The 56644-nt window shown below is 68.5% G+C and carries 54 protein-coding genes and 1 pseudogene (2 of these 55 cut by a window edge); 35 read left to right on the forward strand and 20 right to left on the reverse strand.

The genetic code is table 11. The features are described 5' to 3' along the window. From ACJH71_RS14960 to ACJH71_RS15020, 13 genes are all read left to right on the forward strand, one after another. Positions 1 to 292 carry the final stretch of a nitrate reductase subunit alpha gene (locus ACJH71_RS14960; RefSeq protein ID WP_406758786.1) on the forward strand. Its footprint begins 3509 nt before the window's first position, so only the last 292 of its 3801 coding nucleotides appear in the window; its start codon lies off the left edge, out of view; it ends in the stop codon at positions 290 to 292. A gap of 4 nt (positions 293 to 296) precedes the next feature. Continuing rightward, positions 297 to 1904, forward strand: coding sequence for a nitrate reductase subunit beta (narH, locus tag ACJH71_RS14965; protein WP_406758787.1), 1608 nt, complete (start codon positions 297 to 299; stop codon positions 1902 to 1904). After that, the gene (narJ, locus tag ACJH71_RS14970) at positions 1901 to 2569 is read left to right on the forward strand and encodes a nitrate reductase molybdenum cofactor assembly chaperone (RefSeq protein ID WP_406758788.1); all 669 of its coding nucleotides are present in this window, start codon (positions 1901 to 1903) and stop codon (positions 2567 to 2569) included. Before narH ends, narJ begins: the two co-directional genes overlap by 4 nt. Next, entirely contained in the window at positions 2566 to 3315 is a 750-nt protein-coding gene (gene narI / locus ACJH71_RS14975) for a respiratory nitrate reductase subunit gamma (RefSeq protein WP_406758789.1), read from the forward strand. Before narJ ends, narI begins: the two co-directional genes overlap by 4 nt. Continuing rightward, positions 3312 to 3629 carry a DUF732 domain-containing protein gene (locus ACJH71_RS14980; RefSeq protein WP_406758790.1) on the forward strand — a complete coding sequence of 106 codons (318 nt, stop codon included), beginning with the start codon at positions 3312 to 3314 and terminating at the stop codon, positions 3627 to 3629. The genes narI and ACJH71_RS14980 overlap by 4 nt, the downstream gene beginning before the upstream one ends. Positions 3630 to 3637: 8 nt before the next feature. Further along, positions 3638 to 4021: a RidA family protein gene (locus ACJH71_RS14985; RefSeq protein ID WP_406758791.1), complete on the forward strand. Its 384-nt coding sequence runs from the start codon at positions 3638 to 3640 to the stop codon at positions 4019 to 4021. A 39-nt stretch (positions 4022 to 4060) separates the two neighbouring features. Next, complete coding sequence (locus ACJH71_RS14990) at positions 4061 to 4450, forward strand: MarR family winged helix-turn-helix transcriptional regulator (RefSeq protein ID WP_125079740.1); 390 nt, start codon at positions 4061 to 4063, stop codon at positions 4448 to 4450. 51 nt (positions 4451 to 4501) lie between these two features. Next, positions 4502 to 6385 (forward strand): translational GTPase TypA, encoded by a 1884-nt coding sequence (gene typA, locus ACJH71_RS14995; protein ID WP_406758792.1) that lies wholly within the window; start codon positions 4502 to 4504, stop codon positions 6383 to 6385. 65 nt (positions 6386 to 6450) lie between these two features. Beyond that, entirely contained in the window at positions 6451 to 8364 is a 1914-nt protein-coding gene (locus ACJH71_RS15000) for an ABC transporter family substrate-binding protein (RefSeq protein ID WP_406758793.1), read from the forward strand. Positions 8365 to 8523: 159 nt separating this feature from the next. Further along, positions 8524 to 9408, forward strand: coding sequence for a hypothetical protein (locus tag ACJH71_RS15005; RefSeq protein WP_406758794.1), 885 nt, complete (start codon positions 8524 to 8526; stop codon positions 9406 to 9408). A gap of 51 nt (positions 9409 to 9459) precedes the next feature. Further along, on the forward strand, positions 9460 to 10389 hold the full coding sequence (gene mshB, locus ACJH71_RS15010; protein ID WP_406758795.1) for an N-acetyl-1-D-myo-inositol-2-amino-2-deoxy-alpha-D-glucopyranoside deacetylase: 930 nt from the start codon (positions 9460 to 9462) through the stop codon (positions 10387 to 10389). 175 nt (positions 10390 to 10564) lie between these two features. Further along, positions 10565 to 10969, forward strand: a complete 405-nt coding sequence (locus ACJH71_RS15015; RefSeq protein WP_406758796.1) for a hypothetical protein — start codon at positions 10565 to 10567, stop codon at positions 10967 to 10969. A gap of 78 nt (positions 10970 to 11047) precedes the next feature. Beyond that, a complete protein-coding gene (locus ACJH71_RS15020) occupies positions 11048 to 13594 on the forward strand; it encodes a bifunctional FO biosynthesis protein CofGH (protein ID WP_406758797.1) in 2547 nt (848 codons plus the stop codon). Between the two features lie 81 nt (positions 13595 to 13675). Here ACJH71_RS15020 and ACJH71_RS15025 read toward each other — a convergent pair whose 3' ends face one another. After that, positions 13676 to 15682 (reverse strand): FAD-dependent oxidoreductase, encoded by a 2007-nt coding sequence (locus tag ACJH71_RS15025; RefSeq protein ID WP_406758856.1) that lies wholly within the window; start codon positions 15680 to 15682, stop codon positions 13676 to 13678. Positions 15683 to 15728: 46 nt separating this feature from the next. Continuing rightward, positions 15729 to 16277, reverse strand: a complete 549-nt coding sequence (locus ACJH71_RS15030; protein WP_406758798.1) for a PadR family transcriptional regulator — start codon at positions 16275 to 16277, stop codon at positions 15729 to 15731. A gap of 162 nt (positions 16278 to 16439) precedes the next feature. On the opposite strand from ACJH71_RS15030, the gene dapC reads away from it, so the two are divergent. After that, positions 16440 to 17537, forward strand: coding sequence for a succinyldiaminopimelate transaminase (dapC, locus tag ACJH71_RS15035; RefSeq protein ID WP_406758857.1), 1098 nt, complete (start codon positions 16440 to 16442; stop codon positions 17535 to 17537). A gap of 8 nt (positions 17538 to 17545) precedes the next feature. On the opposite strand, the pseudogene ACJH71_RS15040 reads toward dapC, so the two are convergent. Further along, positions 17546 to 18229 (reverse strand): annotated as a pseudogene (locus ACJH71_RS15040) (HNH endonuclease family protein); the annotation flags it as partial. A gap of 208 nt (positions 18230 to 18437) precedes the next feature. Between ACJH71_RS15040 and ACJH71_RS15045 the strand changes: the two are divergent. The 3 genes from ACJH71_RS15045 to ACJH71_RS15055 are packed head-to-tail and all read left to right on the forward strand — an operon-like array spanning position 18438 to position 21375. Further along, positions 18438 to 19340 (forward strand): pseudouridine-5'-phosphate glycosidase, encoded by a 903-nt coding sequence (locus ACJH71_RS15045; protein ID WP_406758799.1) that lies wholly within the window; start codon positions 18438 to 18440, stop codon positions 19338 to 19340. A gap of 36 nt (positions 19341 to 19376) precedes the next feature. Continuing rightward, positions 19377 to 21008 carry an L-glutamate gamma-semialdehyde dehydrogenase gene (gene pruA, locus ACJH71_RS15050; RefSeq protein ID WP_406758800.1) on the forward strand — a complete coding sequence of 544 codons (1632 nt, stop codon included), beginning with the start codon at positions 19377 to 19379 and terminating at the stop codon, positions 21006 to 21008. A 19-nt stretch (positions 21009 to 21027) separates the two neighbouring features. Beyond that, on the forward strand, positions 21028 to 21375 hold the full coding sequence (locus ACJH71_RS15055) for a carboxymuconolactone decarboxylase family protein (protein ID WP_406758801.1): 348 nt from the start codon (positions 21028 to 21030) through the stop codon (positions 21373 to 21375). A 24-nt stretch (positions 21376 to 21399) separates the two neighbouring features. Here ACJH71_RS15055 and ACJH71_RS15060 read toward each other — a convergent pair whose 3' ends face one another. Next, positions 21400 to 22116 carry a helix-turn-helix transcriptional regulator gene (locus tag ACJH71_RS15060; RefSeq protein ID WP_406758802.1) on the reverse strand — a complete coding sequence of 239 codons (717 nt, stop codon included), beginning with the start codon at positions 22114 to 22116 and terminating at the stop codon, positions 21400 to 21402. Between the two features lie 128 nt (positions 22117 to 22244). Between ACJH71_RS15060 and ACJH71_RS15065 the strand changes: the two genes are divergently transcribed. Together ACJH71_RS15065 and ACJH71_RS15070 are read left to right on the forward strand one after the other, a co-directional pair. Beyond that, complete coding sequence (locus ACJH71_RS15065) at positions 22245 to 23651, forward strand: acyl-CoA synthetase (RefSeq protein WP_406758803.1); 1407 nt, start codon at positions 22245 to 22247, stop codon at positions 23649 to 23651. 38 nt (positions 23652 to 23689) lie between these two features. Continuing rightward, positions 23690 to 23986, forward strand: coding sequence for a hypothetical protein (locus ACJH71_RS15070; protein WP_406758804.1), 297 nt, complete (start codon positions 23690 to 23692; stop codon positions 23984 to 23986). An 8-nt stretch (positions 23987 to 23994) separates the two neighbouring features. Here the strand turns inward: ACJH71_RS15070 and ACJH71_RS15075 are convergent, their stop codons facing one another. Continuing rightward, complete coding sequence (locus ACJH71_RS15075; RefSeq protein WP_406758858.1) at positions 23995 to 24672, reverse strand: TetR/AcrR family transcriptional regulator; 678 nt, start codon at positions 24670 to 24672, stop codon at positions 23995 to 23997. 124 nt (positions 24673 to 24796) lie between these two features. On the opposite strand from ACJH71_RS15075, the gene ACJH71_RS15080 reads away from it, so the two are divergent. Both ACJH71_RS15080 and ACJH71_RS15085 read left to right on the forward strand, forming a co-directional pair. Further along, positions 24797 to 25222, forward strand: coding sequence for an MmpS family transport accessory protein (locus ACJH71_RS15080; RefSeq protein WP_406758805.1), 426 nt, complete (start codon positions 24797 to 24799; stop codon positions 25220 to 25222). Beyond that, positions 25219 to 28116: an RND family transporter gene (locus tag ACJH71_RS15085; RefSeq protein WP_406758806.1), complete on the forward strand. Its 2898-nt coding sequence runs from the start codon at positions 25219 to 25221 to the stop codon at positions 28114 to 28116. The genes ACJH71_RS15080 and ACJH71_RS15085 overlap by 4 nt, the downstream gene beginning before the upstream one ends. On the opposite strand, the gene dapD is transcribed toward ACJH71_RS15085, so the two are convergent. After that, positions 28113 to 29066, reverse strand: a complete 954-nt coding sequence (gene dapD, locus ACJH71_RS15090) for a 2,3,4,5-tetrahydropyridine-2,6-dicarboxylate N-succinyltransferase (RefSeq protein WP_406758859.1) — start codon at positions 29064 to 29066, stop codon at positions 28113 to 28115. The two genes, ACJH71_RS15085 and dapD, sit on opposite strands and share 4 nt — an antisense overlap. Positions 29067 to 29127: 61 nt before the next feature. Between dapD and dapE the strand changes: the two genes are divergently transcribed. Beyond that, positions 29128 to 30207: a succinyl-diaminopimelate desuccinylase gene (dapE, locus tag ACJH71_RS15095; RefSeq protein WP_406758807.1), complete on the forward strand. Its 1080-nt coding sequence runs from the start codon at positions 29128 to 29130 to the stop codon at positions 30205 to 30207. On the opposite strand, the gene ACJH71_RS15100 is transcribed toward dapE, so the two are convergent. Further along, a complete protein-coding gene (locus ACJH71_RS15100) occupies positions 30197 to 32227 on the reverse strand; it encodes an AAA family ATPase (protein WP_406758808.1) in 2031 nt (676 codons plus the stop codon). The two genes, dapE and ACJH71_RS15100, sit on opposite strands and share 11 nt — an antisense overlap. Before the next feature lie 46 nt (positions 32228 to 32273). Between ACJH71_RS15100 and ACJH71_RS15105 the strand changes: the two genes are divergently transcribed. The 7 genes from ACJH71_RS15105 (at position 32274) to ACJH71_RS15135 (ending at position 37874) form a co-directional block, all read left to right on the forward strand. Next, on the forward strand, positions 32274 to 32837 hold the full coding sequence (locus tag ACJH71_RS15105) for a TIGR00730 family Rossman fold protein (RefSeq protein ID WP_406758809.1): 564 nt from the start codon (positions 32274 to 32276) through the stop codon (positions 32835 to 32837). A 32-nt stretch (positions 32838 to 32869) separates the two neighbouring features. Next, positions 32870 to 34657 carry a long-chain-acyl-CoA synthetase FadD6 gene (gene fadD6, locus ACJH71_RS15110; RefSeq protein WP_406758810.1) on the forward strand — a complete coding sequence of 596 codons (1788 nt, stop codon included), beginning with the start codon at positions 32870 to 32872 and terminating at the stop codon, positions 34655 to 34657. Positions 34658 to 34834: 177 nt separating this feature from the next. Beyond that, positions 34835 to 35659 carry a dihydropteroate synthase gene (folP, locus tag ACJH71_RS15115; RefSeq protein WP_406758860.1) on the forward strand — a complete coding sequence of 275 codons (825 nt, stop codon included), beginning with the start codon at positions 34835 to 34837 and terminating at the stop codon, positions 35657 to 35659. Continuing rightward, the gene (locus tag ACJH71_RS15120) at positions 35656 to 36603 is read left to right on the forward strand and encodes a glucosyl-3-phosphoglycerate synthase (RefSeq protein ID WP_406758811.1); all 948 of its coding nucleotides are present in this window, start codon (positions 35656 to 35658) and stop codon (positions 36601 to 36603) included. Before folP ends, ACJH71_RS15120 begins: the two co-directional genes overlap by 4 nt. Positions 36604 to 36653: 50 nt before the next feature. Then, positions 36654 to 36965: a DivIVA domain-containing protein gene (locus ACJH71_RS15125; RefSeq protein WP_406758812.1), complete on the forward strand. Its 312-nt coding sequence runs from the start codon at positions 36654 to 36656 to the stop codon at positions 36963 to 36965. Beyond that, positions 36962 to 37537 carry a DNA-3-methyladenine glycosylase I gene (locus ACJH71_RS15130; RefSeq protein WP_406758813.1) on the forward strand — a complete coding sequence of 192 codons (576 nt, stop codon included), beginning with the start codon at positions 36962 to 36964 and terminating at the stop codon, positions 37535 to 37537. The genes ACJH71_RS15125 and ACJH71_RS15130 overlap by 4 nt, the downstream gene beginning before the upstream one ends. Before the next feature lie 166 nt (positions 37538 to 37703). Next, positions 37704 to 37874, forward strand: a complete 171-nt coding sequence (locus ACJH71_RS15135; RefSeq protein ID WP_064998965.1) for a DUF3117 domain-containing protein — start codon at positions 37704 to 37706, stop codon at positions 37872 to 37874. 69 nt (positions 37875 to 37943) lie between these two features. Here the strand turns inward: ACJH71_RS15135 and glgA are convergent, their stop codons facing one another. Beyond that, the gene (glgA, locus tag ACJH71_RS15140; RefSeq protein ID WP_406758814.1) at positions 37944 to 39104 is read right to left on the reverse strand and encodes a glycogen synthase; all 1161 of its coding nucleotides are present in this window, start codon (positions 39102 to 39104) and stop codon (positions 37944 to 37946) included. A 139-nt stretch (positions 39105 to 39243) separates the two neighbouring features. On the opposite strand from glgA, the gene glgC reads away from it, so the two are divergent. Beyond that, positions 39244 to 40458, forward strand: coding sequence for a glucose-1-phosphate adenylyltransferase (glgC, locus tag ACJH71_RS15145; protein ID WP_406758815.1), 1215 nt, complete (start codon positions 39244 to 39246; stop codon positions 40456 to 40458). Between the two features lie 62 nt (positions 40459 to 40520). On the opposite strand, the gene ACJH71_RS15150 is transcribed toward glgC, so the two are convergent. From ACJH71_RS15150 to ACJH71_RS15180, 7 genes are all read right to left on the reverse strand, one after another. Continuing rightward, complete coding sequence (locus ACJH71_RS15150; protein ID WP_406758816.1) at positions 40521 to 41894, reverse strand: DUF2599 domain-containing protein; 1374 nt, start codon at positions 41892 to 41894, stop codon at positions 40521 to 40523. A gap of 92 nt (positions 41895 to 41986) precedes the next feature. Next, positions 41987 to 42667: a methyltransferase family protein gene (locus ACJH71_RS15155; protein ID WP_406758817.1), complete on the reverse strand. Its 681-nt coding sequence runs from the start codon at positions 42665 to 42667 to the stop codon at positions 41987 to 41989. Positions 42668 to 42685: 18 nt separating this feature from the next. Then, positions 42686 to 43360: a methyltransferase family protein gene (locus ACJH71_RS15160; RefSeq protein ID WP_406758818.1), complete on the reverse strand. Its 675-nt coding sequence runs from the start codon at positions 43358 to 43360 to the stop codon at positions 42686 to 42688. 10 nt (positions 43361 to 43370) lie between these two features. Then, entirely contained in the window at positions 43371 to 45014 is a 1644-nt protein-coding gene (locus ACJH71_RS15165) for an ABC transporter permease (RefSeq protein WP_406758819.1), read from the reverse strand. Beyond that, positions 45011 to 45916, reverse strand: a complete 906-nt coding sequence (locus ACJH71_RS15170; RefSeq protein ID WP_406758820.1) for an ATP-binding cassette domain-containing protein — start codon at positions 45914 to 45916, stop codon at positions 45011 to 45013. The genes ACJH71_RS15165 and ACJH71_RS15170 overlap by 4 nt, the downstream gene beginning before the upstream one ends. Next, a complete protein-coding gene (locus ACJH71_RS15175) occupies positions 45906 to 46541 on the reverse strand; it encodes a TetR family transcriptional regulator (RefSeq protein WP_406758821.1) in 636 nt (211 codons plus the stop codon). Before ACJH71_RS15175 ends, ACJH71_RS15170 begins: the two co-directional genes overlap by 11 nt. Before the next feature lie 173 nt (positions 46542 to 46714). Further along, positions 46715 to 47380, reverse strand: coding sequence for an O-methyltransferase (locus tag ACJH71_RS15180; RefSeq protein ID WP_406758822.1), 666 nt, complete (start codon positions 47378 to 47380; stop codon positions 46715 to 46717). Between the two features lie 192 nt (positions 47381 to 47572). Between ACJH71_RS15180 and sigE the strand changes: the two genes are divergently transcribed. The 4 genes from sigE (at position 47573) to tatB (ending at position 50872) form a co-directional block, all read left to right on the forward strand. Next, positions 47573 to 48364 carry an RNA polymerase sigma factor SigE gene (sigE, locus tag ACJH71_RS15185; protein WP_406758823.1) on the forward strand — a complete coding sequence of 264 codons (792 nt, stop codon included), beginning with the start codon at positions 47573 to 47575 and terminating at the stop codon, positions 48362 to 48364. 117 nt (positions 48365 to 48481) lie between these two features. After that, positions 48482 to 48889 carry an anti-sigma E factor RseA gene (rseA, locus tag ACJH71_RS15190; protein WP_406758824.1) on the forward strand — a complete coding sequence of 136 codons (408 nt, stop codon included), beginning with the start codon at positions 48482 to 48484 and terminating at the stop codon, positions 48887 to 48889. Positions 48890 to 48976: 87 nt separating this feature from the next. After that, positions 48977 to 50476, forward strand: coding sequence for a S1C family serine protease (locus ACJH71_RS15195; protein WP_406758825.1), 1500 nt, complete (start codon positions 48977 to 48979; stop codon positions 50474 to 50476). 12 nt (positions 50477 to 50488) lie between these two features. After that, positions 50489 to 50872, forward strand: coding sequence for a Sec-independent protein translocase protein TatB (tatB, locus tag ACJH71_RS15200; protein WP_406758826.1), 384 nt, complete (start codon positions 50489 to 50491; stop codon positions 50870 to 50872). Between the two features lie 34 nt (positions 50873 to 50906). Here the strand turns inward: tatB and ACJH71_RS15205 are convergent, their stop codons facing one another. The 4 genes from ACJH71_RS15205 to ACJH71_RS15220 all read right to left on the reverse strand — a co-directional run bounded on the left by ACJH71_RS15205 (position 50907) and on the right by ACJH71_RS15220 (position 55355). Beyond that, complete coding sequence (locus ACJH71_RS15205; protein ID WP_406758827.1) at positions 50907 to 52058, reverse strand: Mrp/NBP35 family ATP-binding protein; 1152 nt, start codon at positions 52056 to 52058, stop codon at positions 50907 to 50909. 49 nt (positions 52059 to 52107) lie between these two features. Further along, the gene (locus tag ACJH71_RS15210; protein ID WP_406758828.1) at positions 52108 to 53433 is read right to left on the reverse strand and encodes a lytic transglycosylase domain-containing protein; all 1326 of its coding nucleotides are present in this window, start codon (positions 53431 to 53433) and stop codon (positions 52108 to 52110) included. A gap of 108 nt (positions 53434 to 53541) precedes the next feature. Then, complete coding sequence (locus ACJH71_RS15215) at positions 53542 to 54060, reverse strand: DUF1003 domain-containing protein (RefSeq protein WP_406758829.1); 519 nt, start codon at positions 54058 to 54060, stop codon at positions 53542 to 53544. Continuing rightward, positions 54057 to 55355 carry a magnesium transporter MgtE N-terminal domain-containing protein gene (locus ACJH71_RS15220; RefSeq protein WP_406758830.1) on the reverse strand — a complete coding sequence of 433 codons (1299 nt, stop codon included), beginning with the start codon at positions 55353 to 55355 and terminating at the stop codon, positions 54057 to 54059. The genes ACJH71_RS15215 and ACJH71_RS15220 overlap by 4 nt, the downstream gene beginning before the upstream one ends. Before the next feature lie 24 nt (positions 55356 to 55379). On the opposite strand from ACJH71_RS15220, the gene ACJH71_RS15225 reads away from it, so the two are divergent. Next, on the forward strand, positions 55380 to 56348 hold the full coding sequence (locus tag ACJH71_RS15225) for an HpcH/HpaI aldolase/citrate lyase family protein (protein WP_406758831.1): 969 nt from the start codon (positions 55380 to 55382) through the stop codon (positions 56346 to 56348). Between the two features lie 12 nt (positions 56349 to 56360). Here ACJH71_RS15225 and ACJH71_RS15230 read toward each other — a convergent pair whose 3' ends face one another. Continuing rightward, positions 56361 to 56644, reverse strand: the 3' end of a protein-coding gene (locus ACJH71_RS15230; protein ID WP_406758832.1) for a DUF4190 domain-containing protein. 313 nt of this gene lie beyond the right edge of the window; only the last 284 of its 597 coding nucleotides appear in the window; its start codon lies beyond the right edge, outside the window; it ends in the stop codon at positions 56361 to 56363.

Below are 56644 nucleotides of genomic sequence, written 5' to 3' on the forward strand. Positions count from 1 at the left end.
CGTCAACGTCAACGGCGTGTTCGTGGGTCGCGCGATCGTGAGCCAGCGGATGCCGGACGGGGTGGTGTTCGTCTACCACGTGCAGGAACGCACCGTGGACACCCCGCGGGCCGAGACCAACAACAAGCGTGGCGGCACCCACAACTCGTTGACCCGGATCCGGGTCAAGCCCAGCCACTTGGCCGGTGGCTACGGCCAACACGCGTTCGCGTTCAACTACCTGGGGCCGACCGGCAATCAGCGCGACGAGGTGACGGTGGTGCGGCGCCGCAGCCAGGACGTGAGGTACTGAAGTCATGAAAGTAATGGCGCAGATGGCCATGGTGATGAACCTGGACAAATGCATTGGGTGCCATACCTGTTCGGTGACGTGCAAGCAGGCCTGGACCAACCGCGAGGGGACCGAGTACGTCTGGTTCAACAATGTCGAAACCCGCCCCGGCGGCGGGTATCCGCGGACCTACGAAGACCAGAGCCGCTGGAAGGGCGGTTGGACGCTGGACAAGCGGGGTCGGTTGCGCCTGCTGGCCGGCGGCCGGTTCCACAAGCTGCTCAACATCTTCGCCAACCCCAACCTGCCGGGCCTGAAGGACTACTACGAGCCGTGGACCTACGACTACGAGAACCTCACCACCGCGCCGCTGGGGGACACCATCCCGGTTGCGGCACCGAAGAGTTCGATCACCGGCGAGCCGATGAAGATCGAGTGGGGACCCAACTGGGACGACAACCTCGCCGGGGCACCGGAGACCCTGGTCAACGACCCGATCCTGGCGAAGGTCAGCGACCAGGTCAAAACCGAGCTCGAAGAAACGTTCATGTTCTACCTGCCGCGGATCTGCGAGCACTGCCTGAATCCGTCATGCGTGGCGTCGTGCCCGACCGGAGCCATCTACAAGCGCGAAGAAGACGGCATCGTGCTGGTTGACCAGGACCGCTGTCGCGGCTGGCGGCTGTGCGTGTCGGGATGCCCGTACAAGAAGGTGTACTTCAACCACAAGACCGGCAAGGCCGAGAAGTGCCATTTCTGTTACCCCCGTATCGAAGTCGGCCTGCCGACGGTCTGTTCGGAGACCTGCGTCGGCCGGCTGCGCTACATCGGCCTGGTGCTCTACGACGCCGACAAGGTGCTCGAAGCGGCTTCGGTCGACAAGGACACCGACCTGTATGAGGCGCAGTGCGGGGTGTTCCTGGACCCGACCGACCCGCAGGTGATCGCGGGCGCGCGCGCCGAGGGGATCTCCGATGCCTGGATCGAGGCGGCGCAACGGTCGCCGATCTACGCGCTGATCAACACCTACAAGGTGGCGTTGCCCCTGCACCCGGAGTACCGGACCATGCCGATGGTCTGGTACATCCCGCCGTTGTCTCCGGTGGTCGACGCCGTCAGCCGCGACGGGCACGACGGCGAAGATCTGGGCAACCTTTTCGGGGCGCTTTCCGCGTTGCGTATTCCGATGGCCTATCTCGCCGAGCTGTTCACCGCCGGTGACACCGGAGTGGTCGAGGGCGTGCTGCGCCGGCTGGCGGCGATGCGCTCCTACATGCGTGACATCAGCCTGGGGCGCGAGACCCAGCCGCACATACCCGACTCGGTCGGAATGACCGAGGAGCAGATGTACAACATGTACCGGCTGCTCGCGATCGCGAAATACGAAGAGCGCTATGTGATTCCTACCGCCTACAGCCAACAGGCGCACGATCTCGAACACCTGGGATGTTCGATCACCGGCGGACCGGAGGCGTACGAGGAGGATCCGTTCGTCGGCGCCGATGACGTGGCGAAGTCGTCGTTCCATCTGGTCGAAAACGGGCACGCGCAGCGGCCGCGGGGCCGGACCAACCTGCTCAACTGGGGTGGCGGCGAGCGGGCCGTGCCGGAGATGTTCCCGGAGCACCAGTGAAGCGATTCATACATTCCCTGCGACGCCAGGCCGGCGGACCCGCCGACCGGGCGGTGTGGCAGGCGGCGTCGCTGCTGCTGTCCTATCCCGATGACCAACTGCCTCAGCGGCTCGACACCGTTGAGGCACTGCTCGCCCATGCCGAGGAATCGGCGGCGAATCTGTTGCGGCGCACGGTTACCGCGCTGCGTGCTGCTGACCCGATGGCGGCCGCAGTCGACTACGTCGAAACCTTCGACATGCGCCGGCGCTCGACGATGTTTCTGACCTACTGGACCGGTGGGGACACCCGCAACCGCGGGATGCAGATGCTGGCCTTTGCCACCGCCTACCGCGAGGCCGGGGCCGAGCCGCCGGTGGGCGAGGCGCCCGACCACCTGCCGGTGGTTCTGGAGTTCGCCGCGACGGTGGCTCCGCAGGCCGGTCGCCGGCTGCTGCTGGCGCACCGCGCACCGCTGGACATCCTGCACCGTGCGTTGAGCGACGCCGGGTCGCCGTATGCCTTCGCCGTGGCCGCGGTCTGCGCGACACTCCCAGCGGTAACCGATCAGGAGGTGCGACAGGTGAGTCAGCTGATGGCATCCGGGCCGCCGGCGGAAGCCGTTGGGCTGCAACCGTTCACGGCAGCAGTACCGCTCGGAATGCCGAAGGTTCCGACCCGATGACGGACGTCACCCTCACCAGCCCCGCGGAGCTGTGGTGGGACATCGTGCCCTACTTCGTGCTGGCGATCGCGGGCGTCGCCACCTGGTGGCGATACAAGTACGACAAGTTCGGCTGGACCACCCGCTCGTCGCAGCTGTATGAGTCCAAGCTGCTGCGGATCGGCAGCCCGATGTTCCACTTCGGCAGCTTCGTGGTGATCGCAGGACACATCATGGGACTGTTCGTCCCGGAGTCGTGGACCGAAGCGCTGGGCATGAGCGACCGGCTCTATCACCTGCAGGCGCTGATCCTGGGTCTGCCCGCCGGGATCGCCACCCTGATCGGTGTCGGGCTGCTGATCTACCGGCGCCGCACCGAGCGCTCGGTGTTCAAGGCCACCAGCGTCAGCGACAAGCTGATGTACGCGGTGCTGGTGTGTGCGCTGGTGGTCGGGATGAGCTGCACCCTGATGGGGACCACCACCTACGGCGAGGAGCACGACTACCGGCAGACGGTCTCGGTCTGGTTCCGGTCGATCTTCACGCTCGATCCACGGGGCGATTTGATGCTGCAAGCGCCGCTGTATTTCCAGGTTCACGTCATGATTGCGTTGACTTTGTTCGCGCTGTGGCCGTTCACTCGTCTGGTGCACGCTTTCAGCGCGCCGATCGGGTATCTGTTTCGGCCGTACATCGTCTATCGCAGCCGCGACGTCGCAAGGAGGAATCAGCCGATGGGTTCACGACCGCAACGGAGGGGCTGGTGAGAATCCGCGCGGCGCTGCTCGGCGCGCTGGGCTGTGTCTGTTTTGCGGCGCCCGCTCATGCCGATCCCTCCGAGACCGACACCGCCTTTCTGGTGTCGTTGCGAGCGGCGGGCATCACCTACAACAACGCTGACCAGGCCATCATCACCGCGAAAATGGTGTGCGGGTTCATCGCCGAGGGCCAACCCAGCCCGCAGGTACTCGAGGGCCTCAAGGCACGCAATCCGGGCCTGACGACCGAGCATGGCACCCAGTTCGTGGGGATCGCCGCCCAGGTGTACTGCCCCGACCAGCTGGTGCGCAACGGCACCTAGGAGCAGCCATGAAGGTCGTGATTCCCGAGTGGATGAAGCCGATCTACGACAACTTTCACTACGCCCCGGCCGTCATCGTCGGAGATCAGCTGCGCTGCTCGGGCATGATCGGCATCCGGCCCGACATGTCCGTGCCGGCAGACCCGACCGAGCAGATCACGCTGGCCTTCGAAAATCTGCGCGGCCTGCTCGGCGAAGTGGGGCTGACCTTCGCCGACGTCACGGAGATGACCACCTACCACGTCGGGCTGAGCGCTCAGATCGACAACTTCGTGGCGGTCAAGGACACCTTTGTGGCCGCGCCGTACCCCGCGTGGACGGCCGTCGGGATCTCCGAATTGGCCATCCCGGGCGCGGTGGTTGAAATCCGCATCACCGCACAGCTGAGCTGAGCTGCGCGCGACGGCGGGGGTCGGCATAAAGTTACAGACGTGCCACTGCCTGACGAGGTCTATTCCCGGCTGCTTGCTTTCCGCACGCGGCTGAGGCGCTTTGAGCGGTGGAGTGCCGACCAGGCGCAAGCGGCCGGACTCACCCCTGCACAGCACCAGTTGTTGTTGGCGATCCGGGGCCACGGTGACTCGCGGGGGCCGACGGTCGGCGACATCGCGGAATACCTGCTGTTACGCCACCACAGCGCCGGGGAGCTGATCCAGCGGGCCGAAGCCGCCGGTCTGGTCACCCGGGTCCGCGACAGCGGCGACCAGCGGGTGATCCGGCTGCAGCTCACCGAAACGGCGGCGCAGTGTCTGCAATCGCTGACCGAACTGCACGTCAAGGAGCTCGAGAGGTTCTCCGCGGAGTCCCCCCTCGGGCTGTGACATGGCTTTCATGTTTTCGCGATTGACAGGGTGCGCTGGCAGAATCGCCCGGTGAACTTTCGTAACGTCGCCATCGTCGCGCACGTAGACCACGGCAAGACGACTTTGGTCGACGCCATGCTCCGCCAGTCCGGCGCCCTGCAAGAACGCGGTGAGGCGCAGGAGCGGGTGATGGACTCCGGTGACCTGGAGCGGGAAAAGGGCATCACGATCCTGGCCAAGAACACGGCCGTGCATCGCCACAACGCCGATGGAACCGTCACCGTCATCAACGTTATCGACACTCCGGGCCACGCCGACTTCGGCGGCGAGGTGGAGCGCGGGCTGTCCATGGTCGACGGCGTGGTTCTGCTGGTCGACGCATCCGAAGGGCCGCTGCCGCAGACCCGATTCGTGCTGCGCAAGGCGCTGGCCGCTCATCTGCCGGTGATTCTGGTGGTCAACAAGACCGACCGGCCCGACGCCCGCATTGCCGAGGTGGTCGACGCCAGTCACGACCTGCTGCTCGACGTGGCCAGCGATCTCGACGACGAAGCGCAGGCCGCCGCGGAACACGCCCTCGGTCTGCCGACGCTGTACGCATCCGGCCGGGCCGGGGTGGCGAGCACCACCGCGCCCGCCGACGGCCAGATTCCAGACGGCGACAACCTGGACCCGCTGTTCGACGTGCTGCTCGAGCACGTCCCGCCGCCGTCGGGCGACCCGGAAGCGCCGCTACAGGCGCTGGTCACCAACCTCGACGCCTCGCCCTTCCTGGGCCGGCTCGCCCTGATCCGGGTCTACAACGGCCGCATCCGCAAGGGCCAGCAGGTCGCCTGGATGCGTGAGGTCGACGGCGAACCGGTGACCACCACCGCGAAGATCACCGAGCTGCTGGTCACCGAGGGGGTCGAACGCAACCCGACCGAAGAGGCCAGCGCCGGCGACATCGTCGCCGTCGCCGGCATCAGCGACATCATGATCGGTGACACCCTGGCCGATCTGGCCACTCCGGTCGCACTGCCGCGCATCACCGTCGACGAACCGGCGATCTCGGTGACGATCGGCACCAACTCCTCGCCGCTGGCGGGCAAGGTCTCCGGCCACAAGTTGACCGCGCGGATGGTCAAGTCGCGCCTGGACACCGAGCTGATCGGCAACGTGTCGATCCGGGTGGTCGACATCGGCCGTCCCGACGCCTGGGAGGTGCAGGGCCGTGGCGAGCTGGCGCTGGCCATCCTCGTCGAGCAGATGCGCCGGGAGGGCTTCGAGCTGACCGTCGGCAAGCCGCAGGTGGTGACGCGCAAGGTCGACGGCAAGGTGCACGAGCCGTTCGAGCATCTCACCGTCGACTGTCCTGAGGAGTACGTCGGCGCCATCACCCAGTTGGCGGCGGCACGCAAGGGCCGGATGACCGAGATGGCCAACCACACCACCGGGTGGGTGCGGATGGAGTTCATCATCCCCAGCCGCGGTCTGATCGGGTGGCGCACCGACTTTCTCACCGAGACTCGCGGCACCGGTATCGCCAATGCGGTGTTCGAGGGCTACCAGCCGTGGGCCGGCGAGATCCGCGCCCGGCACACCGGGTCGCTGGTGAGCGACCGGGCCGGGTCCATCACTCCGTTCGCGCTGATCCAGTTGGCCGACCGTGGGCAGTTCTTCGTCGAGCCGGGTCAGGACACGTACCAGGGCATGGTGGTGGGGATCAATCCTCGAGCCGAGGACCTCGACATCAATGTCACCAAGGAGAAGAAGCTGACCAACATGCGGTCGTCGACGGCCGATGTGATGGAGACGCTGGCCCGTCCGATCGAGCTCGATCTGGAACAGGCGATGGAGTTCTGCGCGGCCGACGAGTGCGTCGAGGTCACCCCCGAGGTGGTCCGGGTCCGCAAGGTCGAACTGGACTCGACGCTGCGGGCACGCAGCCGCTCCCGGGCCAAGAACCTCTAGGTTTGGGCGCGGTTTTGCGCGCTGCTCGACGGTCTTCGCGCCGGAATCGCCGCCCAGATACCCTGGTGGCCGTGCCGAAACCAGCCCGCCGCGCCCATGTCACGGCGGGGGCACTGGTTTCGGCGACGATGCTGGTACTGACGCAGGCGACCTCGGCGTGCACGGTGAATCCGCCGCCGGCGCCGCAGAGTACGGAGACGCCTAAGAGCTCGGCGCCGCCGCCCCAGCGGATCAGCCAGATCATCATGGGCATCGATTCCATCGGGGCCGGCTTCAACCCCCACCTGCGCTCGGACCTGTCGCCGGTCACCGCGGCGATCAGCGCGCTGGTGCTGCCCAGCGCGTTTCGGCCGATCCCAGACTCCAGCACGCCCACCGGGTCGCGGTGGGAGATGGACCCGACCCTGCTGGTGTCGGCCAAGGTGACCGCCGAAGCGCCGTTCACGGTGACCTACCGGATCCGCCCCGAGGCTTCCTGGACCGACAACGCGCCGATCGCCGCCGACGATTTCTGGTACCTGTGGCAGCAGATGGTCAGCCAGCCCGGCGTCGTCGATCCGGCGGGCTATGACCTGATCACCGGTGTGCACTCCGTCGAAGGCGGCAAGCAGGTGGTGGTCACCTTCGCCAAGCCGTATCCGGCCTGGCGGGAGCTGTTCAACAACATTGTTCCGGCGCACATCGTCAAGGACGTGCCCGGTGGTTTCCCGGCGGGCCTGGCCCGGGCGCTGCCGGTCACCGGTGGCCAATTCCGGGTGGAGAACATCGACCCGCAGCGCGACGCGATCCTGCTTGCCCGCAACGACCGCTACTGGGGCCCGCCGGCGAAGCCGGATCTGGTCCTGTTCCGCCGCGCCGGCTCAGCGGCGGCGCTGGCGGACTCCATCCGCAACGGTGATACCCAGGTGGCTCAGGTGCACGGCGGCTCGGCGGCGTTTGCTCAGCTGTCGGTGATCCCCGGCGTGCAGACCACTCGGGTGGTCACGCCGCGAATCATGCAACTCGCACTGCGGGCTGCGGACCCCAAGTTGGCCGATGTGCGGGTCCGCCGGGCCATTCTGGGCCTCCTCGACGTCGGCCTGCTGGCCACGGTGGGGGCCGGCAGCGACAACACCGTCACCTTGGACCAGGCCCAGATCCGGACGCCCAGCGATCCCGGCTACGTGCCCACCGCACCGCCGGCGATGTCCGAATCGGCGGCGCTGGCACTGCTGCTGGCGGCCGGCTACCGGGTCGAGAAGGATGCGCCCCCGTCCGCATTGGTCCCACCTGCCGGCTCCGCCACTGGTGTGCCGCATCCGCCGGAGATCACCCGGGGGCGGATCAGCAAGGGTGGGGAACAGCTGTCGCTGGTCATCGGGGTGGCGGCCAACGACCCGACCTCCCTGGCGGTGGCCAACACGGCCGCGGACCAGCTGCGCAACGTCGGCATTGCCGCCACGGTGCTTGCACTGGACCCGGTGAAGCTCTACCGGGAGGCGCTGGCCACCCAGCAGGTCGATGCGATCGTCGGCTGGCAGCAGGCCGGTGGGGATCTCGCGACGCTGCTGGCGTCGCGCTACGGCTGCGGGGCGCTGGCCCCCACGACCGTGCCCACCTCGGGCAGCCCGGTGCCGGCACCCTCGACGACTCCGGCCCCGCAGTCCCCAGCGCCTGCACCGGCACCGGCCAAGCCGACTTCGAAGGTTCCACCGCGCTCCTCCTCGCCGGGGGCGCTGGTACAGGCTCCGTCGAACATCACCGGTGTCTGCGACCATGCCATCCAGGCCGAGATTGACGCGGCCCTCGATGGCAGTAAGTCCATCGGCGACGTGATCGCCTCCGTCGAACCACGGCTGTGGAACATGGCGACGGTGCTGCCGATCCTGCAGGACACCACGATCGTGGCCGTGGGCCCCAGCGTCGCCAATGTCAGCCTGACCGGGGCCGTCCCGGTGGGCATCGTGGGCGGGGCCGGAACCTGGCTCAAGCTGCCCTGACGGTGCGCCGCAGACGCTAGGCTTGCCCGGACCGGCGGCGACGGGGGAGAAATCAGGTGGCCGCCAGCTGGAATCGGCGTTAACGAAGTCTTGCGCACAGGCAATTCTTGGGTAAGATTAAGTAAACCTGCGCGGGACTCGTCGGAGGGGGATTAGTCCATGGAACACCTCGCTCACCGCTGCGGCACGGTGGCTGCCGCAGCCCTGGGTGTCGGCGGTCTGGTCGCGGTACTGACGTCGATGACCCCGGCCATGCCCGATGTACAGATTCGTGACATCGACCTGGCCGCGGCGAACGTCGACGTGAGCCCGGGCCTCGACGTCATCGAAAATCACGTCCGCCCGGACTTCGTCGGTAATGGTGGTGCCGACGCCCAGGAGATCAACCTGGGTTCTCTGCTCTTCGGGAGTGGCGACGATGCTTTCGGCATCGGCTCGACGTTCAACGCGGGCGAGGTGGACGAGACCGTGTTGAACGAGCTGACCGGGGGCAGCTTCGACCCGCAGAACCTGCCGATCGGGGTGCCTTTCACGCCGGACCTGAGTGGGTTGGAGATCCCGGGCGCCGGAGCGTTCAGCGGCGGAACCAGTCAGGCCGCCAACATCGCCGCGGCCGACGCAGCAGCCGGCTTCAGCCTCATGCTGCAGGCGATCCCGGACGCGAGGGAGGCCATGAACGCCGCCATCGTCGCGATGCAGGCGGATTTCAACAATGCCCTTGTCGAAGCGCAGCAGGCCGCCGCTGAGCGCCTGGCCGGCGACAATCCCGAGTTGAACGACGTCGTGAACTGGATCTTCAGCCTCAACAACACGGTGCTGGCGCAGAATGAGGCCGCGTTCAACAACATGCTGGGCATCAGCTTCGACACCCACGACAGCCTGCTCGGGCACTTCGACCCGGCGATCCTCGACACCGACTGGACCACCATGCTCGGGTTCAGTCCAGACGCGTTCAACGACATCGTCAACATGATTCAGGGCGACAACCTTGCCCTGCTGTTGGACGGCATCGACTGGGATGGGTTCTTCGCCGGCCTGTTCTGATCGACGCGAGGTTCGCAGGTCCGTTCACCGCTGTGGCGGTAGGGTTTTGGCGTGTCGGATCCGATTCCACGGTTGCTGTTCGTGCATGCCCACCCCGATGACGAGACCCTGACGACCGGGGCGACGATCGCCCACTACGCCGCCCGCGGCGCCCATGTGCAAGTGGTGACCTGCACGCTGGGGGAGGAGGGCGAGGTCATCGGAGACCGTTGGGCACACCTGGCGGTGGCGGGGGCCGACCAACTGGGTGGCTACCGGATCGGTGAGCTGACTGCCGCGCTGCGGGCGCTGGGCGTGGGCGCGCCGCAGTTTCTCGGCGGCGCCGGCCGCTGGCGTGACTCGGGGATGACCGGCACCCCGGCGCGCCGACAGCAGCGGTTCATCGACGCCGACGACGCCGAGACCGTCGGGGCACTGGCGGACATCATCCGGAAGCTGCGCCCGCACGTGCTCGTCAGCTACGACCCGAACGGTGGGTACGGACACCCCGACCACATACACGCCCATCACGTGGCCACTGCGGCGCTGGCCGCCGCGGCACAGGACGCCGATGGCGGCTCCGAACCGGGATGGGTCACGCCGAAGTTCTACTGGACGGTGACCGCAGGCAGCGCCCGGCGAACCGCCCTGGCAGAGCTGCAGGACCCCGATCGGCTGCCGCATTGGACGATGGCGGCCGACGCGGCGGACGCGCAGGTAGTCGGGGACTTCCCCGACGACCGGATCGATGCGGTGATCGAGGCCGCCGAGGCTCGCGCCGCCAAGGTGGCAGCCATGACCGCCCACGCCACCCAGGTCACCGTCGGGCCGACCGGACGGGCGTTCGCGCTGTCGAACAACGTGGTCCAGCCGATCGTGGACGCCGAGCATTACGTTCTGGTCGCCGGTGATGCCGGTCCGCGTGACGCCCGAGGATGGGAAACTGATCTCCTGGCCGGACTTGAGCTCGGTGACGACGGCCACAAGGTAGGCTCCTGCTGAGCAGTTTCTGTAGAGGCACGGACTTAGGTGGTTTAGGCATGGATCCCGATCTGGACCCGAACTTGGAACACTGGCAGTGGTGGCTCGACAGCTACCAGTGGATGGTCGGTTCGTTGGTCAGTCAGCTGGAGAGCATCCCCACTTGAGCCCCGTCGCGTCGCTCATCGAGCCCGCGATGCCCACTGAAACGCCGGTATTCAACTTTGTCGTGCTGGCGCTGCTCGCCCTTGACGGCGCGCTCTGCGCCGTGGCCACCGCGCTACTGTTGCCCGCGCACCTGGGCGCGGTGCCCTTCCCGCTCAGTGCCCTGATCGGGGGTCTGGTCAACGCCGGCCTGGTCTGGGTGGCGCTGCGCTGCGCGTCGTCGCTGCGGTTGGCGGCGCTGCCGCTGTGGGCCTGGTTGCTGACGATCGCGCTGATGACCTTCGGCGGTCCGGGGGACGACCTGATCTTCGCCGACCGCGGCGTGATGGCCTACGGCGTGCTGTTGATGATCGTGCTGGGCAGCGCGCCGCCCGGGTGGGTCCTGTGGCGGCGCCGTCGGGAGCTGGCAGCGGCCTCGACGGCCAGGCAGGCCTGACGGGCCGGCGGGCTCGCGGTGCGCGCTGGGCTACCTGAAAGGCCCGATTGGCGCGGCGGCTACTGTGACGTTTATGGCATGCGCGAGATTCCGGATGCGGGTGACGCGCGGATGACGAACTCGTCGGCACTGCGCCGCGTACTGCGACGGGCCCGCGACGGCGTGCTCCTCAATCCCGAGGAAACCGCCATCGCGATGACCGCGCGCGGCGCCGACCTGGCCGACCTGTGTGCGAGCGCCGCCCGGGTCCGCGACGCCGGACTGGTGTCGGGTGGCCGGCGTGGGCCGGGCGGACGACTGCCGGTCAGTTATTCGCGCAAGGTCTTCATCCCGGTCACCCACCTGTGCCGCGACACCTGCCACTACTGCACCTTCGTCACCGTGCCCGGCGTGCTGCGAGCCCAGGGCAAGCAGATGTACCTGGGGCCCGACGAGATCCTCGACATCGCCCGCCGCGGTGCCGAGTTGGGTTGCAAGGAGGCGCTGTTCACGCTGGGGGACCGGCCCGAGGACCGTTGGCCCGAGGCGCGCCAGTGGCTCGACGAGCGCGGTTATGACAGCACGCTGGCCTATGTCCGGGCGATGGCCATCCGGGTGCTGGAGGAGACCGGCCTGCTGCCGCACCTCAACCCCGGAGTGATGAGCTGGTCGGAGATGTCGCGGCTCAAGCCGGTGGCGCCGTCGATGGGCATGATGCTCGAGACCACGTCCCGGCGGCTGTTCGAGACCAAAGGCCTGGCGCACTACGGCAGCCCGGACAAGGACCCGGTGGTGCGCCTGCGGACGCTGGCCGACGCGGGCCGACTCTCGATCCCGTTCACCACCGGCCTGTTGGTCGGCATCGGCGAGACGCTGGCCGAGCGTGCCGACACCTTGCACGCGATCCGCAAGGTGCACAAGGAGTTCGGGCACATTCAAGAAGTCATCGTGCAGAACTTCCGGGCCAAGGAGCACACCGCGATGGCGGCGGTGCCCGACACGGGTTTCGAGGATTTCCTGGCCACGGTAGCGGCGACCCGGCTGGTGCTGGGCCCCAAGATGCGGGTGCAGGCACCGCCCAACCTGGTGTCGGCGCAGGAATGCCTGGCGCTGGTCGGTGCCGGGGTCGACGACTGGGGCGGGGTGTCGCCGCTGACCCCCGACCATGTCAACCCGGAGCGGCCCTGGCCGGCACTGGACGACCTGGCCGCGATCACCGAGCAGGCCGGCTACGACCTGGTGCAGCGGCTTACCGCCCAGCCGGACTACGTGCTCGCCGGCGCGGCGTGGATCGATCCGCGGGTGCGCCCGCATGTCGCGGCGCTGGCCGACCCGGACACCGGCTGGGCCCGCGACGTCAATCCGGTCGGGCTGGCCTGGCAGGAGCCCGACGAGGTGCAGTCCGCCGGCCGGGTGGATCTGCACACCGCGATCGACATCGACGGTCGAGCCACCGAGACGCGCAGCGACCTGGGCAGCGCCTTCGGAGACTGGGAGTCGATTCGCGAGCAGATCCACGACCTGGCCGCCCGTGCGCCGGAACGTGTGGACACCGATGTGCTGGCGGCGCTGCGTTCCGCCGAACGCGACCCAGCCGGCTGCACCGACGCCGAGTACTTGGCGCTGGCCACTGCGGACGGGCCGGCCATGGATGCCGTTGCCGCACTGGCTGATTCGCTGCGCCGCGACGTCGTCGGCGACGACGTGACCTACGTGGTCAACCGCAACATCAACTTCACCAACATCTGCTACGTCGGTTGCCGGTTCTGTGCGTTCGCGCAGCGCAAGGGGGACGCGGACGCCTTTTCGCTGTCGAACGCCGAGGTCGGCGAACGCGCCTACGAGGCGCACCTGGCGGGCGCCACCGAGGTCTGTATGCAGGGCGGGATCGATCCCGAGCTGCCGGTCACCGGGTATGCCGATCTGGTCCGCGCGGTCAAGGCGCGGGTGCCGTCGATGCACGTGCACGCGTTCTCGCCGATGGAGATCACCAACGGGGTGTCCAAGAGCGGGTTGAGCATTCGGGAATGGCTGATCAGCCTGCGTGAGGCCGGCCTGGGCAGCATTCCGGGCACCGCCGCCGAAATCCTCGACGACGAGATCCGTTGGGTGCTGACCAAAGGCAAGTTGCCGACCTCGATGTGGGTTGAGGTGGTCAGCACCGCGCACGAGGTGGGACTGCGGTCCAGCTCGACGATGATGTACGGCCACATCGATTCCCCGCGGCACTGGGTCGGACACATGCGGGTGCTGCGCGACATCCAGGACCGCACCGGTGGTTTCACCGAGTTCGTGCCGTTGCCGTTCGTGCATCAGAGCTCGCCGCTGTACCTGGCCGGCGGCGCGCGGCCCGGCCCAAGCCATCGCGACAACCGCGCCGTGCACGCATTGGCGCGGATCATGCTGCACGGTCGCATCCCCAACATCCAGACCAGTTGGGTCAAGTTGGGGGTGGAGCGCACCCAGGTGATGCTCAACGGCGGAGCCAACGACCTGGGCGGCACCCTGATGGAGGAGACCATCTCGCGGATGGCCGGCTCCGAGCACGGGTCGGCCAAGACCATCGCGGAGCTGACGACGATCGCCGAGGGGATCGGCCGCCCGGCCCGTCAGCGCAGCACCGACTACGCACCGCTAGCGATCTGACTGCTTCCTCGTCGAGATTGCGTCCAGGGTCGTACAGTTCGACGAATTCACAGCCCTGAATGCAATCTCGGCGAAGGCCAGTTACAGTCGCGCGGCGAGTTCGGTGCCCTGCTTGATGGCCCGCTTGGCGTCGAGCTCCGAGGCCAGTGCGGCCCCGCCGATGATGTGCGGTGTCATGCCTTGCGCCCGCAATCCGTCCTCGAGGTCGCGCACCGACTCCTGGCCGGCGCAGATCACCACGTTGTCCACGGCCAACACCTGCGGGCGTGACTTGTTCGGGCCGTAGCTGATGTGCAGCCCGTCATCATCGATGCGGTCGTAGTTCACCCCGGAGAGCTGCTGGACGTTCTTGGCTTTCAAGGACGCCCGGTGCACCCAGCCGCTGGTCTTGCCCAACTTGCGGCCCTGGGGACCTTCGGTGCGGGCCAACAGGTAGACCTGGCGGGCCGGGGGCGCCGGGTCCGGCGGAATCAGCGCGCCCCTGGCCTCCCAGGGATCGGCGGCACCCCACTCGGCCTTCCACTCCTTGAGGTGCAGCGTCGGTGAGGCATCGGGTGAATCCAGGACCAGGAACTCGCTGACGTCGAACCCGATCCCGCCGGCGCCCACCACCGCCACCGAAGAGCCCACCGGCCTGCCCGCGATCGCCTCGGCATACGACATCACCATCGGATGCTCGATGCCGGGGATCCGCGGGATCCGCGGTTTGACCCCGGTGGCCAGCACCACCTCGTCGAATCCGGTCAACTCGTCGACGTGGGCGCGGCTGCCCAGACGCACCGTCACGGCGTGCTTGTCCAGCATGGTGGTGAAGTAGCGGATCGTCTCGGCGAACTCCTCTTTGCCGGGAATCCTCTTGGCCAGGTCGAATTGGCCCCCGATGAACTCGTTCGCCTCGAACAGCGTCACGTCGTGGCCGCGTTCGGCGGCCGAGACCGCCGCGGACAACCCGGCGGGCCCAGCACCCACCACCGCGATGCGCCGGCGCCGCCGCGTCGGGCCCAGCACCAGCGTGGTCTCGTGACCGGCCCGCGGGTTGACCAGGCAGGAGACCTTCTTGTGTACGAAGGCGTGATCCAGGCAGGCCTGATTGCACGCGATGCAGGTATTGATCTCCTCGGCCCGGCCGTCGGCGGCCTTGCGCACCCAGTCCGGATCGGCCAGCATCGGGCGGGCCATCGAGATCAGGCGCACCGACGTCTCGGCGAGGGTCTGTTCGGCGGCCTGCGGCATGTTGATCCGGTTGGACGCCACCACCGGGATCGTGAGGTGGTCGGCGACCGCGCTGCTGATGTTGACGAACGCATTGCCCGGGACCGAGGTCACGATGGTCGGCACCCGCGCTTCATGCCAGCCGAAGCCGGAGTTGATCATGCTGGCCCCGGCCGCCTCGACTTCGGTTGCCAGCGTGAGGATCTCCTCCCAGCTCTGGCCATCCTCGACGTAGTCGGCCATCGACATCCGATAGCAGATGATGAAGTCGTCGCCGACCGCCGCGCGGGTGCGAGCGACGATCTGCACCGGGAAGCGGCGCCGGTTGGCGGCCGTGCCGCCGTAGCGATCGGTGCGCCGGTTAGTACGCGGTGCCAGGAACTGGTTGAGCAGGTAGCCCTCGCTGCCCATGATCTCCACGCCGTCATAGCCGGCCTCGCGGGCTAATTCAGCGGCTCGGGCGAAGTCGGCGATCGTCGACTCGACCCCGCGCGTGGACAACGCCCGTGGCCGGAAGGGATTGATCGGCGCTTTGAGACTCGACGCGCTGACCGAAAACGGATGGTAGGCATAGCGTCCGGCGTGCAGTAGCTGCAGCGCGATCTTGCCGCCGGCATCGTGCACGGCATCGGTGATGCGCCGATGGCGTCGCGCGTCGGCGCGGGTGGTCATGGCCGAGGCGAACGGCAGCAGCCAGCCCGACCGGTTCGGGGCGTAGCCACCGGTGATGATCAGCCCGACGCCGCCGCGGGCACGCGCCGCGAAGTATTCGGCCAGTTTGGTGGTGTCGCCGGCGCGGTCTTCCAGGCCGGTGTGCATGGAACCCATCACCACCCGGTTGGGCAGGGTCGTGAAGCCCAGATCCAGCGGGGACATCAAGATCGGGTACGGACTGGTGGATTGTGTGGTCACAGTGCCCCCTTCACCTCAGTGCCTGTTCGACCTCGTCGAGCCAGTCGATTGCGCTTTCCTCCGCGCGAATACCGCCGCGCAACACCAGGTACTGATGGAGCGCGGCGCCGGTCAGCGAGCGCGGATCCGGGAATTGCTTCTTCTCCAGGGCGCGGTAGACGTCCAAGCGCTCGCCACGTTCGGCGCGCAGGGCAAGCGCCTGCTCGCGCACCGTGGCGCGGTCGTTGTGGCCGGCGCCGCGGATCTTGACCGCCAGTTCGCGCAGCCGGTTGTCCACCACCGAGCTTCCGTGCCCGGCCAGCGGGGCCGCGATCCAGCGGGCCAACTCCGCGCGGCCGGGCTCGGCGACGGTGTAGACCTTCTTGTCCGGGCGACCCTGCTGGGCCACCTCGGTGACCTGCACCCAGCCGTCGGTCTCCATCGCCCGCAGCGTTCGGTAGATCTGTTGGTGCGTGGCGCTCCAGAAGTAGCCGATCGAGCGGTCGAAGCGGTGCGCGAGCTCATAGCCCGAACCCGACTGCTCGCTCAGCGACACCAGGATCGCGTGGGGAAGTGCCACGCCGGGAAGCATAGGCAGCCGTACGCCACCTATGCAACTAGTTGCACAGCAACTGAGTGCATAGGCTATAGCCGAGTGGGCCGTGGTGGTCGCGGCGCGGCAGCGGCCTCTACTATCAGGACCGATGAATCCGCCCTGCGTCGCCGCAGCCCCGTGAGTCCCGTGCGCGGCGGCAGATCGGCCGCACTGCCGACATTTCCGTGGGACACCCTGGCCGAGGTGACGGCGCTGGCCAAGGCGCACCCCGACGGCATCGTGGACCTGTCCGTCGGCACCCCGGTCGACCCGGTTGCCCCGGTGATCCGCGAGGCATTGGCCGCGGCCTCGTCCGCGCCGGGTTACCCCACCACCGCCGGCACTGCGGCGCTGCGCGCCTCGGCGGTCGCCGCGCTGCAGCGGCGTTACGGGATCACCGGCCTGGCGGAGTCAGCGATTCTGCCCGTCATCGGCACCAAGGAACTCATCGCCTGGTTGCCGAGCCTGCTCGGCCTGGGCGACCAGGACGTGGTCGTGGTCCCGGAACTGGCCTACCCGACCTACGAGGTGGGCGCCCGGCTGGCCGGGGCTCCATGGGTGCGCAGCGATGCTCCGCAGCTTCTCGAGGGCCCGCCGCCGGCCTTGGTGTACCTGAATTCGCCGAGCAACCCGACCGGGGCGATCGCGACCGCCGACGAGCTGCGCGCCGTCGTGGGCTGGGCCCGCGAGCACGACGTGCTGCTGGTCTCCGACGAGTGCTACCTGGGCCTGGGCTGGGACGCCGAGCCGCGCTCGGTGCTGCACCCGGCGGTCTGCGACGGCGACCACCGCGGACTACTGGCGGTGCATTCGCTGTCGAAGACGTCCTCGCTGGCCGGGTACCGGGCCGGCTTCGTCGCCGGGGACGCGGCGGCGGTGGCCGAACTGCTCGCCGTACGCAAACACGCCGGGATGATGGTGCCCACCCCGATCCAGGCGGCCATGGTCGCCGCCCTCGACGACGACGCCCACGAGCAGCAGCAGCGTGAGCGCTATGCCCGTCGCCGCGCAACGCTGCTGCCCGCGATGCAGGCCGCCGGGTTCACCATCGAGTTGTCCCAGGGCGGGCTCTACTTGTGGGCCACCCGCGGCGAGGCGTGCCGGAACACCGTCGAATGGCTGGCCCAGCGCGGCATCCTGGTGGCGCCCGGCGAGTTTTACGGACCGGCCGGTGCGCACCACGTGCGGGTGGCGCTCACCGCCACCGACGAGCGGATTGCCGCAGCGGCCACCCGGCTGGGTTAGCCGCCTGGCGCGCCGCATTCGCCGGTCAGAATCCGCTCGATCGCGTCGTGCTCCGCCTGGGTCACCCACAGGCCGTAACCCGACTTCACCGCGACGATCCGCGAGACGTAGGTGCAGCGGTAGGACTTGTTGGGCGGTAGCCAGGTGGCCGCGTCGCCGTCGCCCTTCTGCTCGTTGATCGGCCCGCTGGTGGCCTGCAGGTTCAGCGGATCGTTGGCGAAGTTGCGGCGGGTCAGCTCATCCCACTGCTGGGCGCCTTTCTGCCAGGCATCCGACAACGCCACCACATGGTCGATCTGTACCGCCTGAGAAGTACCCCGACCGCGCTGGAAGGCGATCGCGGTGCCGGTGTAGGGATCGTTCAAGACACCGGATGTCACCACGCAATCGGTGGTGCCCGGCTTGACCTCGATGTCGACCAGGTCGCGGCGCAGGATGTCATTGCGGGTGTCGCAGCCGTTGTGCCCGCCGGGCACCGTCACGTCATCGGTCCAGGCCTCGCCGAACAGTGCGCGCGAGTAGCCGGTCTTGGGCGCGCGGCCCTTGATCGGCAGCGTGTCCAGCATGGCCAGCTCGGCCGGACCGTCGGCGCTGCCCACCGGAACCGGGTCGGCTGCGGCCGGTACGACGCTCAGCAGGGCCGCGGTGAGCGCGGCAAAACACGCCGGCCACCTGCGTCGCTGGTCGACCACGGCACCTCCACTCCCGGTGGTTCAGCGAGGCTCGACGAAGGAGAGGCGAAGCTGGAACCGCCGCATGAACCCGGTGGTTCAGCGAGGCTCGACGAAGGAGAGGCGAAGCTGGAACCGCCGCATGAAACCGGTGAACAGTCGCGGACGCTACCAGCGTGCCCCGACACAAGCGATGCGCGCTGTTCGCCGCGCGCCATAGGCTGAGCGGATGCGCATCCATCCCGAGGTCGCCGATGCGTTGGCCGCCGGCCGGGCCGTGGTGGCGCTGGAGAGCACGATCATCAGCCACGGTCTGCCTCGTCCGGACAATCTGCGCATCGCCCGCGCCATCGAGCACGCCGTGCGCGCGGCGGGCGCGGTACCGGCCACCATCGCGATCCTCGACGGCCAGCCGCACATCGGTCTCGACGACGACGCGCTGCACCGTATCGCCACCGGTGGCACGGCGATCAAAGTCAGTGTCCGCGAGATCGCGATGCTGGCCGCGGTGGGCGGCGACGGTGCGACCACGGTCGCCTCGACCGCGCACCTGGCGGCGGCGGCCGGTATCACGGTGTTCGCCACCGGCGGGTTGGGCGGTGTGCACCGCGGCGCCGGCGACAGCTACGACGAGTCGGCGGACCTGACCACGCTGTCGCGCACCCCGGTACTGGTGGTGTGTTCGGGCGTGAAGTCGATTCTGGACATCGGCGCCACGTTGGAGCGGTTGGAGACGCTGTCGGTCGGGGTGATCGGCTACCGCACCGACCGTTTCCCAGCGTTCTACCTCGCCGACTCCGGCCACCCGCTGGACTGGTGGGTGCAGACGCCGAAACAGGCTGCCGCGGTGCTGCGCGCCCGCGACCGGCTGGGCACCGACGGCTACGGTTTGGTGCTGGCCAACCCGATCCCCGCCGATGCCGAGCTGGACCGCGAGCTGCATGACCGGGTGCTGGCCGACGGGCTGGCCGCCGCCCAGGCCGCGGACGTCCACGGCAAGGACGTCACCCCGTTCTTGCTCGACTACTTCCACCGCGAGACGCACGGCGCATCGGTGTCCGCCAACGTCGCGCTGGTGCTGGCCAATGCGCGGCTGGCCGCCGAGATCGCCGTGGCTTACGCCGCCGGGTGACCGAGCACGGCAGCGCATCTGGGCGCATCCTGGGTTATGGACGCCATCACCGAAGTACCGGTTCCGGTCAACGAGCCGGTCCATGACTACGCCCCGGACTCGCCCGAGCGCACTCGGCTGCGCGCCGCACTGGCCGCGCTCGCCGACCAACCACGCGACTTGCCGCACGTCATCGCCGGCCGGCATCGGATGGGCGATGGTGAGCGCATCGACATCGTCGCCCCGCACCGGCACGCCGCCGTGCTGGGCACACTGACCAACGCCACCCACGCCGACGCCACCGCCGCCGTTGAAGCCGCCGCCAAGGCCAAGAACGACTGGGCGGCAACCCCATTCGACGAGCGCGCGGCCATCTTCCTGCGAGCCGCCGATCTGCTGGCCGGCCCGTGGCGGGAGACCATCGCCGCCGCGGGCATGCTCGGTCAGTCCAAAACCGTCTATCAGGCCGAGATCGACGCGCCGTGCGAACTCATCGACTTCTGGCGGTTCAACGTCGCGTTCGCCCGTCAGATCCTGACGCAGCAACCCATCAGCAGCCCGGGGGTGTGGAACCGCACCGATTACCGGCCGCTGGACGGGTTCGTCTACGCCATCACCCCGTTCAACTTCTCCTCGATCGCCGGCAACCTGCCCACCGCCCCGGCGCTGATGGGCAACACGGTGATCTGGAAGCCATCTATCACCCAGACCCTTGCCGCGTTCCTGACCATGCAGCTGCTGGAAGAGGCCGGGCTGCCGCCGGGGGTGATCAACCTGCTCACCGGTGACGGGTACGCGGTTTCCGAGGTGGCGCTGGCGGATTCGCGGCTGGCCGGAATTCACTTCACCGGCTCGACGGAGACATTCCGCGCGCTGTGGCGTCAGGTGGGTGCCAACATCGACCGGTACGGCAGCTATCCACGACTGGTGGGGGAGACCGGCGGAAAGGATTTCGTGGTGGCGCACGCTTCGGCGCAGCCGGAGGTACTGCGTACGGCGCTGATTCGCGGTGCCTTTGACTACCAAGGTCAGAAGTGCTCGGCCGCCTCGCGGGCGTATATTCCCCGCTCGCTGTGGCGGCGATTCGGCGACGACCTGCTGGCCGCCACGGCAGAGCTGCGCTACGGCGACGTCACCGACCTGACGAATTTCGGTGGCGCACTCATCGACGGGCGGGCGTTCGCCAAGAACGTGCGCGCCATCGAGCGCGCCAAGGCCGCCGCTGGTGTCGAGGTTGCGGTCGGCGGTGGCTACGACGACAGCGTGGGCTATTTCGTGCGGCCCACGGTGCTGCTCGCCGACGATCCGGCCGACGAGATGTTCAGCACGGAATACTTCGGCCCGCTGCTGTCGGTGCACGTTTACCCCGACGAGCATTACGAGCAGATTCTCGAGCTCATCGACACCGGATCGCGCTACGCGCTGACCGGGGCGGTCATCGCCGAGGACCGGCACGCGGTGCGTAACGCGCTGCAGCGGCTGCGGTTTGCTGCCGGGAACTTCTACGTCAACGACAAACCGACCGGTGCGGTGGTGGGGCAGCAGCCGTTTGGCGGGTCGCGCAACTCGGGCACCAACGACAAGGCGGGCTCGCCGCTGAACCTGCTGCGCTGGACGTCGGCGCGAACGATCAAGGAGACCTTCCTGCCGCCCACCGAGCACGGCTACCCGCACATGGCGGCGCCGTAAACCTGATACCCTGGGGGGTATGAGTCATTACCAGGAAGTCCTCAACGAGCTGAACCCACAGCACCGCGACCTTCGGCAGCAGATTCCCGGCGTCTACCAAGCGTTCGGCGAAATGAGCAAGGCCACGTTCGAATCCGGCGCCTTGGACCGCAAGGTCAAAGAGCTGATGGCCATGGCGATCGGGGTGGTGCAGGGCTGCGACGGATGCATCGCCTCCCACGCCCGGGCGGCGGCACGCGCCGGGGCCACCAAGCAAGAGGCCGCCGAGGCCATCGGCGTCAGCATTCTCATGCACGGCGGTCCGGCCACCATTTACGGGGCCCGTGCCTACACGGCGTTCTGCGAATTCGCCGACGCCACCGATTGACGATTCGGTGTTGAGCCGGCCGGGCTAGCGGCCGATCACCCTGGCGATGCACATTTCCGGTTCGACGAACGGTTCCAACTCCGCGCTGCCGCCGGGAGCGTTCTCGGCGTTGAGCAGCCCACGCAGCAGGCCCCGGTGCATGGCGCAGCTGACCTCCGGGTGCGCCCGCGCCAAATCGCGAACCGGACACGCGTGCAGCAGGATCGTGCGGCGGCTGCCATCGCCGTCTTCGGCGGCGGTGAGTTCCGCGCCGAACCCCATCCGCGCGAAGATCCCCGCGATCCGGTCGGCGCACGCGTCGATCCCGGCGTCGGGGGCCGATCCGTTCGGCGTGGCGGCATCCTCGGCGGAGTCGTCGGAGGCCACGATCCGATCGGCCCAGCGTTGGCCGGCCCGTTCGGCGCGTTCCTGACGCTCGGCGACGGTCTCGCCGAGTTCCATCGCCAATATCTCGGCCAGGCTGCGGTAGTCCAACCGATCACGGACAGCCACGTAACCCGTGCGGGGTCGCCCGACGCCGTCGCGTTTGATCCGGGTCCGGGCAACCGCCCCGTCCTCGCACAAGGCGTCGAGGTGGAACCGCACCGTGGTGACGTGCAGGTGCATCCGCTCGGCGAGCTCGGCGGCATCGACTGCACCACTGGCAGCGCCCACCAACCGCAGCACCCGTTCCCGCTGCTGGTTGCGTGGCAACCGCTGACTGCGAGGGGTGCCGTGCCGCTGGCCGGACTGGTCGTGCATGGGAGTACCTCTCCTTGAGGAGTTGCCCACAAATTAAGGGAACTAATTCGTTAATACCACTTGGGGCGGTCGGCCGTCGTCCGGTTGGTCGGCTGGGCCAGCGCTGGGGACCGGGTAACGTCCCCCAGATGCTGCTGACCTCGCTGGCTGCCGACGGCTCGAACGCCTCGGACATCGCCGATGCGGTGCGTATCGATAACACCCTACTGAGCCGTGCCGAGTTGAGTGCCACTTCGGCGGCAGTGCACGAAGATCTTGCCGGCGTGCCGACGGTCGCGGTGTTGGCCACCCCAACGGCGCAGACCGTGCTGGCGGTCACCGGATGTCTGCTCGCCGGGGTACCGGTGGTGCCGGTCCCGGCTGACGTGGGCGTCGCCGAACGCCAGCACATCCTGCGCGACTCGGGTGCGGGGGCCTGGCTGGGGGAGCGACCCGACGACCTCGCCGGCCTGCCGCACTTCCCGGCGCGCGCCGGATCGTCGCACCAGGTGCCCGAAGTGGGCGAAGAAGACGACACCGCGTTGATCATCTATACCTCCGGCACCACCGGCCCGCCCAAGGGTGTGCAGCTGAGCCGGCGGGCGCTGGCCGCGGACCTCGACGCGCTGGCCCAGGCCTGGCAGTGGAGCCCCGATGACGTGCTGGTGCACGGCCTGCCGATGTACCACGTGCACGGCTTGGTGCTGGGTCTGTTGGGCTCGCTGCGGGTGGGCAACCGCTTCATACACACCGGCAAGCCGACGCCAGAGGCGTACGCAGCCGCGGGCGGCACGCTGTATTTCGGGGTGCCCACCGTGTGGTCGCGGGTGGTGGCCGACGCGGGCGCCGCCGCAGCGTTGCGGCCGGCGCGGTTGTTCGTCTCGGGCAGCGCGGCGCTGCCCGTCCCGGTCTTCGACGCACTCGTCGCGCAGACCGGTCACGCCCCGATCGAGCGGTACGGCAGCACCGAATCGCTGATCACGGTGAGCACCCGCGTCGACGGCGAACGCCGCCCGGGATGGGTGGGCCTGCCGTTGCACGGGGTACAGACCAAGCTTGTCGCTGATGACGGCGGCCCGGTGCCGCACGACGGCGCGACGATCGGGCGGCTCGCGGTGCGCGGACCGACGCTTTTCAACGGATACCTCAACCGGCCCGACGCGACCGCCGAGGCGATCGATGCCGATGGGTGGTACCGCACCGGGGATGTGGCGGTGATCGACGGCGATGGCATGCATCGGATCGTCGGCCGTGAATCGGTCGATCTGATCAAGTCTGGCGGCTTCCGGGTCGGGGCCGGTGAGATCGAGACGGCGTTGCTGGGCCATCCGGCGGTTTCCGAAGTGGCCGTCGTCGGATTGCCCGACGAAGACCTGGGGCAGCGGATCGTCGCGTTCGTCGTTGCTTCACCGGACAGTTCTGCGCAGCCCAGCGAATTGATCGACTATGTCGGTCAACAGCTTTCGGCTCACAAGCGGCCACGTGAGGTACGGATCGTGGATGCCCTGCCGCGCAATGCGATGGGAAAGGTACTCAAGAAGGCGTTGCTGACGTAGGCTCCGCTTGCGCGAATCGATACCAGAAGGGTGGCCGTGTGAAGCCAAGGAACCGATTCAGTCTCGCCGCTGTCACCGTCCTCGCCTGCACGACGGTCCTGCTCGGCGGGTGCTCGGAGGTGGAGAAGGTCATCAACAAGGGTGGCGATACCACGTGCGGAGAGTTCAACGGCCACACCGACGAGAAGCAGCGCTCCGAAATCTCCAAGATGCTCAAGGACTCCAAGGGCGGCGAGCCGTCGAACCTGGAGCTGTCGGGAACGCAGATCGCGGTCAGCGCCTACTGCAAGACGATCGGGAAAGACAGCGACAAGATCAGCAGGGCGATGCTGTAGCGCTCATCTCAGCCGCGGAGGCGGTCGCCACAGGGCCCGGCCGGTTCCCAGCTTCGCATCGCGCACTCGACTCCGTCGTCATCGAGCGCGGACACCGGCAGGGGTAATTGATCACTCCGGCAGCGCATACCGTCGATAAGGATGGCCACATAACGGCGCCACAGCTCCGCGTCGACATGGCCGGCGAACTCGCTCACCGTGCCGGCCAGCAGCCCGAGGATTGGCATGTCGGTATCGGACAGTTCGGGGCGCAGGCGACCGTCGCTGCGCGCTCGCTCCACGAGTCTCTTCTGAACGGGAATGAGTCGCTCCTGCGCCGCCGTCACACGGTCGCCGCCGTAGGACTTGCTGAAGGCGATCTCCCGCAATCCTCGGTCGGTCGCGGTGATCTCACACATCTGCTCGACGTACCACACGAACCCCTGCCAGGGATCTGGTTGTTGCAGAGCTGATTCCGCCAAGTCCGCCAGCTGGTTCAGGCCGTCTACGAAGATCGCCTCGAGCAGCTCCTCCTTGCTGGCGAACCTCCGATATACGGTGCCCACTCCCACCCCCGCATGGTGTGCGACATCGTTGAGATTGGGCTCCAGGCCCTTGCTGGCAAACAGGTCGCGGGCCGCTTCCAGGATGCGCTTCCTGTTGCGCTCGGCGTCCTTGCGCAACGGGCGGTCCGTCGTCTCACTCACGTTCACCTGCCAAGTGTAATGGGCGCAACATCAAACCGGATTGACTTAATCCGCTTACATAGTTAGCTTAGCTACCTGGAGCGGAGACGGCGACCGGCCTGGTCAACGTCGGGGAAGGCGGACGATGAAAAGGCTGATCAGCCGGGTTTGGCTGCCCGCTTTGATCGTGCTGGCGGTTGTGGCGGGAGCCGTCACCGTCGCACAGCTGCGGACCGTGTTCGGTGCGCATCCGGTCGTGGTGACCGACTTGTCCTCCGATAACGCCGAGGACTTCAATCCGAAGTTCGTGACATACGAGATCTTCGGTTCGGGCACCACTGCCGTCATCAATTACATGGACCTCGAAGGCAAGCCGCAGCGCGTCACCGATGTGGCTTTGCCGTGGACTCTGACCCTGCAGACCACCTTGCCCTCGGTGATGCCCAACATCCTGGCCCAGGGCGACGGCGACAGCATCAGCTGCCGAGTGACCGTCGACGACGAGGTCAAACAGGAAAGGACGGCTACCGGAGTGAACGCCGAAACCTACTGCTTTGTGAAGGCCGCATGAACGCGCCGACGGCCGGAGCGCCGACCGAACCCATTCCGGCCGCGCGTCACGCTGCGCGCCCGGGACTACCCCGATTCATCCGCAAGTTCGCGGTGCCGATCATCTTGGCCTGGATCGCCTTCGTTGCCGTACTGAACATCGTCGTGCCGCAGCTCGAGGAAGTCGGCAAAATGCGTGCGGTGTCGATGAGTCCCAACGACGCACCGTCGATGATCGCCACCAAGCGCGTCGGAAAGGTGTTCGAAGAGTACGACACTTCCAGCTCGGTGATGATCGTGCTCGAAGGCGAAGAGCCGCTGGGCGCCCAAGCACACGAGTTCTATGACCAGATGGTGCGCGATCTGCGGGCCGACACCGCCCACGTGCAGCACGTCCAAGACTTCTGGGGCGACACGCTGACGGCCAAGGGCGCCCAGAGCGCCGACGGCAAGGCCGCCTACGTTCAGGTCTACATCGCCGGCGACCAGGGCGAGACGCTGGCCAACGAGTCGGTGGACGCGGTGCGCCAGATCGCGTCCGAAGGGCCCGCTCCCGCCGGTGTGAAGGCCTACGTGACGGGGCCGGCGGCAACAAGTTCGGACCAGAACCACGTCGGCGACAAGAGCATGGAAACCATCGAGATGCTCACCTTCGCCGTCATCACGGTGATGTTGTTGGGCGTCTACCGATCCATCATCACGACGCTGATCGTGCTGCTGATGGTCGTCTTCGAACTGTCGGCCGCCCGAGGGCTGGTGGCATTCCTGGGATTTCACAACCTGTTCGGCCTGACAACCTTCGCCACCAACATGCTGGTGACGTTGGCCATCGCCGCCTCCACCGATTACGCGATCTTCCTGATCGGTCGATATCAGGAGGCGCGCAAAGCCGGCGAGGACCGAGAAACCGCTTATTACAGCATGTTCCACGGGACCGCCCATGTGGTGTTGGCCTCGGGTCTGACCATTGCCGGGGCCACGTTCTGTCTGCACTTCACCCGGTTGCCGTACTTCCAGACGATGGGTTTCCCGCTGTCGATCGGCATGGTGATCGTGGTCGCCGCGGCGTTAACCCTGGGGCCCGCAGTCATCTCGGTGTGCAGTCGGTTCGGCAAGATTCTGGAACCCAAGCGCGTCACCCGGTCGACCGGGTGGCACCGGGTCGGTACTGCCACCGTCCGCTGGCCCGGAGCGATACTGGTGGCCGCCGTCGCGGCGGCGCTGATCGGCCTGCTCACGCTGCCCGGGTACCACACGAGCTACAACGACCGCATCTACCTACCCGATGACGTCGCGGCGAATGTGGGCTACTCGGCGGCGTTCCGGCACTTCTCCCAGGCGAAGATGAACCCGGACCTGATGATGATCGAAACCGATCGGGATCTGCGTAACCCGGCGGACTTCCTGGTGATAGACAAGATCGCCAAAGCCCTCAAGAACGTGCACGGGATCGCCCAGGTGCAGACCATCACCCGCCCCGACGGGGACCCGATCAAACATTCCACGATCCCGTATACCGTCGGCCAGAGCGGCACAGCCCAGCTGATGAACAACGACTACATGCAGTCCAACCTGGAGAACCTGCTCAAGCAGGCCGATGATCTGCAGGCCAGCATCGACTCGATGACCGAGATGATGAGCATCCAGCAGGACCTGGCCGAAGTGTCGCAGCGGATGGCCGACAAGATGTCCAACACCGCGGTCGACATCGGCGAAATGCGCAACCACATGGCCGATTTCGACGATTTCTTCCGGGTGTTCCGCAACTACTTCTACTGGGAGCCGCACTGCTTCGACATCCCGATCTGCTGGTCGTTGCGGTCGATCTTCGATGCCCTCGACGGCGTGGACACCATGTCCGCCGACTTCGACGAGATCGTGCCCGACATGCAACGCATGGCCGAGCTGATGCCCCGGATGGTCGCGGTGATGCCGGCGCAGATCCAGTCCATGAAGAATCAGAAGCAGACGTTGCTCAACCAGTACCAGGTGCAGAAGGCCCAGCAGGACCAGAACATGGCGATGCAGGAGAACTCCACGGCCATGGGCGAGGCGTTCGACACCGCCAAGAACGACGATTCGTTCTACCTGCCGCCGGAGGCCTTCGACACCGCCGACTTCAAGCGCGGCATCAAGCTGTTCATGTCGCCGGACGGTCATGCGGTGCGATTCACCATCATTCACCAGGGTGATCCGTTGACGCCCGAGGGAATCTCGCGCATCGAGTCGCTCAAGGTCGCGGCGGCCGATGCGATCAAGGGGACACCGTTCGAGGGGGCCAAGATCTACCTCGGCGGCAGCGCGGCGATGTTCTACGACATGCAGCAGGGCGCCAACTACGACCTGCTGATCGTGGCGACGGCCGCACTGATCCTGATCTTCATCATCATGATGGTGCTCACCCGCGCCGTGGTCGCCGCGACGGTGATCGTCGGCACGGTGGTGCTCAGTCTCGGTTCGGCGTTCGGTCTGTCAGTGCTGATCTGGCAACACCTCGTGGGCATCCCGCTGCACTGGATGGTGCTGCCGATGTCGGTCATCGTGCTGCTCGCCGTCGGCGCGGATTACAACCTGCTGCTGGTCTCGCGCATCAAGGAGGAGATCCACGCGGGTCTGCACACCGGGCTGATACGCGCCATGGTCGGCACCGGTGCCGTGGTCACGGCCGCGGGTCTGGTGTTCGCCTTCACCATGGCCTCCATGGCGGTCAGCGCCCTGATCGTGATCGGCCAGGTCGGCACCACCATCGGGCTGGGCCTGCTCTTCGACACCCTGATCGTGCGGTCCCTGATGACACCGTCGGTTGCGACTCTGCTCGGGCGCTGGTTCTGGTGGCCGCAGATCGTGCGTCCACGCCCGGTTCCGCAGCCTTGGCCGCAGCCGATCCAGCGGGAGCCGGAGGAGGCGCTGGTTTAGTTGGCGTGCAGGTCCTCGTTGAGCGCGATGCCCTGACCGTCGCGGGCCACCACCTCGACCGCACCGGTCTGTGAGTTACGGCGGAACAGCAGGTTGTTCCCGCCGGCCAGGTCGCGGGCCTTGGCCGTGCTGCCGTCGGGCAGGGTGACCTTGGTGCCGGCGGTGACATACAGTCCGGCCTCGACCACGCAGTCGTCGCCCAGCGGGATGCCCAGTCCGGCGTTCGCCCCCAGCAGGCAGCGCTTGCCGATCGAAATCACCTGGGTCCCACCGCCGGACAGCGTTCCCATGATCGACGCGCCGCCACCGACATCGGAGCCGTCGCCGACCACCACGCCCGCCGAGATGCGGCCCTCGACCATCGAGGCGCCCAGCGTGCCGGCGTTGAAATTGACGAATCCTTCGTGCATCACCGTGGTACCCGAAGCCAGGTGCGCGCCGAGTCGCACCCGGTCCGCGTCGGCGATGCGCACGCCCGCGGGCAGCACGTAGTCGACCATGCGGGGGAACTTGTCCACCCCATAGACCGTCACCGGGCCGCGCCGGCGCAACCGGGCACGAGTCGACTCGAAGCCCTCGACGGCGCACGGCCCGTAGTTGGTCCACACCACGTTGGTCAGCACCCCGAACAGTCCGCCGGCGTTGAGCCCGTGCGGCACCACCAGCCGGTGCGACAGCAGGTGCAGACGCAGGTAGGCGTCGTAGGCGTCGACGGCGGCGTCGTCCAGCGACCCGATCACGGTGCGCACTGCGACCGTTTCGATGCCGCGGTCCTCGTCGGCACCGAGCAGCCCAGCCAGATCGGCAGGCACCTCGTCAGCGCTAAGGCGAGTGGTTCCGGGCTGGCCCGAGCCACCCAACTCCGGTGCGGGAAACCAGGTGTCGAGTACAGATCCATCTGCGGCCAGCGTCGCTATCCCGACGCCCGAAGCTCCAGTCACGCCGGCCAGGTTACCCGGACGGCTGGACCGATGACGACGCCCCGCTTGCGATCGCCGTTAGGCTGAGGCCGTGCTGGACCTGCGCTCCGACCCGATTGCCCTGACCGCGGCCCTGGTGGACATCCCCAGCGAGTCGCGGCACGAAGCGCAGATCGCCGACCAGGTCGAAGCCGCCCTGCGGGCCCAGACCTCCGGTTTCGAGATCATTCGTGACGGCGACGCGGTGCTGGCCCGCACCCAATTCGGACGCCCGACCCGGGTGCTGCTGGCCGGGCACCTGGACACCGTGCCGGTGGCCGGCAACCTGCCCAGCCGGCGCACCACCACCGGTGGCGAGGGTGACGTGCTGCACGGTTGCGGCACCGTCGACATGAAATCCGGTGTCGCCGTCTTCCTGCACCTGGCTGCCACCATCGTCGAACCTGTACACGATCTGACCTGCGTGTTCTACGACTGCGAGGAGATCGAGGCGGCCGCCAACGGGCTGGGCCGCATCGAACGCAACCTGCCGGACTGGCTGACGGCCGACGTCGCCATCCTCGGCGAGCCCACCGGCGGCTACATCGAGGCCGGCTGCCAGGGCACGCTACGGGTGGTGATCAGCGCGGCGGGCACCCGGGCGCATTCGGCGCGCTCCTGGCTGGGCGACAACGCCATCCACAAACTGGGGGCGGTACTGAATCGACTGGCCGCCTACCAACCGCGCAGTGTCGACATCGACGGCTGCGTCTACCGCGAGGGACTGTCCGCGGTGCGCATCGACGGCGGGGTGGCCGGCAACGTCATCCCCGATGCCGCGAGCGTGACCGTGAACTTCCGCTTCGCCCCGGACCGCACGCCCCACGAGGCGCTGATCCACGTGCAGGAGGTGTTCGACGGCCTGCACGTCGTGATCGAGCAGACCGACTCCGCCGCCGGCGCCCTGCCGGGACTGACCGCGCCCGCCGCCGCCGCGCTGGTGGCCGCCGCCGGCGGTCAGGTGCGGGCCAAGTACGGCTGGACCGACGTGTCGCGGTTCGCCGCCCGCGGCATCCCCGCGGTCAACTACGGGCCGGGCGATCCCAACCTCGCTCACACCGTCGACGAGCGGGTGCCGGTCGAGCAGATCAGCACGGTGGCCGCGCTGCTGCGCGGTTACCTCAGCCCTTAACCCGGTCCAGCGCGGCCCGGCCGAACGCGCAGTCGACCTCCGCGCACAGCCGGCCCAACGGCTCGACGGCCCGGGCGTCGCCCAGCTGGGCGGCCACGTACCAGGCCTGCAGCGCCACCGCCGACTGCCCGGTGCGTTCGGCCATCCGGGCGGCATCCCGGGCAGCGGCGATCGCGCCGTGCTGATCGCGCATGCCGGCCCGCTGCCAGGCCCGCGCCACTCCCAACTCCGGAGCGAACAGCGCCGATTTGGTGCCGTGCCGGGATTCGGCCCGGCTCAACGCTTTTGCCGCGCCGGCGATGTCGGATTGGCGGGCCAGCGCGGTGGCCAGCAGCGTCAGCGACAGCGGGCCCCAGGAGTAGCCGGTGCGCTCCAGAGTGGCCGCCGACGGTGCCAACAGCTTGGTCGCGGCGTCGAACTCTTCGGCGGCGATCAGCACCTTCGCCACCAGCACCTCGCCGATCGCCCGGCCGGGCTGGGACAGCTCGGCGAAATCGGTGAACTGCCAGGCCAACTCGCGGGCCTGCTCGAGTCGGTCGGCCATCAGCAGTGCGGTGATCTCGGCGAGCCCGACGGTGAATCGCAGCACCCCGGGATGTTCGGCGTCCAGCGCACGGCGTGCCAGGGGAGCGACGTCGTCGAAGCGGCCGGCCCGCGCCGCGCACAGCGCCGCGGCGCTGCCCGCCCAGGCCACCGCCATGTCGTCGGCGGCCGGGTCCGCCAGGACCGCGGTGGCGGCCTGCATGGCACGGCCGATGTTGCCGGCATTCATCGCGAAGGTGGCGCCGAGTGCGTCCAGGGTGATGCGCGGCGCCAGGCCCTCAACCCGGCCGCGCGTGGCGGCCAGGAAAGCGGCGGCGCGTTCGGGCTCGCCGAGCATGAAGAACTGATTGGCGGCCCGCGGCAGTGCCCAGGCCATCAACTCCGGCTCACTGAGCCCGGCCGGGTCGACCGCGGCCAGCACCGCGTCGGCGTCACGCCCGCGACCCTGCCACCCGAGTGCGTGCGCCAGCGCCAGCCGGGCCGGCAATTCGTCCGCCCGATCCAGGGCGTTGCGGGCCAGCCGCTCACCCAGCTGCAGATCGCCCAGCCGCAGCGCCTGCTGGGCCGCGTCCACCACGTCCGCGGCGGGCTGCGGGGCGTCGCTGTCGGCGGCCAATGCCGCCAGCCGCAGCTGCTCGCCGACGTGTGCGCACGGCCGGGTCGCCAGCACCCGCACCACCTCGGTGCGCCGAGCGCGGGCGCCGACCACCCCCAGCGCGCCGCGAGCCCGCTCGGCGAACAGCGGGTGAGCCGTGTAGACGACGGGGTCCGGTTCGCGGCCGCCGCGAGCGCGGGTCTCCACCGCGCCCAGCTCCTCGGCCCGCCGGACCGCGTCGGCGCTGGTCAGGTCGATTAGGTCGACCAGCGCCAGCGGTTCGAAGACGGCCAGGTAGTCCAGCGCCGAACGCGCGTCGGCCGGCAAGCCCGCCACGAAGGCGTCCACGTCACGATCGGCCTCACCCGCTTCGTCGGAGGCGGTGATGTCGATGCGGGTCAGCAGATCGTCGCCCCACAGCGCGGTGATCGGCGGCGGGGGAGCAGGGGAGCAGTCGGCGCGGCCGGTGGCGATCACTCGGGCCGTCCCGGTCAGCGCCAACTGGTAGACCAGCGTCGCCGACAAGATGTCGAGGAGATGGGCGTCGTCGACCACCAGCAGCAGATCGCCCGCCGCATCAACCAACGATGCGCGCGCCGCCCGCAGCAGCGCGGCGGGCTTACCGATGTCGGCCACCGCGATCAGATGGCTGAAGGCGCCGAACGGCACGTCGCGCTCGGCGGGAGTGCCGATCACCCAGCACACTCGGGTCCCGGGGTGGCGGTCGGCGTGGTCTTCAGCGGCCAACCGGGCCAGGGTGGACTTGCCGCACCCGTCGGGACCGAGCACCACCGCGCCGGCCCGGGGCGCGTCGGGGTCGAGCGCTGCGGTGAGCTGATGCAACGCCGCCGAATGCTCGGGGACGTTCCACCGGATCGGCATCGCCGAGAGTTTACGGTCTGAGCCAACGGCCCGATAGCCTTTCGGTGTGCGGTCGAGCGAATGGGCGGTCTGTGTCTACTGCGCGTCGGGTCCCACCGATCCGGGACTGTTGGCGCTGGCCGCCAAGGTCGGTGCGGCGATCGCCGAGCGGGGTTGGACGTTGGTGTGGGGAGGCGGCAACGTCTCGGCGATGGGTGCGCTCGCCGTGGCCGCCCGCGAGCGGGGCGGGCACACCGTCGGGGTGATCCCCAAAGCGCTGCTGCACCGCGAGGTGGCCGATGTCGACGCCGACGAGCTGATCGTCACCGACACCATGCGGGAGCGAAAGCAGGTGATGGATGACCGCGCCGACGCGTTCCTGACCCTGCCCGGCGGTATCGGCACGCTCGAAGAGCTGTTCGAGACATGGACCGCCGGGTATCTGGGCATGCACGACAAAGAGGTGGTGCTGCTGGACCCCGACGGCCACTACGAGGGGCTGTGGACGTGGCTGTCGGGGCTGATCGACACCGGGTTCGTGTCCCGCCGTGCGATGGATCGCCTGCTGGTGTTCGGCGAGATGGAGGCGGCACTGGACGCCTGTTCACCCGGTACCGCCGGTACCGGTTAAGCTCTCGATTTTCGGCGAAATGAGGCGATAACGTGTCCGACCACGACTCCGGCACCGTCACCCAGGTGGGACTGGTCGACATTCTGGCCCGTACGCCACGGCTGTTGGCCGACGCGCCGACCATCCTGCGCGGGCTGTGGACCGGGCTGCGGGCCCGCCCCACCTCCAAGGCCTCGATCGGCAAGGTCTTCCAGGACCGCGCGGCCCAAGTCGGTGACCGGGTCTTCATCCGGTTCGGTGAGCAGCAACTGACCTACCGCGAAGCCAACGAGACCGTCAATCGCTACGCCGCCGTGCTGGCCGCGCGCGGCGTCGGCCACGGCGATGTCGTCGGGATCATGCTGCGCAACTCCCCGGACGCGGTGTTGATGATGCTGGCCGTCGCCAAATGCGGTGGGGTCGCCGGCATGCTCAACTACCACCAGCGCGGCGACGTGCTGGCCCACAGCCTGGGCGTGCTGAACGCCACCCTGCTGGTCGCGGAGTCCGACCTGGTCGATGCCGTCAAGGAATGCGGTTGCACCGACGTGCCGGTGACCATCGAGGAGTTCCGGCGACTGGCCGCCACCGCACCGGCCGGCAACCCCGCCTCGGTCAACGCGGTCCTGGCCAAGGACACCGCGTTCTACATCTTCACCTCCGGCACCACCGGCTACCCCAAAGCCAGCGTGATGACGCACTACCGGTGGCTGCGCGCGCTGGCGACCTTCGGGGGCGTCGGGCTGCGGCTGCGCGGCAGCGACACGCTGTACTGCTGCCTGCCGCTGTATCACAACAATGCGCTGACGGTCGCGGTGTCGTCGGTGCTCAACGCCGGTGCCACGCTGGCCCTGGGCCGCTCCTTCTCGGCGTCGCGGTTCTGGGACGAGGTGATCGCCGCGGACGCCACGGCGTTCGTCTACATCGGCGAGCTCTGCCGGTACCTGCTCAACCAGCCCGCCAAGGCCACCGATCGGGCGCACAAGGTGCGGGTGATCGCCGGCAACGGGCTGCGGCCGGAGATCTGGGACGAGTTCACCCAGCGGTTCGGGATCAAGCGGGTCTGCGAGTTCTACGCCGCCAGCGAGAGCAACAGCGCCTTCCTCAACGTGTTCAACGTGCCGCGCAGCACCGGCGTCTACCCGCTGCCGCTGGCCTACGTGCAGTACGACCCCGACACCGGCCTGCCGCTGCGCGGCGACGACGGGTGGGTGCAGCGGGTGCCTGCCGGCCAGCCCGGGTTGTTGCTGAGCCCGGTGAACCGGTTCTCCCCGTTCGACGGCTACACCGACCCGGAGGCCAACGAGAAGAAGCTGGTGCGCAACGCGTTTCGGGACGGCGACTGCTGGTTCAACACCGGTGACCTGATGCGCCCACAGGGCATGGGCCACGCCGCCTTCGTCGACCGGCTCGGGGACACCTTCCGGTGGAAGGGCGAGAACGTGGCTACGACGCAGGTCGAGGCCGCCTTGGGCGCCGACGAGTCGGTCGAGGAGTGCGCCGTCTACGGCGTGGAGGTGCCCGGTACCGGTGGCCGTGCCGGGATGGCCGCGGTCAAACTGCGTGACGGCGCGACGTTCGACGGGCCCGGGCTGGCCGCCGTGGTCAATGACCAGCTGCCGTCCTATGCGGTGCCGCTGTTCGTGCGGGTGGTGGCGTCGATGGCCCACACCACCACGTTCAAGAGTCGCAAGGTGGAGCTGCGTGAGCAGGGCTACGGCGGCGGGGGTGCCGTCATCGAGGACCCGCTGTACGTGCTGGCCGGCCGGGGCGAGGGCTACGTGCCCTACTACGCGGACTATCCGGCCGAAGTAGCCGCGGGCAAGCGTCCGCAGGGCTGACCTTTCTGCTTGTGCACCGAAACCGACGTTTTGCAGGCCGCTACTCGGACTTTCTCTGCGAAACGTCGGTTTCGGCGGGTCAGGGCTGACGATCGCGGTCGCACATCCACCAGGCACCATAGAGCGGTGCAGTCCCATTTCTGCGGTCGCCCGGTGGCGGCTGATCGAGCGCTGATCATGGCGATCGTCAACCGCACCCCGGACTCGTTCTACGACGCGGGCGCCACGTTCACCGACGAGGCGGCCAAGTCCGCCGTGCACCGCGCAGTGGCCGACGGCGCCGATGTCATCGACGTCGGCGGAGTCAAGGCGGGGCCGGGGGACGCCGTCGACGCCGACACCGAGACCGCACGGGTGGTGCCGTTCATCGAATGGCTGCGCAGCGCCTACCCCGACCAGCTGATCAGCGTGGACACCTGGCGGGCCGAGGTGGCCAAACGCGCCTGCGCGGCAGGTGCCGACCTGATCAACGACACCTGGGCCGGGATCGACCCGGAGCTGCCGGCCGTGGCCGCCGAGTTCGGGGCAGGGCTGGTGTGCTCGCACACCGGAGGGGCGAAGCCGCGCACCCGCCCATTCCGGGTGAGCTACGGCACCAGCGTCGACGGAGTGGTGAAAGCGGTGATCAGCGAGGTCACCGCGGCCGCCGAGCGGGCAGTGGCGGCCGGCGTGGGCCGGGATCGGGTGCTGATCGATCCCACCCATGATTTCGGCAAGAACACCTTCCACGGGCTAGCGTTGTTGCGACACACGGAGGACCTGGTCGGTACCGGATGGCCGGTGCTGATGGCGCTCTCCAACAAAGACTTCATCGGGGAGACTCTTGGAGTGGGCCTCACCGAACGACTGGATGGAACATTGGCGGCCACCGCGTTGGCGGCGGCCGCCGGAGCCCGGATGTTTCGGGTTCACGAGGTCGGGCCGACCCGGCGCGTACTGGAGATGGTGGCATCGATCCAGGGCGTGCGGGCCCCGACCCGCACAGTGAGGGGATTGGCATGACCGACCTGGTCTCGGCGCCGGGCGATACCCGGCTGTCCGGGCGCACCTGGACCCGGCCGCAGTGGACGGTGGCCGAGCTGCTGGCGGCCAAGGCCAAGACCGGTCGCAGCGTCTCGGTGGTGCTGCCCGCTTTGAACGAACAGGCGACCATCGAGTCGGTGATCGACAGCATCACGCCGCTGGTCGACAACCTGGTCGACGAGCTGATCGTGCTGGACTCCGGCTCCACCGACGACACCGAGATCCGCTCCATCGCCGCCGGCGCGCGTGTCGTCAGCCGTGAACAGGCCGTCCCAGAGGTTGCAACGCAGCCCGGTAAGGGCGAAGCCCTGTGGCGGTCGCTGGCGGCCACCAGCGGCGACATCGTGGTGTTCATCGACTCCGACCTGATCGAGCCCGATCCGATGTTCGTGCCGAACCTGGTGGGGCCCCTGCTCACCGGAGACGGCGTCCACCTCGTCAAAGGTTTCTACCGGCGGCCGCTGAAGGTCAACGGCACCGAGGAACCCACCGGCGGCGGCCGGGTCACCGAGCTGGTGGCCCGACCGCTGTTGACCGCGCTGCGCCCCGATCTGGGTGCGGTGATCCAGCCGTTGGGCGGTGAGTACGCGGGCAGTCGTGAGCTGTTGGCGTCGGTTCCGTTCGCGCCCGGCTACGGGGTGGAGATCGGGCTGTTGATCGACACCTACGACCGGTTGGGGCTGGAGGCGATCGCCCAGGTCAACCTGGGTGTGCGCGCCCATCGCAATCGCCCGCTGTCGGAGTTGGCCGTGATGAGCCGCCAAGTCGTCGCGACGCTGCTGTCGCGGTGCGGTGTCCCGGATTCCGGGGTGGGCCTCACCCAGTTCGTAGCCGACGGCCCGGACGGAATGGACTATCTGCCGCGCACCACGCCGTTGTCGCTGGTCGACCGGCCGCCGATGAACACCTTGCGTCAGCGCTGATCCCGTCGGCACCGCCCCTCGTGTCGGTGCGATGAGGCACTATCGATGCCGTGACACTGGTGTTGCTGTACCTCGTTGTCCTTGTGCTCACCGCGTTGCTGCTGTTCGGGGTGGCCAGCACGCTGTTCGGCCGGGGTGAGCAGTTGCCGCCGCTGCCTCGGGCCACGACGGCGACCATGCTGCCGGCTTCCGGCGTCACCGGTGCCGATGTCGACGCGGTCAAGTTCTCCCAGGTGCTGCGCGGCTACAACACCGGTGAGGTCGACTGGGTGCTGGAGCGCCTCGGTGCCGAGCTTGACCAGCTCCGCGGCCAGCTCGCCGCGGCGAATGCGGCCGCCGCATCCGCGCCGGAGTCGCGGTGAGCAGCGCGCCCGACGACGGCCAGATCCGGTGCGGTTGGGTCGACAGCGCCTCGGTGCTCTACCGCGACTACCACGACCAGGAGTGGGGCCGTCCGGTGCGGGACCCGGCGGCACTGTTCGAGCGGGTCAGCCTGGAAGCCTTCCAGAGCGGGCTGTCGTGGCTGGTGATCCTGCGTAAGCGGGAGAATTTCCGGCGGGCGTTCGCCGGTTTCGACGTCGAAACCGTCGCGCGTTTCACCGACGCCGACGTGGCACGGCTGATGGACGACGCCGGCATCGTGCGCAACCGAGTCAAAATCGAGGCCACGATCGCCAACGCCCGGGCAACCATTGACCTCGGGGCCACCGATTTGGCGGACCTGTTGTGGTCATTCGCCCCGCCGCGGCGTCCGCGCCCGGCGGACCTCTCGGCAATTCCAGCCGTCACGCCGGAATCGACGGCGATGGCGCGCGAATTGAAGCGTCGCGGGTTCCGATTCGTCGGGCCCACCACCGCGTACGCGTTGATGCAGGCCACGGGCATGGTGGACGACCACGTCCAGGCATGTTGGGTGCCACCGGTAACCGCCTAGATCCACTAAAATGCACTACGGAATCGGGTCTTGTGCACGCGCCGTCTCCGATAGGGGAGAATGGCAGAGTGAATTTGCAGTTCGAAGCCGGACGCTGCGACTGCCGTGCACACCCGGCGCAGATCATGGGCACGGCCTGCGGGCTGGTACCTGGAGGGAGCACTCGATGGCGGCGATGAAGCCCCGGACCGGCGACGGTCCGTTGGAAGCGACCAAAGAGGGGCGAGGCATCGTAATGCGCGTACCGCTTGAGGGCGGTGGACGACTGGTCGTCGAGTTGACTCCGGATGAGGCCGCCGCGCTCGGCGACGAACTCAAAGCCGTCACCAGCGGCTAAGGCGATCGCAAGCGCGGCGGAGCCGGGCGAAGCGGGTCGCCGTTAGGACCGAGGCGTGACGGTCGGGGGCTAGCGGCCCGCCTGCCGGTAGACCGCCAAGGTCTGCTCGGCCACCCGCGCCCAGGAGAACACCTCCTCGCAGCGACGCCTGCCGGCGTCGCCGTAGCGCTGCGCACGGGCCGGGTCGGCGATCAACGCGTTGACCGCTTCGGCGAGTGCGGCGTGATAGCCGTCCGGATCGGCGGCGTCGTAGTGGACCAGGGTCCCGGTCTCACCGTCGGTGACCACCTCCGGGATGCCCCCGACATCGGAGGCGACCACCGCGGTGCCACAGGCCATCGCCTCCAGATTGACGATGCCCAACGGCTCGTAGACCGACGGGCATACAAAAACCGTTGCCGCCGACAATAATTCGCGGATCTGCCGGGCGGGCAGGGTTTCCTGTATCCAGAACACCCCGCTGCGGGTGGCCGCCAGGTCGGCGACGGCGGCACCGACCTCATCGGCGATCTCCGGTGTGTCCGGAGCGCCCGCACACAACACCAATTGCACCTCCGGGTGGAACCGGTGGGCGGCGGCCACCAGATGGGCCACCCCCTTCTGCCGGGTGATCCGCCCCACGAAGGCCACCATCGGCCGGTCCGGGTCGACACCGAGTTCGGCGGGCATCGAGTCCGGCCCGGTCGGCTGCGGACGCCAGACGTCGGTGTCGATGCCGCTGTAGATCACGTGCACGCGGTCCGGGCGCAGGTCCGGGTAGACCCGCAGCAGGTCGTCGCGCATGGCCGAGCTGACCGCGATGACCGCGTCGGCGGCGATCGTCCCCTCTTTTTCGGCCCAGGACGACACCCGGTAGCCGCCGCCCAGCTGTTCGGCCTTCCAGGGGCGCAGCGGCTCCAGCGAATGCGCGGTCAGCACATGCGGGATGTCGTACAGCAGCGCCGCCAGCCGGCCGGCCAGGGCGGTGTACCAGGTGTGGGAGTGCGCGACATCGGCTGTGCTGACGGCGTCGACCATCGTCAGGTCGGCCGAGAGGGTGCCGAGCGCCGGATTGGCGTCCCGCAGCGCCGGATCGGGCTGATGCGCGTGCGCGCCCGGGCGGGGTGCGCCCATGCAGTGCACGTCGACGTGGCATAACCGCCGCAGCGCCTCGACCAGGTTGGTGACATGGACACCCGCACCGCCGTAAATCTCCGGAGGGTATTCCCGAGTCAGCATCGCCACCCGCATAACCGGCACGGTAGCGGGCGCAGATCGCCGGCCGCACAGCGGATCGACCGACGATTTGTCGCCGGTCTTTTGTAAAGAACCGTCGTCAATCGTGCGGTCAACCTGGCAGGGCTTCGAAGTGGCCGATAGGTTTGTGGCCATGAGGGAAGCGCCGCATGTGCTGGGCATCGTCCTGGCCGGTGGGGAGGGCAAGCGGCTGCACCCGCTGACCGCGGACCGGGCCAAGCCGGCGGTCCCTTTCGGGGGTGCCTACCGGTTGATCGACTTCGTGCTGTCGAATCTGGTTAATGCGCGCTACCTGCGGATCTGCGTTCTGACGCAGTACAAGTCGCATTCGCTGGACCGGCACATCTCGCAGAACTGGCGGCTGAGCGGCCTGGCGGGGGAGTACATCACCCCGGTGCCGGCGCAGCAGCGCCTCGGCCCGCGCTGGTACACCGGGTCCGCCGACGCCATCTACCAGTCGCTGAACCTGATCTTCGACGAAGACCCGGACTACATCGTGGTCTTCGGCGCCGACCACGTGTACCGGATGGACCCCGAACAGATGGTGCGCTTCCACATCGCCAGCGGCGCCGGGGCCACGGTCGCGGGGGTTCGGGTGCCGCGCGCGGAAGCATCCTCGTTCGGTTGCATCGACGCCGACGAGTCCGGCCGGATCCGCGGCTTCCTGGAGAAGCCGGCGAACCCGCCTGGCACGCCCGATGATCCGCTCAGCACGTATGTGTCGATGGGCAATTACGTCTTCACCACCAAGGTGCTGATCGACGCGATCCGCGCCGACGCCGACGATGATCACTCCGACCACGACATGGGCGGCGACATCATGCCGCGCCTGGTGGGCGACGGCATGGCCGCGGTCTACGACTTCTCCGACAACGAGGTGCCCGGCGCCACCGAGCGCGACCGCGGCTACTGGCGTGACGTCGGAACCCTGGACGCGTTCTACGACGCGCACATGGACTTGGTGTCCGCGCACCCGGTGTTCAACCTGTACAACAACCGCTGGCCGATTCACGGTGCGACCGAGAACCTGGCGCCGGCGAAGTTCGTCAACGGGGGCTCGGCGCAGGAGTCGGTGGTCGGCGCCGGCAGTGTCATCTCGGCGGGCTCGGTGCGCAACTCGGTGCTGTCGTCGAATGTGGTGATCGACGACGGCGCGATCGTGGAGGACAGCGTGATCATGCCCGGGGCCCGGGTGGGGCGCGGTGCGGTGGTGCGCCACGCGATCCTCGACAAGAACGTCGTGGTCGGCCCCGGCGAGATGATCGGTGTCGACTTGGAGAAGGACCGGGAACGGTTCTCCATCAGCGCCGGCGGCGTGGTCGCCGTCGGCAAGGGCGTCTGGATCTAGCGGGTCGGCGCCATCTCGCCGAGCGTGAAGCCGGCGTCACGCTCAGGCAGGATGTTGCCGCGCTAGAACGGCTCTTCGGCGCCGCCGGGGTTGCAGCCGTTGGCGAGCAGGTTCAGCGTGCTCACGTCCGGGCGCCACGGCTCGAGGTTCCAACTGGTCTTGCCGGGTTGGATGAACTCGGCGAACTGCCAGTGGCACAGGAACTGTGCTCGCATACCGGCGTTGTTGGCCTCCGGGTTGCGCTTGAGGACCTCATCCCAGGCCTGCTCGCCCTGGCGCAGGGTGCCGGGCTCGCCGGCCTCCGTTCGGCCGGTCTCGGTCGGATAGACGCGCAGGCTGGTTCCGCCGTCGTAGGTCACCCACTGGGTGTTCGCGACGTACGGCGCCGCGCTGATGCCCGCGGCGCCCAGGAAGCCGCCGGCACCGCCCAGGCCACCCGCGCCGCCCTCGCCGCCGAGGCCACCGTCGCCGCCGCGGCCGAGCACCAGCCCGCCCGCGCCGCCGTCGCCCCCGGCGCCGCCGTTCTCGTCGTCGCCGCCCGCACCGCCGACGCCGCCGTCACCGCCACGGCCCAGCCACCAGGCCCCGGCGCCGCCCACTCCGCCGTCACCGCCGATGTCTGCTCCAACGCCGGTGCCCCCGGCGCCGCCGGTACCTCCGGTGCCGAGCAGCATGCCGAGTCCCACGCCACCGGTGCCGCCGCCCGCGCCCGCGCCGCCGGCGCCGCCGGTACCGCCCAGGCCCATGAACCAGCCGCCGGCTCCGCCGTCGCCGCCGGCGGAGCCGACACCGCCCAGACCGCCGGCGCCGCCGTTGCCGAAGAAGCCCGCGTCGCCGCCGGCACCGCCGACGCCGTCGATACCCGCGATGCCTGCTCCGCCGTCGCCGAACAGGAACCCGCCGTCACCGGCGTTGCCGAACCAGCCCCACTGACCGAGCAGGCTGGTGTTGACGCCGTCGAACCCGTCGATGCCGTCGCCGATCAGGTCGCGACCGAACAGGGTGGCAAATGGTGCGTTGATCAGGCCGAGGCTCAGCTCGCCGAACGGGCTGGCAATCCACTGCTGCAATCCGGCGTGCAGGGGTGCGTAGATGTATTGGTTCACCAACTCGGCGGTGTCCAGGGATTGGCTCGGGCCGGGCCAGGCCAGCACCGCGTCGATGACGTTGGAGAACAGCTTGTCGGTGGCCGGATCGAGTTGGTCGGTGAAGGACTGCACCAGCGCCATCAGGCTGCCCAGGTCGAGCCCGCCTGCCGCACTGCCGGCGACCTCCACCGGTGCCGCGGCGTCGAGCAGCCAGTCCCAATCCGCCTGCGCGGGGGCGGCGGCCAGCATCGGGGTGAGGCCGACGACCAGGGCGCCTGCTGCGGCAGCGGCCATCTGGGAGGGGGAGGAGGCGAGGCTGCGGGTGCTGCCCCGCTTGAGTGCACGCATGGCTCTGGCTATCTCCCCAAGTAGGAATTAACAGTTTCTACTTAGGGAACTGTAAGCCACGGGGGGTCGACGGCGGTATCCCACCGGGCCGATCACCAGAGGTAGGGCAGCAAACGGTAACGGACGCGCCGGGTGTATTCGCGATACCCACTGAGCTCCTGGTTCAGCAACTGCTCCTCATCGAGGATCCGCACCACCAGGATGGGCAGGCTGATCAACGTGCCGGCCAGTCCCCAGTACGAGCCGAGCGCCAACGCGAGACCGACCATGGTGACCAGCAGGGAGAAGTACATCGGGTGCCGGACCAGGCCGTACATGCCGGTCGCAATCACCGGCTGGTTGTCCTCGACGGTGATGTTGGCTGCGGCGTAGCCGTTCTGCACGACGGCCAGGATGCCCAGGCACAGCCCGAGCACCACCACGACCTGGCCCAGCACCGACACGGCTGTCGGCGGCGCCGACCAGCCGAACCGGTGATCCAGTGCGCTGATCACGAACACCGAGCCGAACGCTGCGATCAGGGCCGTGCTGGCCAGCTTCTGCGCCAGCCGGGTTTCGGCCTTAGGTCCGCCACGCAGCCGCCGCTGCAACACCGCTGGATTGGTGAGACCCCAGTAGATGCAGCACGCGATGCTGATGACGGCGTAGACCGCCAGGAACACCCAGGCCTGCCAGTAGTCGAAAGTGCCTGCCGGCCAGAACAAGAGCAGACCGTAGACGACCGCGGCGATCAGCCCGTAGCCCACGCCTTGACCGATTGCCTTGACATTCATCGGCGTCTCCTTCCGTTGTCACCACACGTAGGGCAGCAGGCGGTAACGCACCCGCGTGGTGTACTCGCGATATCCCCGGAGCTCGTGGGTCAGCAGCTGCTCCTCGTCGAAGATGCGCACCACCAGCACGATCAGCCCGGGTACCAGGAAGACCAACCCCCAATAGGAGCCGAGCGCGAGCGGGACGCCGACCATCAACAGGACGTTGCCGGTGTACATCGGATGCCGGACCACCCCGTACAGGCCCGTCGAGACCAACGTCTGGTCTGCCTCGACCGTGACGTTGGCGGCCGCATAGCCGTTCTGGATGACCACCACCATCGCGACTACCAGCCCGATCGCCACCAGGGCATCGCCCAACAGACAGACCGGCGTCGGCACCGCGGACCACCCCAGCCGGTGATCGATCACGCTGACGACGAACATGGCCGGGAAGCAGACGAAGATGACAGCGATGACGACCCGCTGCAGGGTCCGCTTCTCGGCGGCCGGCCCGAAGCGCATCCGGCGCTCCAGGGCGGCCGGATTGGTGCGGATCAGATACAGGCTGGGAATCCAGGTGGACAGGGCGAAAACCGCGAGGAACACCCAGGCCTGCCAGTAGTGCAGCGTTCCGGCGGGTATGAACAGCAACAGCCCGAAGGCGATCAGACCCAAGGTTGCCGAAAGTAATCCTTTGCCCATGGTTTTCATGCCAGCCTCCTTACGTCGTGAGATCTCTGCGGCGGAATGCCCAGGCGCCCAGCGCGATCAGTGCGGTGTCGATCGCCAACAGCACGATCAGCGGCACAGCACTGAACGTGCCGTTTCCGACCAGCGGGATGTGGCCGAAGGGTTCGAAGTCGATGACCCACTGCGGCAGGCCGGAGATGGGGCCGAGCAGATACAGCGCGACGAAGCCGGTCAGCACCGCCCACGCCGCCGGCGCGACCCTCGGAACGAGCCCGAACAGGGCCACCGCCACGGCCGCGGGGAGCCAGGCCGCCGGCAGTTGCACGGCGGCGCTGCCCACCACCGCAGGCAACTGTCCGCCGATGTCGCCGGCGGCGGTTCCGTAGACGATTCCGGCCACCAGCCCGGCGGCCAGCATCGCAAACGTCGACCCGGCCAGTGCGGCGACCAGATGGCTGGCCAACCAACGGTCTCGCGACAGCGCTCCGGCGAGCAGCGTCTCGCCGCGCGTGGCGGTTTCCTCCTGGTGCAGCCGCAGCACCAGCGACACCGCGAAAGCGGCGGCCACCATGCCCAGCATGCTGAAGGCCACCGCGACGAATGCGTGCTCCAGTGCCGCGGTTCCGCCGAGCCGGATGACGATGTCGCGGGCGCGGTCGCTGCCCACCTCGTCGCCGATGCCGTGCACCACGCTGCCGACCAGCAATCCGTAGAGCAGTAGGCCCGTCGTCCACAGCAGCAGGGCCCCGCGGTCGAGCCGCCACGCCAGTCCGAACGCACCGCCCAGGGTCGGCGCCGCTCGCCGCGGGCCGGGGCGATCGGCCAGCAGCCCGGCGCCGACATCGCGACGGGCCGCGAGTTGATACGCCAGCCAGATGAGCGCAGCGGTCGTCGCCAGGTGCAGCAGCAACACCCACCAGCGGTCACCGGCGTACGGCCGGACCTGCAGCGACCAGCCCAGCGGCGACAGCCACGACAACCCGCCCGATCCCGCATCGCCCACGGCGCGCAGCGTGAACGCGCCGGCCAGCACGCCGAACGCGGCGCCGCGGGCGAACCGGGCGCCGGGCGACAACTGAGCGGCGACCGCGGCCACGGCCGTGAACACCAGCCCGGAACAGGCCAGCGCGGCCCCGAACGCACACGATCCGGACGCCGGCACGTCGGTGGTCAGCAGCCCAACCGTCCCGATCACCCCGGTGGCCACCGACGCCCCCGCGGCCAACAGCAGCGCGGCGGTCAGCCCGGCGTAGCGGCCCACCGCGGTCGAGTCGATCAACTCGGTGCGGCCGGTCTCCTCGTCGGCGCGGGTGTGGCGGATGACGGTCAGAATCACCGCCACCGCGATGAGCAGATGGAATATCCCGGCCTTCCAGATACCCACCGCACCCAGGGAGTCGTTGTAGACCTGGCCGTACATCGCGCGTTGCGCCGGGCTGGCCATGATGGTAGCGGCCAGGCCGGCGCGGTCGGCGGCGGTGGGATAGATGGCCTGGATGCTGGCGATGTAGACGGTGGCCAGCGGCAGCGACAACAGCAGCACCCACAGTGGCAGCACGATGCGGTCGCGGCGCAGGCACAGGCGCAGCAACCCCAGTGTGCCAACCAGATTCGATCCGCCCCGGCGGTAGTGCGGTGCCGCAGGCTGCGCGACGGCGGTGCTCGCGGTGGTCATGCCCGGACCGTGTCGTAGTGACGCAAGAACAGCTCTTCGAGCGTCGGCGGCCGGCTGGTGAGGCTGCGCACGCCGGCCGCGCCGAGCACCGCGACGAGCTCTGCGAGGCTGGCGCTGTCGACCTGGGCATACAGCACGGTGCCGGAGTAGCGCACGTCCGCGACGCCCGGAATGCGGGTCAGATCACCGGGATCGCGCATCAGATCGGCCTGAATCGAGGTGCGGCGCAGGTGTCGCAGGGATTCCAGCGAACCACTTTCGACGACGCGCCCGGCCCGGATGATCGTCACCCGCTGGCACAGCGTCTCGGTCTCGGCCAGGATGTGGCTGGACAGCAGGACAGTGGCGCCGCGACGGCTCGCCTCGGCGACGCACTGCTGGAATACGTTCTCCATCAAGGGGTCCAGTCCGCTGCTGGGCTCGTCGAGTACGAGCAGGCGGGCGTGTGAGGAGAAGGCGGAGATCAGCGAGACCTTCTGGCGGTTGCCCTTGGAATAGGTGCGGGCCTTTTTGCTCGGGTCCAGGTCGAAGCGTTCGATCAACTCGTCGCGGCGGCGCTCGTCGATACCGCCGCGCATCCGCGCCAACAGGTCGATGATCTCGCCGCCGGTCAGTGCCGGCCACAAAGTGACATCGCCGGGCACGTAGGCGATCTCGCGGTGCAGCTCGACCGCGTCGGTCCAGGGATCACCGCCGAGCAGCCGGACGGTTCCGCCGTCGGCCTTCACCAGGCCCAGCAGGACGCGGATCGTGGTGGATTTGCCGGCGCCGTTGGGGCCGAGAAAGCCATGCACCTCACCGCCGTAGACGGTCAGATCCAGTCCGTCGAGCGCTTTGACTTGGCCGAAGTTCTTCTCCAGTCCGCGGATTTCGATTGCCGGCCAATGGTTGTCAGGTCGCATCGGTTCCCCCTTGTTCGGTCGCCAGGAAAGCGTCGTACATGGTGCGGTCGGTCATCAGGCCCTCGGTGTACAACTCGAGTGCGGGTAGCACCATGTCGCGGGCGTAATCACGTAGCACGGCCCGCAGATCGGTCGGGTTCTCGTGCATCTGCAGATACAGCAGGAATCCGCCGCCGTTGTTCATGGCCAGGAAGCGGGCCCGGGCTTTCGGGTCGCGGCTGGGTTTGAGGGTGCCGGCGCGGACGCCCTCGTCGAGGTAGCCCTCGGCGTTGTCGATCATCCTGCGCCACAACGTGTCTGCCAGCTCGCCGCCGGACTGCATGCTGCGGACCAGGTAGGCCATCATCGACGCATAGGACTCGATCTCGGCCATCGCGGCGAACCAGGTTCCTGGGTCGGCCGAGCGCATCGCCTCGGATTTGCCGCTGCGGATCTCTTCGGCGACGAACTCGTCGCAGGCCCTGCGCAACCCTTCTTTGGAGCCGAAGTGGTGGATGACCAGGGCGGCGCTGACTCCGGCGGCCTCGGCGATGGCCCGGACGCTCACGCCGAAGCCGTGCCGTCCGAACTGGTCGATGGCCGCATCGCGGATTTTCGCCGCCGCCGTCAGGTCCGCTGAACGCATGTTCAATACGCTAAACACGCGTTCAGTGCAGTGTCAAGCATTTGCCGCACCCAGCCGCGAGGGTGCGTGCCACCCGGCCGCGAGGGTGCGTGTTTGTACGCCTCAACGCGGCGTGTCGCGTACAAACACGCACGCTCGCGCCATGGGGGGCGAGTGGGGGTGAGGCGTCTTGGTCAGTCGCGGACGGCGGCCAGCAGCCCGTCGCCCAGCGGAATCAGCGCCGGGGTCAGCCGCTCGTCCACGGCGATCAGCCGGGCGGCTTCGCGTACCGCAAGCACTTCGGCGTCATTGGCCGCCGGGTCTCCGGCCCGGCCGCCCAACGCGGCCCGGTGCACCACGACGACGCCGCCGGGCCGCAGCAACCGCACGGCCTCCAGTACGTAGCCGGGCTGGTCGATCGGTTCGGCGTCGACGAACACCAGGTCGTAGGACGCATCGGCGAGACGGGTCAGGACCTCTTGGGCGCGGCCGCTGATGAACCGGGTTCGGCCGGGCCCGATGCCGGCGTCACCGAACGCCTGCTTGGCTGTGCGCTGGTGCTCGGGCTCGATGTCGATCGTGGTCAGCACACCGTCTTCGCCCATGCCCGACAGCAGCCAGAGCCCACTGACGCCGGCCCCGGTGCCCACCTCGACCACTGCCTTGCCGCCGCTGAGCTTGGTCAGCAGGCTCAACAATGCGCCGACCGCGGCGCTGATCGAGCCGACGCCGATCTCTCCGGCCCGGTCGCGGGCCGCCGCCAGCACCGCGTCCTCGGTCATGGAGTCCTCGGCGTGCGTCAACAGCGCATCGGCTCGACTGCGCGGCGGCTCCCCCGGAGTGTCGTCAGTGCTGGCCATGTCCGCAGCGTAGGACAAGGCGCTTCGGGGCCGCGAACCGGCGCGCCCGCCCGACACGCCCGGGGCACGGCCCGTGTCCGAACTGTTACCTGGACGTATAACCGCACTGCGCGGGCGATTCGAACACAGGTTCACAGTCCGCGTTCAGTGACAGCACAGAGCGGACATACAGCGATAGGCAACGGTATCGGCATGGAACGAGGTATGAACCGGCCTCGAGACGCTCGGAATACGAGGGGCCCGTTGCGCGTTGACCGCGATAGTGCGCTGCCGTCGCCTGACGGCGGCCTCGAGCTGGAGGACGTCGCCATAACCACTTTGCTGCCCCCGGTCGCCATGTCGCACCCGACCACCCACTCGGACCGGTACTCCGACACCGACTGGGTCGAACCGTCAGACGAGGCGCAGGGCACCGCGGTGTTCGACGCCACCGGAGACGTCGCGGCGATGCCGTCCTGGGACGAATTGGTGCGCCAGCACGCCGACCGGGTCTACCGGCTGGCATACCGGCTGTCCGGAAACCAGCACGACGCAGAGGATCTCACCCAGGAGACCTTCATTCGGGTGTTCCGTTCGGTGCACAACTACCAGCCCGGAACCTTCGAGGGCTGGTTGCACCGCATCACCACCAACCTGTTCCTGGACATGGTGCGCAAGCGGGGCCGCGTCCGTATGGAGGCGCTGCCGGAGGACTACGACCGGGTGCCTGCCGACGAGCCCGACCCCGAGCAGATCTACCACGACGCGCGGCTGGATCCCGACCTGCAGGCGGCGCTGGACTCGTTGGCGCCGGAGTTCCGGGCCGCGGTCGTCCTGTGCGACATCGAAGGTCTGTCCTACGAGGAGGTCGGGGCGACCCTCGGCGTGAAGCTGGGCACCGTGCGCAGCCGCATTCACCGGGGCCGTCAGGCTCTGCGCGACTATCTCGCCGCCCGGGCCAGCCAGCGTGACGGTTCGGCCTTCGGCGGTGTCGCGGCCGGCTGAGCTCGGCTCGGCCCTGGGTTTCCACGTCCGTGAGCGGTATCGCGCTACATTCTTATTGGGCCTTTATTCCGCCCGATTGAGTGCTGATGTGGGTATGCGACAGGAGAGGAGTCCGGTGTGACGGACCGCGGAGGTGTCTTCCGTCGCGCGTTCTCCTGGCTGCCCGCTCAGTTCGCCTCGCAGAGTGATGCGCCGGTCGGTGCCCCGCGGCAGTTCGGGTCCACCGAACACCTCTGCAGCGAGGCGATCACCGCCTACGTCGACGGTGAGCTGCGGATGAACGCCCACCTGCGCGCGGCCCACCACCTGTCGCTGTGTCCCGATTGCGCGGCCGAAGTGGAATACCAGGGTCGGGCACGCTCGGCCCTGCGCGATTCGCATCCGATCCGGATCCCCTCGGCGCTGCTCGGCCTGTTGGCCCAGATCCCCGAGTCCCCGGCCGATTGTTCGCCCGACGAGCCGACCAGGCCGATGTCCGCCCGGTTCGACGACGGCAAACCTCAAGAACGTCGTAAACGTCGGTAAGGTGGATCTCCAGCGGCGTTAGCGCCCGGTGATGCTGTGCTCGCGGAGCCCGGAAGCGACCCAGGGCTGGACCCGGAAGAGGAATAGGTGAGCTCCAACAACGAGAACGCCGGCGGTAACCGCTTGGCTCCGCGCCCCGTCTACCGGCCCCCTGTGGACAATGCGTCCCAAAAGGCCTTCGGTCGGCCCGACGGGGTGCCCGGTTCGTTCACTCCCGCCGATGTACGGCCCAAGAAGTACCGCGAACAGGGTGAGTTCACCCCGCGTGATCTGCCGCCGGACCCGGTGCTCAAGGAGGCCTTCAGCCGGCCCTATGGCACCGGTCCCTCGTTGCAGCGGCATCCTGCCGATGCCGGAGCGCTGGGCCGCAACGGCAAACCGGAGGGGTTGGAAGACACCGGCGACCCGTGGCGTGACCCCGCCGCCGGTGCCGCCCTCGGTGCGCCGGCCGTCGTCCCGCCCAAGCCGCGGGCGGCCGGCGAATTGGGTGGCCGCCTGGGTGTGCGCGACGTGCTGTTCGGCGACCGGATCTCTTACCGCGCGCTGGCCACGCTGGCCGCGATCGCGCTGGCGATCGGCATGGTCGGCGGCTGGGTCGGACGTACCACCGCGCAGGTGGTCGAGGCGTTCACGACGTCGAAGGTGACATTGTCGACCAAGGGCAACGCCGAGGAGCCGGCTGGGCGGTTCGCCAAGGTCGCCGAGGCCATCGCCAATTCGGTGGTGACCATCGAGTCGGTCAGCGACGACCAGGGCATGCAGGGCTCGGGTGTTGTCATCGACGGCAAGGGCTACATCGTCACCAACAACCACGTCATCTCCGAAGCCGCCAACAACCCCAGCAAGTTCAAGACCACGGTGGTTTTCAACGACGGCAAAGAGGTGCTGGCCAACCTGGTCGGGCGCGACCCGAAGACCGACCTGGCCGTGCTCAAGGTCGACAACGTCGACAACCTGTCGGTGGCCCGTCTCGGCGACTCAGACAAGATCCGGGTCGGTGACGAGGTCATCGCGGCGGGCGCGCCGCTGGGACTGCGCAGCACCGTGACCCACGGCATCATCAGCGCCGTACACCGGCCGGTGCCGCTCTCCGGTGACGACTCCGACACCGACACCGTCATCGACGCGGTGCAGACCGATGCCTCGATCAACCACGGCAACTCCGGTGGTGCGCTGATCGACATGGATGCGCAGCTGGTCGGGATCAACACCGCCGGAAAGTCGCTGTCCGACAGCGCCAGCGGGCTGGGGTTCGCGATTCCGGTCAACGAGATGAAGACCGTCGCCGAGGCGCTGATCAAGGACGGCAAGATCGTGCACCCCACGCTGGGGGTCAGCGCCCGCTCGGTCAGCAACGCCATCGCGTCGGGTGCGCAGATCGCCAACGTCAAGGTGGGCAGCCCCGCGGAGAAGGGCGGCATGCTCGAGAACGACGTGGTGGTCAAGATCGGTGACCGCAGCGTCGCCGACGCCAACGAATTCGTCGTGGCGGTCCGCAATCTGGCCATCGGCAAGGAAGCGCCCGTCGAGGTGGTCCGTGACGGGCGGCATGTGACGCTGACGGTGACCCCCTCCGCCGACAGTTAGAAGTTCGGTTCGATGTTCGCGAATGTCGGTTGGGGCGAGATGCTGGTCCTGGTGGTGCTCGGGCTGGTGATCCTGGGCCCGGAGCGGTTGCCCGGAGCCATCCGGTGGACCGCCGGTGCACTGCGCCAGGCCCGTGACTACGTCACCAACGCCACCGACCAGCTGCGCGACGAGATCGGTCCGGAGTTCGAGGACCTGCGGGCGCCGCTGAGCGAATTGCAGAAGTTGCGCGGCATGACACCGCGCGCCGCCCTGACCCGGCATCTGCTTGACGGGGACGATTCAGTGTTCACCGCGGTCGGTTCGCTGGCCGCAGAGCCGCGCCCGATGCCGCCGGTACCGGCCGTGGTGTCCGAGCCGGGTGGACCGGCTCCCTTCGACACCGACGCAACCTAGGAAGCCTGCGTCCGCGTTCCGGCCGCCGTCCGGCTCAGCGCCGGGCGCCGGTGTCCAAGCCCAGCGACATCCCGACCAGTCCGCGTCGGCGGGTAGCCAGCTGATCGGCGACTTTGCGGAGTTCCTTGCCCGCCGTCGAGTCCGGCGAGAGCACCACCGGGGATCCGGAGTCGCCACCGGTCACCATCTCGCTGTCGATCGGCACCTGGCCGAGCAGCGGCACATCACGGCCCATCGCCCGGGTCAGCCGCTCGGCAACCCGCTCGCCACCGCCCTCGCCGAACAGGTGCATGGTGGAGCCGTCGGGCATGGCCAGCCCGGCCATGTTCTCCACCACCCCGACGACCTGCTGGCGGGTCTGCAGGGCGATCGCCCCGGCGCGTTCGGCCACCTCCGCGGCCGCCTGCTGCGGGGTGGTCACCACCAGGATCTCGGCCGACGGAACCAGCTGGGCCACCGAGATCGCGATGTCGCCGGTGCCCGGCGGTAGATCCAGCAACAGCACGTCCAGGTCGCCCCAGTAGACGTCGGCGAGGAACTGCTGCAAAGCACGGTGCAGCATCGGGCCACGCCACACCACCGGCGTGTTGCCCTGGGTGAACATCGCGATCGAGATCACCTTCACGCCGTATCCGATCGGCGGCATGATCATCGAGTCGACCTGGGTGGGCAGGGCGGTGACACCCATCATCCGCGGCACCGAGTGGCCGTAGATGTCGGCGTCGAGCACCCCGACTGACATACCGCGTTCGGCCAGCGCGACCGCGAGGTTGACCGTGACACTGGATTTGCCGACCCCGCCCTTGCCTGAGGCGATCGCGTAAACCTTGGTCAGCGAGCCCGGCTGGGCGAACGGGATGACCGGCTCCTTGGCGTCGCCGCGCAGCTGTTTGCGAAGCTCGGCGCGCTGCTCGTCGCTGAACACGTCCAGGCTGACCTTGACGGGTCCGGTGCCGGGCACGTCGTTGATGGCCGTGGTCACCATGTTGGTGATCTCGGCTTTCATCGGACAGCCGGCGATCGTCAGGTAGATCGTGACGTGCACGCTGCGGTCGTCCGCGATCTCGATGCTTTTGACCATGCCCAGATCGGTGATCGGACGCCGAATATCGGGGTCCAGCACGGTGCCCAACGCTGCATAGATCGCGTCGTGCAGGGCTGCAGTGTCATCCTGATTCTCGGACATCGGAATCGAGTCTAAGGCAGTACGGCAGGGCCTCTGCCTGTGAGATCGATCAAGCCGGCGGGACGGCCTGCGGCCCGTCCTGCGGCGCCCCGGCGGAGGCCGCGGGCGGCGGTGGGACGGCCGGCATGTCCGGTGCCCCTGGCGGCGCTGGTGCCACCGCGTAGGGCGGCATCGGCGCAGGTGGTGCCTCGGGGGAGCCGAAGGGGGCCGGGGGGACGCCGTTGGGCGGTGCTGGTGGGGCCGGCACGGCTTGGGGTTCCAGGCAGATCATTCGGCAGGCCGCCGAGGGACGCGGCAGCTGCTGTTGTTGCTGCTGCTCGGGCGAGGTCAACCACGGCGGCAGCCACGGCAGATTCGCCAGTTGGGTCTCCAAGCTCGGCTGGCCCAGGTCGATCAGCGACGATTCGGCGGGGTGATTGGCCTGGGACATCCCGTGCATGCTCAGTGATTCCGGCCCGAGCCCTTCCGGGTGTTCCAGGTGCTCGAGGTGCAGATCCGCGATCGGCGGTGCCGGGCCGACAATCGGCGGAAGGTCGACGGGAGCAACCCCGGTGGCGTAGGCCGCAGCCCAGCCCATCACGTTCTCCGCGTAGGCCATCGAGTTGTTGTAGCGCAGGATCGAAGTCAGGACGTGCGACTGTTCGCGCAGGTTCATCCCGCCGCTGCACAGATACCGCGCCGCCGCCAGCGTCGCGTCGTAGACGTTCTGCGGGTCCGCTCGACCGTCGCCGTCGCCGTCTGCGGCATACCGCGCCCAGGTTCCGGGGAGGAACTGCATGGGGCCCAGGGCGCGGGCGTAGACCACCCGGCCGGGGGCACTGCTGGCCACGATGACTTCGTTTCCGGGCAGTGTGCCGTCCAGCGCCGGGCCGTAGATCGGCTGCAGGACGTTGCCGCGGGCGTCGGTGGCCCCGCCGTTGGCGTGCCCGGATTCGATGCGTCCGATCCCGGCGAGCAGGTTCCAGCTGATCCCACATTCGGGCGCGGCGACCGCCATCTGCTGCTCGGCGTTCTGGTAGGCCGCCAGCGCCGTCTTGGGGATCCCCAAGGTGCCCGGCGCATAGACGACGGCGGCCGGCGGCGCCGACGGGGCACCCGCGGCCACGTGCAGATTCGGCTGCGAGCGGGGTACCGCGACGACGGAGGGGCCCGATGAACGGCCGGACGTGTGCACCGAAGCCGCCAGCGGGGTGATCGCGGCGTTGCGCAGCGGCAACGAGGTCGAGGGCGAGCGGGGCGTGGCGCCCACGGCGCCGGCAAACACCAGCGGGGTGATGAACGCCAGGCCGAAGGCGGGTCGCAGGGCCGAACGGGCCGCCCGCCGCACCCGGGCAGCGCGGGACACGCGTTCCGCTGCGCCGCCCCCAGTTGGCACTCGACCGTCCCTAATTCCGCTGTGGAGAAACCGCTCGGGCTTCGTGAACTAGGTCACCATACCCAACGACGGTCCTGCTGATGACCGTTATCTGGTCCGCGTCACCGGTCAGGACGGCCGCTGCACGGACTCCGGGGCGGCGGGGTCGGGCTCCGGACGCAGGGTCTCCAGCAGTTCGCGGACCCGCTCGAGTTCGTGGTGCAGGTAGTCGCGAGTGGCGACCTCACCGACCGCCAGCCGCAGGGACGCCAGCTCCCGGGCCAGGTACTCGGTGTCGGCTTTGGTCTGCGCGGCACGGCGGCGGTCCTCGTCCAGGCTGACCCGGTCACGGTTCTCCTGCCGGTTCTGGGCCAGCAGGATCAGCGGAGCGGCGTAGGCGGCCTGGGTGGAAAAGGCCAGGTTGAGCAGGATGAACGGATACGGGTCCCACTTCAGGCTGACCGCGTACACGTTCAGCAGGATCCAACCCACCACCAGCACGGTCTGAATGGCCAGATAGCGCCCGGTGCCGAAGAACCGCGCCACCGATTCGGTGAACCGGCCCAGCGCGTCGGGATCCATATTCAGGCTGGGCAGCCGTGAGGTGCGGGGCGTGGAGAGCCGCTGTGATGTGGAGCGGTCGGTCACGACGGCCTCCCGGCGAGTTTCGGCCCCAGGTCCGGTTCGGGTGTTTCGCGCCAATCATCCGGCAGCAGGTGGTCCAGCACGTCGTCCACCGTCACCGCGCCCAGCAGGTGATTCTGCTCGTCGAGCACCGGCCCGCAGACCAGGTTGTAGGCGGCGAAGTAGCGGGTCAGCTCCGCCAACGACACCTCCGGGTTCAGCGCCGGCAGGTCGGAGTCGACGAACCCGCCGATGAGTTCGGCCGGTGGCACCCGCAGCAGCCGTTGCAGCGCGACACAGCCCAGGTAGCGCCCGGTCGGGGTGGCGGTCGGGGCTCGGGTCACGAAAACCAGCGACGACAGCGCCGGGGTGAGGTCGGGGTCGCGCACCCGGGCCAGCGCCTCGGCGACCGAGGTGTCGGCGGTCAGCACCACCGGGTTGGTGGTCATCAACCCGCCCGCGGTGTCGGGGGAGTGCTCCAGCAGTCGGCGCACCGGATCGGAGTCGTCGGGGTCCATCCGCGCCAGCAGGGCTTCGGCTTCGGTCGGGTTCATCACGCCCAACAGGTCCGCGGCGTCATCGGGGTCCATCTCCTCCAGGACGTCGGCGGCCCGATCGGCGCCCAACTGGCCCAGCACGACGGCCTGACGTTCCTCGGGCAGCTCCTGCAGGATGTCGGCCAGCCGTGCGTTGTCCAGCGCGTTGATCACCTCGTAGCGCCGCTTGGGCGGCAGCTCGCGGATAGCGTCGGCAACCTCGATCGGCCGCCAGCCCTCGAACTGCTGCAGCAGCTGCGCAACACCCTGTCCGGGCATCGCCAGTGCCGATGGGGTCAGGCCCTGCACGTTGTGCCAGTCCACGATGTGTACGGAGGCGCGCCGGCCCAACCGCCGCGAGTGCCGCACCGCGATCCGTGTCACCAGCCAGTCGCGGGTGCGGCTCTGTTCGATGGCCAGGTCGGTGATCGCCACATCGACGCCGGCCAGTTCCGGCAGCTCCGGGTCGGTGACCCGGACCTTGGTGTCCAGGACCTGGCCGAGCACCAGTGCCTCACCGGGCCGCTGGTTGAACTTGCGCAGGGACACCGTTCCGGTGTTGAGGGTGACCGCGTTGGGTTCGATCGACGCGACCCGCAGAATCGGCACGAAGATGCGTCTGCGGGTGGGCAGTTCGACTACCAGTCCCAGGACACGCGGCTGCTGGCGCACGATGCTGAGACTGACCACCACATCGCGGACCCGGCCCACGGATTCGCCGAACGGGCCTAGCACCAGCATCCGCGCAAGCCGCGCTGCGTAAACCCTGTTGCTCGACGCCATGGTTGAAAGGGTAGGAGTATTTAGGTGACCAACGTGTATCGCCCCCGCCGTACTTGCCTGTCGGTACCTGGCAGCAGCCAGAAGATGATCGACAAGGCCAAGGGCCTATCCGCAGATGAGGTCTTCCTCGACCTGGAGGACGCCGTCGCTCCAGCGGCAAAAGAGCAGGCCCGGACCCTGGTCGCCCAAGCGTTGACCGCGCGAGACTGGACGGCGCCGCTGCTCGGGGTGCGGGTCAACGACTGGACCACCCCGTGGACGCATGCCGACCTGATCGAGGTGGTCTCGGCGGTTGGTGCCGCTGGTAGCCGACTCGACGTGATCGTGCTGCCGAAGGTGTCGGACGCCTCGCATGTCCAGGCCCTCGATCTGCTGCTCACCCAGCTGGAGACCATCCACGGCCTGCCGGTCGGGCAGATCGGTGTCGACGCCCAGATCGAAGACGCCCGCGGCTTGATGAACATCAACGCGATCGCCGCAGCGCCGCGAGTGCAGGCCTTGGTGCTCGGACCGGCCGACCTGATGGCCAGCCTCAACACCCGCACCCTGGAGGTCGGCGAGCAGCCCGAGGGATACACCGAGGGCGACGCCTACCACCACGTTCTGATGACGATCCTGGTGGCGGCGCGCGCCCACGGGGTCGCCGCCGTCGACGGGCCGTATCTGAAAGTGCGTGACGTCGAGGCCTTCCGGCGGGTGGCCGGCCGTTCGGCCGCACTCGGGTACGACGGCAAATGGGTGCTGCATCCCGACCAGATCGCGGCGGGCAACGAGATCTTCAGCCCGCGTCAGTCCGAGTACGACCACGCCGAGCTGATCCTGGAGGCCTACGCGTGGCACACCTCGCACGCCGGCGGTGCTCGCGGTGCGGTGATGCTCGGTGACGAGATGCTCGACGAGGCCAGCCGCAAGATGGCGTTGGTGGTGGCGGGCAAGGGCCGGGCGGCCGGAATGCGCCGTGAGGCACCGCCGTTCACGCCGCCATCGGGCTAGCGGGGTGGGGGCCTAGTTCAGGGCGATCATCGCGAGGATGAACGAGAGCGTCACGGCGACACCGCCTATCGCGGTTCCGGCCACCGCCATGCCGTGACCGGCCTCACCGGTCGACTTGATCTGGCTCAATGCCACGCCCCCGAGGATGACACCGGCCACCCCCAGTGGCCAGAACACCAGGCCGAGCAGCGACACGATCAGGGAGCTGACCGCCAGGACGTTGGTCTTCTGCGCCTGGCCCGGATTGAAGTAGCTGCCCGGATACGGCGCGCCGTATCCCGACGGGGGGTAGCCCG

This window comes from Mycobacterium sp. SMC-15 (genome assembly GCF_045310925.1).
GTDB lineage: Bacteria > Actinomycetota > Actinomycetes > Mycobacteriales > Mycobacteriaceae > Mycobacterium.

Excerpts from the sequence above, each read along its gene's own strand:
- narH (WP_406758787.1), top strand. The coding sequence starts at position 297 with ATGAAAGTAATGGCGCAGATGGCCATGGTGATGAACCTGGACAAATGC.
- narI (WP_406758789.1), top strand. The coding sequence starts at position 2,566 with ATGACGGACGTCACCCTCACCAGCCCCGCGGAGCTGTGGTGGGACATC.
- ACJH71_RS14985 (WP_406758791.1), top strand. The coding sequence starts at position 3,638 with ATGAAGGTCGTGATTCCCGAGTGGATGAAGCCGATCTACGACAACTTT.
- ACJH71_RS15005 (WP_406758794.1), top strand. The coding sequence starts at position 8,524 with ATGGAACACCTCGCTCACCGCTGCGGCACGGTGGCTGCCGCAGCCCTG.
- ACJH71_RS15015 (WP_406758796.1), top strand. The coding sequence starts at position 10,565 with ATGCCCACTGAAACGCCGGTATTCAACTTTGTCGTGCTGGCGCTGCTC.
- ACJH71_RS15020 (WP_406758797.1), top strand. The coding sequence starts at position 11,048 with ATGCGCGAGATTCCGGATGCGGGTGACGCGCGGATGACGAACTCGTCG.
- ACJH71_RS15025 (WP_406758856.1), bottom strand. The coding sequence starts at position 15,682 with ATGTCCCCGCTGGATCTGGGCTTCACGACCCTGCCCAACCGGGTGGTG.
- ACJH71_RS15045 (WP_406758799.1), top strand. The coding sequence starts at position 18,438 with ATGCGCATCCATCCCGAGGTCGCCGATGCGTTGGCCGCCGGCCGGGCC.
- pruA (WP_406758800.1), top strand. The coding sequence starts at position 19,377 with ATGGACGCCATCACCGAAGTACCGGTTCCGGTCAACGAGCCGGTCCAT.
- ACJH71_RS15055 (WP_406758801.1), top strand. The coding sequence starts at position 21,028 with ATGAGTCATTACCAGGAAGTCCTCAACGAGCTGAACCCACAGCACCGC.
- ACJH71_RS15060 (WP_406758802.1), bottom strand. The coding sequence starts at position 22,116 with ATGCACGACCAGTCCGGCCAGCGGCACGGCACCCCTCGCAGTCAGCGG.
- ACJH71_RS15065 (WP_406758803.1), top strand. The coding sequence starts at position 22,245 with ATGCTGCTGACCTCGCTGGCTGCCGACGGCTCGAACGCCTCGGACATC.
- ACJH71_RS15080 (WP_406758805.1), top strand. The coding sequence starts at position 24,797 with ATGAAAAGGCTGATCAGCCGGGTTTGGCTGCCCGCTTTGATCGTGCTG.
- ACJH71_RS15085 (WP_406758806.1), top strand. The coding sequence starts at position 25,219 with ATGAACGCGCCGACGGCCGGAGCGCCGACCGAACCCATTCCGGCCGCG.
- ACJH71_RS15100 (WP_406758808.1), bottom strand. The coding sequence starts at position 32,227 with ATGCCGATCCGGTGGAACGTCCCCGAGCATTCGGCGGCGTTGCATCAG.
- folP (WP_406758860.1), top strand. The coding sequence starts at position 34,835 with ATGGCGATCGTCAACCGCACCCCGGACTCGTTCTACGACGCGGGCGCC.
- ACJH71_RS15120 (WP_406758811.1), top strand. The coding sequence starts at position 35,656 with ATGACCGACCTGGTCTCGGCGCCGGGCGATACCCGGCTGTCCGGGCGC.
- ACJH71_RS15135 (WP_064998965.1), top strand. The coding sequence starts at position 37,704 with ATGGCGGCGATGAAGCCCCGGACCGGCGACGGTCCGTTGGAAGCGACC.
- glgA (WP_406758814.1), bottom strand. The coding sequence starts at position 39,104 with ATGCGGGTGGCGATGCTGACTCGGGAATACCCTCCGGAGATTTACGGC.
- glgC (WP_406758815.1), top strand. The coding sequence starts at position 39,244 with ATGAGGGAAGCGCCGCATGTGCTGGGCATCGTCCTGGCCGGTGGGGAG.
- ACJH71_RS15150 (WP_406758816.1), bottom strand. The coding sequence starts at position 41,894 with ATGCGTGCACTCAAGCGGGGCAGCACCCGCAGCCTCGCCTCCTCCCCC.
- ACJH71_RS15155 (WP_406758817.1), bottom strand. The coding sequence starts at position 42,667 with ATGAATGTCAAGGCAATCGGTCAAGGCGTGGGCTACGGGCTGATCGCC.
- ACJH71_RS15160 (WP_406758818.1), bottom strand. The coding sequence starts at position 43,360 with ATGAAAACCATGGGCAAAGGATTACTTTCGGCAACCTTGGGTCTGATC.
- ACJH71_RS15165 (WP_406758819.1), bottom strand. The coding sequence starts at position 45,014 with ATGACCACCGCGAGCACCGCCGTCGCGCAGCCTGCGGCACCGCACTAC.
- ACJH71_RS15170 (WP_406758820.1), bottom strand. The coding sequence starts at position 45,916 with ATGCGACCTGACAACCATTGGCCGGCAATCGAAATCCGCGGACTGGAG.
- ACJH71_RS15175 (WP_406758821.1), bottom strand. The coding sequence starts at position 46,541 with ATGCGTTCAGCGGACCTGACGGCGGCGGCGAAAATCCGCGATGCGGCC.
- ACJH71_RS15180 (WP_406758822.1), bottom strand. The coding sequence starts at position 47,380 with ATGGCCAGCACTGACGACACTCCGGGGGAGCCGCCGCGCAGTCGAGCC.
- sigE (WP_406758823.1), top strand. The coding sequence starts at position 47,573 with ATGGAACGAGGTATGAACCGGCCTCGAGACGCTCGGAATACGAGGGGC.
- tatB (WP_406758826.1), top strand. The coding sequence starts at position 50,489 with ATGTTCGCGAATGTCGGTTGGGGCGAGATGCTGGTCCTGGTGGTGCTC.
- ACJH71_RS15205 (WP_406758827.1), bottom strand. The coding sequence starts at position 52,058 with ATGTCCGAGAATCAGGATGACACTGCAGCCCTGCACGACGCGATCTAT.
- ACJH71_RS15220 (WP_406758830.1), bottom strand. The coding sequence starts at position 55,355 with ATGGCGTCGAGCAACAGGGTTTACGCAGCGCGGCTTGCGCGGATGCTG.